A 57,671-nucleotide genomic window follows, 5' to 3' on the forward strand; every position below is an offset into this window, starting at 1 on the left:
CAGCCGACGGGGAAATCAGCGTGCTGCTGCACTATCAGAACGGCTGGCTGTCGGGCGAGGTGAGCGACGACGGCCCGGGGATTTCAGCCGAGCATATTGATGCTATCTTTGCCAAAGGCTTCTCGACGAAGGGCGAGAATCGCGGGGTGGGCCTGTTCCTCGCCAGCCAGCAGCTAAGCGAGCTGGGCGGCACCATTACCGTTGAATCCGAGCCCGGCGTCTTTACCCAATTTTTTGTTCATCTCCCCTGGGACAGTGAAAGGAAACGTGCGTGATAAATGTAGTCATTGTCGATGATGATGCGATGGTCGCTGAATTAAACCGAATGTATATCTCCCGGGTGCCGGGCTTTCGCTGCACCGCGGCGGCCTCGACCCTCGCCGAAGCGAAATCGCTGGTGGAAGATCCCAATATTGATATCGATCTGGTGCTGCTGGACGTCTATATGCAGCAGGACAGCGGGCTCGATCTGCTGCCGGTTATCCGCGCCAGCGGCCGCGCCATCGACGTGATCATGATAACCTCCGCCGCCGATGCCGACACGCTGCAAACCGCGATCCACTACGGCGTGGTGGACTATCTGATCAAGCCGTTCCAGTTCCCGCGCTTTGAAGAGGCGCTCACCGCGTGGCAGCAGAAGAAAAAGCTGATGCAGACTCACGACTACTATCAGCAAGCGGAAGTGGACCAGCTGCTGCACGGCGGCACGCCGGAGGTGGCGGACAGCAAGAAACTGCCGAAGGGGCTTACCGCCCAGACGCTGCGCACGCTCTGCCAGTGGATTGACGCTCATCCCGATACCGAGTTTTCCACCGACGAGCTGGCCCAGGAGGTGAATATTTCCCGCGTGTCGTGCCGCAAATACCTTATCTGGCTGGCGCAGATCAACATCCTGTTCACCAGCATTCACTACGGCGCGACCGGACGCCCGGTGTACCGCTACCGGCTGGTAGCCGAACAGTACGGCCTGCTCAAGCAGTACAGTCAATAACCCGGTAGCTGTCGTCGAGCAGGGTAAAGCGGAAGTGGCGCCGGGACGAGAGAATAATCTCCCGGCTTTTGGTGACAAAAATGGCCTCGATGTCCGGGCGATCCGCCAGCCACGTCAGGCCGCGCTCCGGGCCCGCGCCGTACAGCAGCGTGGTCCAGATATCGCCGTCGAGAGAGTCCGTTGAAATCACGGTGACGCTGTCCAGCACGTTATCCAGCGGGTAGCCGGTGCGCGGATCGAGAATGTGGTGATAGCGGCGACCGTCCTGCTCGAAATAGCGCTCGTAAGTGCCGGAGGTCACCACCGATTTATTGGCCACTTCAATGGCGCCCGCCAGCGCGTCCGGCCCGGCAAACGGCTTTTTCAGGCCGATGCTCCAGCCGCCCCGCGGCGCGCCCAGGGTCTGTACGTTGCCGCCGAGATTAATCAGCCCCTCCTCCACGCCCGACTGGCGCAGCAGATCCCGCACCCGATCGGCGATGTAGCCTTTGGCGATAGCGCCAAGATCGATCTCCATTCCTTTACGGGCAAGGAACACGCTGCGGCGCGCGTCGTCGAGCTGCACATCCTGCGGCCGGGTGATGGTCAGCAGATCCTCGATCTCAGCGGCGGGCGGTACGCTGTCTCCCTGAAAGCCGATCCGCCAGCGCTTGACCAGCGGGCCTATGGTCAGGTTAAAGGCGCTGGCGGCAGGCAGGCTCGCCGCCAGCGCGCACTTGATCAGCTGATACACCGCCGGACTGACCGTTACCGGCTCGCGCCCCGCCGCACGGTTAACCCGCATCACTTCGGAGTCGGCGCGGTTGACGGTGAACAGATCTTCGTAGTGCTTGATCAGGTTGAAGACCCGCCCGGCGAGCGCTTCATCGCGCTGAAACAGCTTGAGCAGAATGGGCGAGCCCATCAGCACCGCGGAGTAGCTGTAAACCGATTCATCTGCTGGCATCGCAGCGGCCCTCATCATGGGAAAGGTGATTGGCGACAGGCGCCGCCGCGCGGGCGGCGGCGCTGTGCGCTAGCTCCGGGCCCGCGCGGCGGCCTGGTGACCTGCAAGGGTACCAAAGATAATGATATCCGCCACCGCGTTTCCGCCGATGCGGTTGCCGCCGTGAATGCCGCCGACCACTTCACCGGCGGCAAACGCGCCGGGAATGACCTGCTGCTGCGCGTTCAGCACTTCGGTGCGGGTGTTGATGGTTACGCCGCCCATGGTGTGGTGCACCCCCGGGGCGATGCGGATTGCGTGGAACGGCCCTTCGTTGATGGGCGCGCGCAGCGCAGTGGTGCGGCCAAAATCGTCGTCGTGCTGTTTTTCCACGAAGCCGTTATAGCGCGCAAGCGTGGCGAGGAACGCCGCCTCGTCGATGCCGAGGGCCCCGGCGAGCTGCTGCGGGGTGCTGGCGCTGGTGACCAGCCCTTTGGCGATATACTCGTCCGCCGCTTTGTTTTTCGCCCGCACGTGCTCGTCAAAGACGATATACGCGGCGTGCTCCGGCAGCGCGATAATGGCAGCAGAGACTTTATCCCGGGTGGACATTTCGTTATAGAAGCGGCTGCCCTGCTGGCTCACCAGGATAGCGCCGCCGCCGCGAATGGACTCGGAAATCAGGTATGAGGTGCTCTGTTCCACGGTGGGGTGAATTTGAATTTCGCCCATGTCTACGGTGCCCGCGCCCACGCGCTCCAGCAGAGCGATGCCGCCGCCGGTGGCGCCTTTATGGTTAGTGGTGACAAAGCCCGCCAGTTCAGGACGGTATTTGACCACCATCGCGCTGTTGGCGCTGAAGCCGCCGGTGGCGACAATCACGCTTTTCGCCTGCACGGTCAGGCTCTCCTGCTCGTCGGTCAGCAGGCGCACGCCGCTCACTTCACCGCCCTCTGACAGGATCTCTTCCACCGAGGTATCCAGCATCACGTCGATACCGCGCTTCACCACGTTACGCAGCAGGCCGCCAATCAGATAGCCGCCGACGGCCGATCCGTCGCGCGGGCGGTGGGTGCGGTCAATGCTCATCCCGCCGGTGGTGGTGATGTCGTTCAGCATAATGCCGCGGCGGGCCAGCCACTCGATGGCTTCCGGTGCGTTTTCCACGAAGCGCTGGAGCAGCTCGGGGTTATTTTTATTGCCGCCGCCTTTTAAGGTTTCGGCGTAGAACAGCGCCTTGCTGTCCTCGATGCCCTTCACGCGCTGGAAGCGGGTTTCCGCCGCGTTCATCCCCGCCGACGCTTTTATGGTATTGCCGCCGATGGTCGGCATCTTCTCGACGATCAGCACGCTGGCACCCTCGTCGTGGGCCTGAATCGCCGCCGCCAGACCGGCGCCGCCGCTGCCCACCACCACCACGTCGTAGCTTTTCGGCGCCAGCACGTCGCCGCCCTCTTCTTCGATCCGCGCTTTGGTGGATTTAAGCATCGCTTTCGAGACCGCTTTTTTCACCGCTTCGCTCTGGCTGGTGGCGCCGGAGATGGCGTCCACGTGCGGGGTGTTGGCGTCGAGAATGCGGGTTTTGATCTCTTCAAAGGTGGTAACAAACTCCACCTGCTCCGGGCCGGAGACCATGTCGATGTCGGCAATGCGGTCGTTGTCGAGGCTGATGTTCAGCACCATCTCGCCGTCATCATCCTGCACGCTCTCGGTAAACACGCCGGGCTTGAACTTCGCATCGCCCATACTCATGTCGCGGATCATCGCCTCCACCAGCGAGAAGCGCCACAGGGGCTCGGGGATGTTCAGCGCTTCGCGGCAGGTGCTGTCGATGTACAGCTCCAGGGTATCGCCACGGGCGATGCGGTCGGTCCAGTCCGGGTAGGCGATGGTGGCCCGGCCAACGGCCATCAGGTCATAACCGTGCGCCAGACCCGCTTCGGCGTCCTCGATATTCACCACGCAGCCCACGCCCATCACCGGCACGGCGGCCAGGGTTTCGGAGCGCAGGGCGCAGTATTTCTCAATCAGCGGCGTCGGATCCTGGGTGTCGTTTATCGACGGGCGCAGGCTGGTGCCCATTGAGAAGTGCAGATAGTCCAGCCCGCGCGCCGCCAGTTTCTCCAGCAGGTAGAGCGTGTCGTCAAAGCGGATGCCCGGCTCCTCCAGCTCTTCCGGCGAGAAGCGGTAGCCGATGATAAAGGCGTCATCCGCGTACTGGCGCGCCATCCGGTGCGTGATGTCGAGCACCGCCAGCGGGAACTGCGCGCGGTTATCCCGGCTGCCGCCCCACTTATCGTCGCGCTGGTTGGAGTTCGGGGAGTAGAACTGCTGAATGAGGTAGGTGTTGGCACCGTGGATTTCCACGCCGTCAAAGCCGGCCTGGATGGCGCGGCGCACGGCATCGCCAAACTGGGCGATGGTATTTTCGACTTCATCACCACTCAGGGCGCGGGGGGTAGCGGCACCGGGACGCGGCGCGGCCAGCGCGCTTGGCGCGACCGGGGTGCGTCCGCCAATGAGCAGCGGTTCTACCATCCGGCCGCCGTGGTAGATCTGCAGAATGGCTTTCGATCCTTCGGCCTGAATTGCGGCGGCAATTTTCGCCAGGCCATCAATTTTGGCATCGCTGTTGATACCGATAGCCCCCGGGAAGGCCAGGCCCAGATCGTCAATAAAGCAGCATTCGACGATGATGGTACCGATGCTGCCCGCGCGCTGGCGGTAGTACTCCACCAGCTCGCCGGTAACCGAACCGTCAAAATAGCCGGAGCAGGTGGTCATCGGCGCCATAAGCAGGCGATTTTTTAGCTCCGTGCCGTTGGGCAGTGTAAAGGGCTGCAGGACAGGTGATTGACTGGTCATAGTGGACTCCAGAAATTTAAAATTTAAAAATTGAGAATTCGCTGGCGAATGTATTTTGGTTATGTTTTTTGGGTCGCCGTTCATATTAATAATATAGTGCTATTTTTACTTACTAAAGTAATTACGTTAGTTAAAAAACTATTTAATACCCGCAAGCAATGGAATACCACCCAGGTATTAGATGAGTAATATTTCAATTTTACAAAATAACGACAAATTACAACATAAAACGCTACAAAAGTTAAAATAATGAACATAGGTGCGACATACAAAAATCAATAAAATCAAACAATTAAACATAAATACGAATAAATAAAAGTCATATTAAAACATACTATTAACATTTTAATTAAAACAATAAGCAATAACCCATGCTACAATATGGTTATTATAAAAAAGTAAAAACAGCGGCGATTATTTCTGTTTTTTGATCGCGATCAATTGTAATCAATGCACAAAGCGCAATATATAAATTACCGGCTACATTTAATTTAACGAACGCCTTACGGCGATAAATTTCTGTCGCAGCACGCATCCTCTGATGCATATTTAATTAAAGAAACTAAAAAAACTAAAGTAATTGAATAATGCCGAAAATATAAACAGTGCTGCGGCCTGTATACCCTCGCTCATGCGCGGCGGGTATATACCGAATTTTAAACTACTGGTGAACTCAATATGGAAAAGAAAATCGCAACTACCCCGCCTTCAGGCGCGGCGAACGTGAAAGGCGGCAGCAGTAAACGCCTTATCATGATGGCGCTGCCGGTGATTGTGGCCGTGCTGCTGTTGTTTGTGCCGGTGCCTGATGGCCTGCCGCCCTACGCCTGGCACTACTTTGCTATTTTCGTCGGCGTGATTGTCGGCCTTATCTTCGAACCGCTGCCGGGCGCGGTGATTGGCCTGACCGGCGTGGTGGTTATCGCGCTGGGCAGCCAGTGGCTGCTGTTCAGCCCCGAGCAGATGTCCGCCGCCACCTTCAAGCTCGCGGGCGCCTCCTTTAAATGGGCGGTGAGCGGCTTTGGCAACTCGACGGTGTGGCTTATCTTCGGCGCGTTTATGTTCGCCGCCGGCTACGATAAGACCCAGTTTGGCCGCCGGCTGGCGCTGATTCTGGTGAAGTATCTCGGCCGCCGCAGCCTGACGCTGGGCTACGCCATCACCTTCGCTGACCTGCTGCTGGCACCGTTTACCCCGTCCAACACCGCCCGCAGCGGCGGTACCATCTACCCGATTATCGCCAACCTGCCGCCGCTGTACGGCTCGAAGCCCAACGACCCAAGCTCGCGCCGCATCGGCTCGTACCTGATGTGGGTGGCGATTACCGCCGCCTGTATCACCAGCTCAATGTTCCTCTCGGCGCTGGCCCCCAACCTGCTGGCGCAGGCGCTGGTGAAAAGCATCGTCGGCACCGAAATCTCCTGGGGCTCGTGGTTTATGGCCTTCCTGCCGGTGGGCGTACTGCTGATTCTGGTGATGCCGCTGCTGGCCTACTGGCTCTATCCGCCGGAAGTCAAAATTAACGACGAAGTGCCCCTGTGGGCCTCCCGCGAGCTGGAAAAACTCGGTAAGCTGTCGCGCAATGAGATCCTGCTGCTGGTATTCGTGTGCTGCGCGCTGGTGATGTGGATCTTCGCCGCCCAGTGGATTGAGCCGGCAATGGCCGCGCTGCTGATTATTGTCCTGATGCTGTGGACCGGGGTGCTGGAGTGGAACGACATCACCAGTAACAAACCGGCCTGGAACACGTTCGTATGGTTCGCCACTCTGGTGGCGCTGGCGGACGGCCTCTCTTCTACCGGCTTTATCAGCTGGCTGGGTAAAGAGGGCGGCGCGCTGATGAGCGGTATCTCGCCGGGCGTCGCCACCATCGTGCTGCTGCTGGCCTTCTACCTGCTGCACTACCTGTTTGCCAGCACCACCGCGCACACCACCGCCCTGCTGCCGGCGATGCTGACCATCGGCGCCACCATCCCGGGCATTAACATGCCGGTGTTCTGCATGCTGCTGGTCACCTCGCTGGGGATCATGGGCATTATTACCCCGTACGGTACCGGCCCGAGCCCGATTTACTACGGCAGCGGCTACCTGCCGACCAAAGACTACTGGCGGCTCGGCACCATTTTCGGGGCGATCTTCCTCGCCGCCCTGCTGCTGATTGGCTATCCGTGGATGCTGATGGTGTTCTGATCCTTAACCGTCGAAGGGCAACCTTCGGCGGTTTTTTCAATTTTATGGAGTGCGTTATGTCAACCAAACCTTTTGTCTGGCAGCCCCCTTTCCCGCTGGCCGCCGATCAAACCGAATACTATCTGCTGAGCAAAGAGCATGTTTCCGTCAGCGAATTTAACGGCCAGGAAATCCTCAACGTCGAGCCGGAAGCCCTGACCCTGCTGGCAAAGCAGGCCTTCCACGACGCGGCATTTATGCTGCGCCCCTCTCACCAGAAGCAGGTAGCGGCTATCCTGCTGGACCCGCAGGCCAGCGATAACGATAAATACGTGGCTCTGCAGTTCCTGCGCAACTCGGAAATCGCAGCGAAGGGCGTGCTGCCGACCTGCCAGGACACCGGCACCGCCATCATCATGGGTAAAAAAGGCCAGAACGTCTGGACCGGCGGCGGTGATGAAGCGGCGCTGGCCCGCGGCGTGTACCAGACTTATACCGAAGACAACCTGCGCTACTCGCAGAACGCGCCGCTGGACATGTACAACGAGGTCAACACCGGCACCAACCTGCCGGCGCAGATCGACCTCTACAGCGTGGACGGCAGCGAATATAAATTCCTGTGCATGGCAAAAGGCGGCGGCTCGGCCAACAAAACCTATCTGTATCAGGAAACGAAGGCGCTGATTACCCCGGCGAAGCTGAAAAACTACCTGGTGGAGAAGATGCGCACCCTCGGCACCGCCGCCTGCCCGCCGTACCATATCGCCTTTGTGATTGGCGGCACCTCGGCAGAAGCCACGCTGAAAACCGTCAAGCTGGCGTCGGCCCGCTACTATGACGAGCTGCCCACCGAAGGCAACGCGCACGGCCAGGCATTCCGCGACGTGCAACTTGAGCAGGCGCTGATGGAAGAGGCGCAGAACCTCGGCCTCGGTGCCCAGTTCGGCGGCAAATACTTCGCCCACGACATCCGCGTAATTCGCCTGCCGCGCCACGGCGCGTCCTGCCCGATCGGCATGGGCGTCTCCTGCTCGGCGGACCGCAATATCAAGGCCAAAATCAACCGCGACGGCATCTGGATAGAGAAGCTGGAAGCCAATCCGGGCCAGTATATTCCGCAGGCGCTGCGCGAGCGCGGCGAGGGCGAAGTGGTGAACATCGACCTCAACCAGCCAATGAGCGAGATCCGCAGGCAGCTTTCCGCCCACCCGGTCTCCACGCGCCTGAACCTGAACGGCACCATTATCGTCGCCCGCGATATCGCCCACGCGAAACTTAAAGCGCTGCTCGACAGCGGCGAGCCGCTGCCGCAGTACGTTAAGGATCATCCCATTTACTACGCGGGCCCGGCGAAAACCCCGGAAGGCTACGCTTCCGGCTCCCTCGGCCCGACCACCGCAGGCCGGATGGACTCCTATGTGGATCTGTTCCAGTCCCACGGCGCGAGCCTGGTGATGCTGGCAAAAGGTAATCGCAGCCAGCAGGTGACCGATGCCTGCCGCCAGCACGGCGGCTTCTATCTGGGCAGCATCGGCGGCCCGGCGGCGGTACTGGCGCAGCAGAGCATCAAGAGCCTGACCTGCGTGGCCTACCCGGAGCTGGGAATGGAGGCTATCTGGAAAATTGAGGTGGAGAACTTCCCGGCGTTTATTCTGGTGGACGATAAGGGGAACGACTTTTTCCAGCAGATCCAGAATAAGCAGTGCGCGGGCTGCAGCCAGCGCTAAACGCAAAAAGGGCGGCAGCGCCGCCCTGATAATTATCACGCCGCCGGACAGCCTGCCCGGCGGCGTTTTTTTTACTCGTCGAAGTACCAATAGCCCTGGTTGATCAGTCCGGCCAGCTCGGCGATAAACGCCGGGTTATGCAGCGCGTCGCCCAGCATGTCATGGGTGACTTCGGTGTAGCGGCTGAGCACGTCGGCCGCGGCGGCATCCGCCGGGCGGTAAGCCTCGCCGTTAATAAAGAAGCTGCCGTCAACGTTCAGCACCCGCAGGCCGCTCAGGCGCACCAGCGTTTCACCGCCCGTTAGCGCGTCCAGCACCTCTTCCGGCGCATACGGCGGCTCGGCAGGGGCGACGTCCAGCTCGTGGCGCGGCGTGGAGACGAAGCGGCCAAACCACTGTTTGAAATCCTCCGGCTGGCGGAGCATATCGATCATCATTTCCCGCGCCCGGTCCAGCTCGAAGCCTTCGACGCGGCCCGCGTGCTCGCGCACGGTGAGGTCGGGATCGGCGTAGTGAACGCCGCCGAGATCGTTTTCCAGCGCGTAGTCGGCAAAGCCGGAGAGGAAGTCCCGGCCGTTGGGGCCGCGGAAGCCGACGGAGTAGTTCAGGGTGTCTTCAAAGGTATAGCCGTCGTGCGGGAATCCCGGCGGGATGTAGAGGATGTCGCCGGGCGCCATCTCTTCATCAATGATTGGCTCAAACGGATCCACGTGCAGCAGCGCCGGATGCGGGCAGAACTGGCGCATCGGCAGCGCGTCGCCTACCCGCCAGCGGCGGCGGCCCATACCCTGAATGATAAACACATCGTAGTTATCAATGTGCGGCCCGACGCCGCCGCCGGGCACCGAGTAGGAGATCATCAGATCGTCCAGCCGCCACTCCGGCAGCACGCGAAACGGACGCACCAGCTCCGCCGACGGCATGTGCCAGTGGTTCACCGCCTGGCACAGAATCGACCAGCCGGTTTCGCCCAGATCGTCAAACTGCGTGAACGGGCCGTGGCTGGCCTGCCATTTGCCGTCAACCTGGCTCACCAGGCGGCTGTCAACCTCCGGCTCCATCGCCAGCCCGGCCAGCTCGTCCGGGGTGATGGGATCCACAAAATTCGGGAACGCGTTTTTGAGGATGACCGGCTTTTTCTGCCAGTAGGTTTGCAGAAATTCCGGCCAGTTAATATTCAGTTGAAGCGCCATAGTAATACCAGTGTAAGGAGAAACGGGCGTGATTATGCGCGCGGTTAACGGCGGCTGCTTTGTTGAGGGTCAAGGGATGGGGCGAAATACTGGATGCCACGACAGTGTACAACCGAGACACCCGCGCCTGTTGATTGACAACGTTGTAAATGCCAATCATATTACTCTTTAGCGTCGCATAACGAATGCGCAGCGCGCATGCTACAACGCTGAATCCAGAGGAGATCAACGTGCAGGACAAAAGCAGTGAAAGCAAGAAGGTCACTATCAAATCCATCGCTGAGGCGTTGAATATTTCGTTCTCGACGGTATCAAAGGCGCTAAATAATAATCCGGTAATCAAATCCGATACCCGTCAATTAGTGATCGACAAGGCCCAGGAGATGGGATACACGCCAAATTCACTGGCTAAAGGGCTGCGCGGAAGTTCCACTAAAACCATTGCAATCATCTTTAATGACATTGAAAACCCGGTGCTGACCTACGTCTTTCGCGATATCTCAATCCGTATGGGTGAGCACGGCTATACGACCATGATTTTTGACTCGCAGTTTAACGAGCAGACCGAGCGGGCCAACATCCTGACGGTGCTTTCGCGGGTGCCTGATTTCATTATTCTCGAGCCGGCGACATTCAACAGCCCCAATCTGGACCTGCTGCAGAACATGGCCGACAGAGTCATCATCCAGGGTGCGCGCTCCCCCCATCTCAACAGCCACCATGTGCATGTGGACTATACCAACGGTGGATATATGGCTGCTGTTGAGCTGCTATCAAAGGGCCACAAAGAGTGCCTGGTGATCTCCGAAAGTCTCGATTTCCCTACCAGCCATGAGTTTGTACGCGGCGTGGAAAAGGCATTTGCCGACTATAACCTGACGCTGCGCCCTGAACAGATTGTCTCCAGCCATTCGTCTATCGCTAACGGCTTTCGTATCATGCAACAGCTGTGGGATAGCGAAGCGCAGCGCTGGGCATTCCCGCTGACCGGCGTGCTGACCTTTGATGATAATTTCGCCTTTGGCGTTTATAAAGCGGCGGCCCACTTTAACCTCAAGATCCCCGACGATCTCAGCGTGATCGGCTTCGATGATAATCCGCTCTCGGCATTTTCGATGCCGCCGCTCACTACTGTGCATTTACCCAAGGAGAAAATGGCAGAATATCATCTGAGTATTATTAATACTATTTTGCTCAAAAAACGGCGCGAGATTTGTATCTATTCCACCGATCCAGTTCTGATCCCGCGAGGTTCAGTAAAAAACCTTATTGGTAGTCGGCACCCGTAATTATCCGGAGGGGCCGCCCCCTCCACTTCACTTTTAATCAATATCCAGAACCACGCCGTATAATTATTAAAAAATAACATTGAAATACACCTTACATTAATTCGGAGAAATTGATGAACATTCTTACTATCGATCTTGGCACTACCAATATAAAAGTCTCGGTTTATGACCGGCAACTTTCACCGCTGGTCACTCTGTCCGAAGGGGTGAATTATCATCGCGCAGGCGATATCGTCGAGTTTGATCCCGAGCGCTATTTTACGACAATTACAGCGATGATGACCGCCGCTGCTGCACAGGCCCGGCGGACCAATGGCCGCGATATTGTTCAGGTGGTGCTCACCGGCCAAGCCGAATCGCTGATTGTGCTCGACGGCAACGGACTGCCGCTTCGTCCGGCCATTTCATGGCTGGATATGCGATCCCGCGAAGAGTGCGCAGAGCTGTCGGATATTTTCGATGCGCAAAAAAGCTATCGTATCACCGGTCAACCAGAAATTATTCCCACCTGGCCAATAACAAAAATACTGTGGCTCAAGCGTCACGAAAAAGAGACTTTTGCGCGTGCAGCTCATTATCTATTGCTGAAAGACTATATTATTCTCAGACTTTCTGGACGTATCGTTGGTGATTACTCAATTTACAGCTTCTCTTATTATTTTAATATTACCGAAAAGCGCTACTGGCCAGAAATTCTCGACTACTGTGGTATTCACGATACTCAGCTCCCCGCCCTGCTGCCCCCCTGCACGATAGTCGGGCCGCTGGTGCCTGCACTGGTCGATCCAGCCTGCGGGCTGACGACCGCGACCAAAATCAACATCGGTACGCTCGACCACTTTGCCGGTATGATCGGCACCGGCAATATTCGCGAAGGTATCGTCAGCGAATCTGCCGGTACGGTGCTGTCGCTGGCGACGCTGGTAAAGGAGCCGGTGTTCAGTCAGGGCCGCCTGCCGCTCAATTGTGGTCCCTTCCCCGATAGCTACGTGCTGCTGCCGGTATGCGAAAGCGGTGGCTTTAGCCTTGAATGGTACAAGCAGACCTTTTTGCCCGATTGCAGCTTTGGCGACATCAACGCGGCCGCGGCGCAGCGAAACTCTGCTTCAATACCTATTTTTCTGCCCTACCTTACCGGTATCAACGCCCCGGACTTCAACGAGCACGCGTCGGGCGTCTTCTTCGGCATTCGCGCCAGCCACACCCGCGATGATTTTTCTCTGTCGATCATGCAGGGAGTAGCCTGCCTGCTGCGAAAAAACATCGACTATATGGAACAGGCAGGAATTCAAATTGAAAAAATTATTTCCGTTGGCGGTGGCGCCCGCTCGGCGCTGTGGACGCAGATAAAATCCGATCTCACCCAAAAAAGTGTCAGTGTCCCTGTGAACGAAGAAGCGGCCTGCTTTGGCGCAGCCATTATTGCCGCCGTTGACGAGGGCTATGTATCTTCTTACGCTGCGGCGGCCGAGGAGCATATCGTCCTCAAAAAGAGTTTCACCCCCGCTCCCCACGAGCACCATGAACATACTTATGCCGTATTTAACTCACTCTACGAGGCTCTCGCGCCGGTATATGCCCTGAACGATAAAACCCGCCGTGGCGGGTAAATGGTAACGTTCCGCCGGCGAGTGCCGGCGGAACGATTAAACAGGACTAAAGCAAAGATGCAGACTGACTGGCTGGCGTGTTTTTCTCATATTCAGGCTCATCGAGCAGGTTAGTAATTAACGCACCGACGAGATAGATTGCGGCGATAATGATCGTTACCCCGCCGCCGCCCACGCTATTAATGAACAGACCAACAATCGCCGGTCCGAGAAAGACCGCCAGCCCGGTGCCTAAATTAAGTACCGACATTATCGCCCCCTTATCCTTTTCCACCAGGTTGGCGGACATAGCATCAAGCGGTATATAACCCGCGACGCCGGCGCCCCACGCCAGGCTAATGGCAAAGATAACGCCGTAATTAGCGCCGACAAACTGGGGGGCAAAATAGAGCATCAGCGATGCCACAGCAGTCAATACTCCCCCACACCAGATAATCGTGCGTTTGTGGCCTATCTTATCCCCCACCACGCCCCACACCAGGTTAAAGATAATATTACTGATAAATGCTGCGCCCCAGATACTTAACCATTCCGGTGTAGTAAACCCCTGCGCAATCATATAGGCAGGAAGGTAAACCGGGAACGCGTACTGCGAAAGCGAGTTCACGATACGAAGAATGCAGGAGATTGAAAGCTTCGGATAGACGCGCAGTATAGTCAGACCGCGCAGCACCTCTTTAACACTTTGCGAAGCGCTGTGGTTGTGGGCTGGCTTAATATCATCGCGGTTCACCACCAGCACTAAAACAGCCCCGAAAGCAAAAAAGATCAGCGTACTCCACAGAGTATTAACCTGGCCGAGGTTGTCCACTGCCAGGCTGGCATAAAAGTTAGCCAGCACCTGCATACCACCGGAAAAAACAAAATAGAACCAGCCATAGGCCGTACTCAGGCGATGTGCCGGGCTGCGGTAGGCTATCCACACAGAAAAGGCATAGGCAAACAGCGGATAGCCGAATCCTTTAAGCGCCTGCATCAGTAGCAGTACCGGATACGACATCTCTTTCAGGCCCAGCACGATAAATCCTACTGTGCCGGCAACGCAGAAAAGGGTACCCAGAAACATGGTTCGCTTCGCACCAAACGTTTCGAAAAAGACGCCGGCAAACCAGGACGAAAGCGCCACGGCGATGCCGTAGACGCTAAACAACGTCGATATTTGCTGAATGCTCATCCCCCTCTCTTCGAGGAAAGGGCTCAGCCACCCCAGCTCTACACCGCAGCCGATCATAAAGATCAGAACGCCAAGAAAACTCCATGACATGGTTCCCGGAATCCCTATCCTATCCAAAAAACCTTGCTGTACATGATTTGTCATCTTAAACCCTCACTACGCTTATTCTGGATGCAGGTTATCGCCACCAGCCGAGGCTGGCAGATAAATAGATATATATTCAGGTGCGAGGCAAAGTGCGGCTATACGTCAATAGCCGCATTCGTCACGTTTATTTCATTAGAAGCAGGTGTAGGCACCGTCCACGCGGAAATCCGCGCCGGTAGTATATGAACTCATATCACCCGCCAAATAGACGGCAATCGCTTCCAGCTCTTCGGGTTTACCCATGCGCTTAACAGGAATTAGTTGTTCCCACTGATTTATAAGCGGTGCAAGACTGGGATCATTTAAGGTCATTTCGGTCGCCATATAGCCGGGACTAATGGTGTTGACGCGCACATTTTTGTCAGCCCACTCTACTGCCATATTGCGCGACATTGCGATAACGCCCGCTTTTGACGCCGCGTAGGAGCACTCTTTCTGCGGGATATTAGTGATGTGTGCCGACATGGAGGCGGTATTAATGATGGAGCCGCCCCCCTGGCGAATCATAACTCTACCAGCAGCCTGCGCCGTCAGGAACGTGCCGTTCAGGTTGACGTTAATAACTCGCGACCAGTCATCAAGATTGTCCTCCTCTACCGGTACCGTGTGGCCAATACCGGCATTGCAGAAAGCAATATCCAGCCTGCCGAAAGCGCCGAGAATGGTTTCCATCATGGCGTTAACCTGCTCGGGACGGGTAATATCGGTTTTGATTGCCAGGGTATTTACCCCGGTTGCGGCGGCGATTTCCCCCGCGGTCTTCTCTGCTTCGTCCAGATCTACGTCTACGATAGCCACATCAGCACCAGCTTCGGCAAGGGCAATCGCCAGACGTTTACCAATACCGCGTGCGCCGCCGGTGACAAAGCTCTTTTTACCGTCGAGTCTCATTTTTTCTAAAATACCCATTGGGTTATCCTCTTATTCGTTTTATTGCCCAAGAATTTGAACGCGTACCGTGCGCGAACGCGCGCGGGTCTGGTCCATATCTGAAAAGTAGATACGTCCGAATTCACCTAGCGTCATTTCGCCATTGACGACCGGAATAGTTTCAGAGCGCCCGAGAATCACCGAACGCAGATGACCGTCGGTATTAAGCATCCATTCGGATTTCTCATCGCGCAGCGTCCTGGCTCGCTCGGTGTGAACCGGGCCCGGATGCAGGTACTGGCCTTCGTGCTGGCAAGTCGGGATGATCTTTTCCAGTACGTTAATGGTGTCTTGCAAAATCAGAGGGATGTTTCTGTAGGTCACATCCTCGGAGTCTTCCTGAATAAACACAGTGCAGCTGGTGTGCTGTGAGAAAACAGTCACAATGCCGTCTTTCACACCGGACTTGTGCAGAATCGCCTGTACCTGGTCAGTCACATCGTCAAAACTGATCGCGGCGCCGGTTTCCACACCGATGATTTCATGTAAAATTTTCATGCCTTATTTATCCTTACAATATGTTCTTTCTCGCCATGCCTGCGCGGCAGCGGCGATCATCGCCTCCAGCATGACAAAGGCATTTTCTGCCTGCAGAATGCCGCTGGTCGACCCCGTTGCTTCGGCCCCTGCTCTGATAATTTCATATACGTCGGCCTGATCTTTGATACCCGCGCCGTGCAGCACTCGCGCTGCGGGATTCACAGCATTTACCGCCGCATTAATGGCGACAATTTCTGCCGTGTCCTGCGGACCACGCTGACCTTTGCCAATCAGCGCCGGCGACTCCGCCAGGACAATATCGGTCCCCAGGCATGCGACCGCAGCGCTTTCACGGCTGTCTCCAGCACATACCAGCGTCATCAGTCCAACCTCTTTTGCCCGCCTGATGGTCTCGGCCAGAACCGCAAGCGACAGCTGCTTCTCAGCGTGGTTGAGCAATACGCCAACCGCGCCGGCATCCACGAGCGCCTCGGGCAAAACCGCGCCAACACCTCGTCCCGGCGCAACGGGATCCATATGCTGAGCAAATACTTTGATGTGCCGCGTCGCCGCAGCAATGGGTGCGATATCGGTGTACTGCGCGGTAAAAATAATGTCGACGCCGTACAGGGCCGCCACACGGTCTGCCTCCAGTGCCAAATCCAGCACCTGCTGGCCGTAGAGATAGACCTTCGGCCCAATCTCAAAAAAGGGTGTTGTTAGCATGACAGGCTGGTACATATCGATCACCCAATCAGCTTTTTCAAGAATTCAGCCGTTTGCGGCAGCGTCTGGCGCGGATCGCCACAGGTACTGCACTCAAGGCTGACAAAGCCGCTGTAGCCGATCGCTTTCAGGGCCTCAAAACCGGCCTGCCAGTCAATGGCACCGCGTCCAGGCAGCAGGCGGTTGTTGTCGCCCAGATGCACGTGTTTCACCGAATCAGCGACATAGCGCAGGCTCTCTGCAATATTCGCTTCTTCAATAGACATGTGGAAAAAGTCTGCCAGCACGCCCGCATTGCTGAAGGTCAACTTATCGGTTAGATCTTTGCACTGCTTAATGCTGTTGAGATAGGGACTTTCGTAGCGGTTGATGCCCTCCAGTAGCATATAGCCGCCAGTGCCGGAGAGCGGTTCAGTCACTTCCTGATACATCTCAATGAAGGCCGCTTCTTCCTGACCCGTCATTTCACGATAGGGATGAAAAAGCGGTAGCGGATCCTGGGCGCCGTAGGCAAACTCGAGTTCGGTAACAGCATTCAGCTCACCGGCGATACGGGCCGCCAGCTTGTACATTTCACGGCTCCTGCGGCGTAAATCTGGATCGGGGCTCATCAGGTGTCCGTAGATACCGTCTCCGAAGGCAAATTCGCAAGGCTTCACGCCGGTTTTATCTTCCAGCGACAGCACTTCTTCGTGCAATTCGTCATTCCACTCGCTGTAGTTCATAAACAGCGCGATACCGTCAAACCCCCACTGGCGCAATAGATGGGCTTTCTCAGTCAGGCTGCTTCCGGGCAACATAAGATTGGCACAAGAAATTTTCATACTAGTATCTCCGATTAACAATTTACAACCTTGTAAATTTTTATTATTGAAAAACCAGCTTAAAAGATGACGTTCAATTCAATAATTACAACGTTGTAATTAGAATCTGCAAAAAATTTGTAATAGATATGTTTCTTCAGGCCTTTTTCGTCAAGAAAAATAATCACGAGAGAGACTTTTTAGATCTGTTTTGTGGCCTGAATCGAATTAGCTTCGGGATATCGGAGGGGAAAGGATTACTCAATCGCACTTCCTTACGTAAAGCAGCACCCGTTTATAGCCAATAGATCAGCAGTGACGTAAGGCAGAAAGGGAAGAAGCGCGCTGCAAACCAGGCCGCGCGCTTTATATGAAACGGTCCTAGCTATTACCGAGGTCCCGCAGCTTCTTGCCGGCCATCAGGTTTTTCTCGATATGTTCCAGGGTGACGTTTTTGGTTTCCGGCACCAGATAGATAGTGATGACGATAAACAGCAGGTTAAAGCCGGTGTACAGCCAGAAGGTTCCGGCGGCGCCGATGCTGCCCAGCAGCGACAGGAAGGTGGCGCCGATGATCATGTTTGCCACCCAGTTGGTGGTGGTCGAGCAGGTAATGCCGAAGTCGCGGCACTTGAGCGGCTGGATCTCGGAGCACAGGATCCACACCACCGGCGCGGCGCTCATGGCGTAGCCGCCGATGCACAGCATGGTCATGCCGACAGATACCCAGGAAAGTCCGCTAGAAACGTCTCCTTCCCCGGCCTTCATCAGGCAGTAGCCCAGCACCAGCGTGGCGAAGGCCATCACCGAGAAGCCAATTTTGAGAATCGGTTTGCGCCCGGCTTTATCCACCGTGAAGACGGCGATAAAAGTGGCAAACATAAAGGTCAGGCCGACCACCACCGTGGCAATCATCTGCTGGTGGGTGCTGGCGAACCCGGCCATTTTGAAGATCTGCGGGGCGTAATACATGATGATGTTCATCCCGGTAAACTGCTGCATCCCCTGCAGCAGCATGCCGAGGAACACCGCCCGGCGGACGTTCTTATTACGCTTGAACAGGGTAAAGCCGCCCTGCTTCATGCTCAGGCTTTCACGAATCTCGTTAAGCTCCTGGCGTGCTTTTTCCGAGGTATCGCGCAGCATCCGCAGCACCTCTTCCGCTTCAACATGCAGCCCTTTTGCCGCCAGCCAGCGCGGGCTGTTGGGCAGGAAAATCACCATCAGGAACAGAATCACCGCCGGGATCGCCAGCACGCCAAGCATCGCCCGCCAGTTACCGCTGTAGCTAAACGCAGTATCCGAAAGAAAGGCCACCACGATGCCGAAGGTGATCATCAGCTGGTAGAGGCTGATCATTTTGCCGCGCACGTCTTCCGTGGCCATTTCCGACAGATACAGCGGCGCGGTGTAAGAGGCAATGCCTACCGCCACGCCCAGCAGCACGCGGAACAGCAGCAGCAGATCGAGGCTGGTGGCGAAGGCCGATCCGAGCGAGCCGATAATAAACAGCACCGCGCCCGCCATCAGGCTGTACTTGCGGCCCAGCCGATGCGATACCCAGCCGTTGCACACCGCGCCGAGGGCCGCACCGAGCATCATGCTGCTCACCACCCACTCCTGCTGGTGGCTGGTAAGGCTGAAATGATCGGTGATAAACGGCAGCGCGCCGGCGATGACGCCGATGTCGAGACCAAACAGCAGGCCCGCCAGCGCCGCTGAGACGGAGATAAACAGATTCATTTTCCGGGCTTTTTGCCGGTGCTGGTGGTTAATCTCCAGCGCGTTATTCACATGAGACATCGTTAATCCTGCCCGTTTGGTGATAGGTATTATTCACGCAGCATACAAAGCAACCTCTGCGGGGGATTAGCGCCTGTCCGCGCCCGGATATGGATAATTTTGCTACTCATTTCAGAGTGTGATAGCGATCGCGTATTACTCAGACTATGCAGAATATGAAATGCGGCGCTCTTATGAAGTGAAATAAGATGAAATAGCGGGTAAAAAGCTAAATTTAACGAGAAACTTATAATACCTGCACAGGCAGACCGCTCTGTCCGCTCATTTTTGCGCATGAAAAATTCGCCTGCCCAGGCGTGCATAGCACGCGAGCAGAGGACAGATAAGCGAGTTGCCACGCCTCTTCAGCGTTGCGACCGCGTCAACGCAGGCTCAATCACCGCCGCAATGCTGCGCGTCGCCGCAATTGTTGAGAATCTATTTATCTCGCGATCCCTATACTCAGCAATGTACCGACGCATCTCTCCCTTCGCGCTTCAGGCGGCTGAACGTGAACGAGATGCGCACTCTTCGCCGTCCTAATCCCGGATAACACCGTAAGTAGACACCATGACGAGACTACCGCCCCACCTGTGGCAAAGCGCCTGGACCATTTTTTGCGATTTTGACGGCACCATCAGCGATCGGGACGTGACCGATACGCTGCTGGAGCATTTTGGCAGACCGGGCTGGGAGGAACTGGAAACGCGCTGGCTGAACGGCGAAATCGGCTCGCAGGCCTGCATGGCCGGCCAGGTCGCGCTGCTGGACATGTCCCGCCAGGAACTTGACGATCTGCTCAGCACCGTGCGCGTGGACGCCGACTTCCTGCGCTTCACCCAGCTGGTAGAACGCTACGGCATCCCGCTGCACGTGGTCAGCGACGGCATGGACTATCCCATTTACTGGCTGCTGGCGCGCCAGGGCATCACCGATTTGCCAGTTGCCGCCAACGTGCTGGAGCAGACTGGCGAGCGCCGCTGGCAGCTGCGCTCGCCGTGGACCAACAGCGCCTGCAAAAAGGCCAGCGGCGTCTGCAAGTGCGCAGTGATGCGCCAGCGCGCCTGGGGGCCTTCCCTGCTGATTGGCGACGGGCGCTCGGATTTCTGCCTCGCCCACGAGGTAAATCACGTTTTTGCCCGGGGCAGCCTGCTGGAAGAGTGCCGGCAAAACGGCCTGCCGCACGATGCCGTCAGCAACTTTAGTGAAGCCTGCACCGCGCTGGAAGCGCTTATCGGAACGCCCCGGGATCGGATCCCGGTAGAGGTCTTCAATCCCCTCGCGCCGTGGAGGCAAAGATGATTACTCAGAATGAAATACAGTTTGCGGGTAACCGCACCGGTGTGCTGCTGATCCACGGCCTGACGGGCACCCCGAGCGAAATGCGCGATGTGGCCCGCGGGCTGAACAACGTTGGCTATACCGTCCACTGCGTGCAGCTGGCCGGGCACTGCGGCGACGTGGATGACCTGATTGCCACCGGCTGGCGCGACTGGTATCAGAGCGTGATAGACGCCGCCGAGCGCCTGCGCCGCGAAGTGGATCACCTGTTTATCGGCGGCCTGTCGATGGGCGCGGTGCTGTCGCTAAAATACGCCAGCGACTATCCGGTGGACGGCGTGCTGGTGTACGGCGCCACGTTTCACATCGACGGCTGGGTGGTGCCTGCCATTTCGCGGATTGCCGCTCCGCTCCTGCTGCCGCTGGCCTCCTGGCTGCGCATCGGCCGCCGGCGGATGATCAACGAAATCGAGCCTTACGGTATCCGCAATGAAACCCTGCGCCGGCGGATCGTCAAAATCATGCTCAGCGGCGACAGCGCCGGAGCCGGCCTGCCCGGCAACCCCTGGGCGTCGGTGAGCGAGATGATGCTGCTGTCGCGCAACGTGCGCCGCAACCTGTGGAAGGTGTCCGCGCCGTGCCTGATCCTGCACGCCGAAGACGACGACGTGGCGCACCACCGCAACGCCCTACTGGTGCGGGACAACATTAGCGGCCCGGCGGAGCTGACGCTGCTGAAAAACAGCTACCACATGATTACCATCGATAACGATCGCGGCGAGCTGCTCTCCCTGAGCCTGAAATTTATCGCCCGCCACAGCCACACCGCGCCGGTTCCGGCCCCGGCAATGAATCCGCAGACTGCCGGCGGCGCGCTGCTATGAGCCAGCTTACCCTGCTGCTGTGGTTTCTCAACGTGGCGGTAGACACCGTCGGCCAGCTCTCCTTTAAGGCTGCGGCCCACGGCAGCGTGGAGTATTCCGGCCTGCGGCAGTGGCGGTTTATGCTGCGCCGCCCGTGGATCTGGCTGGGTGTTGGCTGCTACGTGGTGGAGTTCGTGCTGTGGCTGGCGTTTCTCGCGCTGGTGCCGCTGTCAGTGGGGGTGATGCTCGGCTCCATCAACGTGGTGGTGATTATGATTGCCGGCCGGCTGTGGTTTCACGAAAAGCTCAGCCGCTGGCGGGTCGCGGGTATTCTGCTGATCGCCGCCGGGGTTGGCGTAGTAGGAATAGGATAATGAAGCGTTTTTATCTGCTGGGCTTTCTGGTGCTGATGGCCTTCGACACTCTGGCGCAGGTCAGCTTTAAATACGCGTCTCTGCACGCCGGGGCGCTGACGCTGGATCTCGCCTGGCTGGCGCGGGTGTTCGGCCACGTCTGGATCTACGGCGCGTTTGTCGGCTACATCGGCGCGTTTTTTACCTGGATGACGCTGCTGAAGTACGCTCCGGTAGGCCCGGCGTTTGCCGCCTCGCACCTGGAAATTATCAGCGTGACCCTGCTCTCGGTCTGGCTGTTTGACGACGCGCTGACGGTGCCCAAGCTGGCAGGCGGGCTGCTGATCCTGGCCGGCGTGCTGTGCCTCGCCCGGGGCGAAGAGCAAGAGTCTCCCGAATCCGAGGCGCGTACCGAAACGGATCCGGCGTGAAGCGCGAGCTGCCGCCGACGGACGGACTGCCGCTGCGCGCCGCCGATCTCTTCGGCCGCCGCGCCGATCTGGGGCTTACCCTCTCGCGACAGCTCAACATTCCCACCCCCATTCTGACCTGCTCCGGCACCGCCGCACTGGTGGTGGCTCTGCGCGCCCTCAGGCGGCGGATGCCGCAGCGCTCGCGGGTAATTGTCGCCGCCTGGAGCTGCCCGCTGGTGCCGCTGGCGGCCAGCGCCTGCCCCGGCACCGAATTTGTACTTTGCGATCTGGCGCCGGACAGCCTCGATCTCGATCCCGACCGGCTGGCGGCGCTGTGCGAAGGCCCGCCGCCGCTGGCGATTATCGTCACCCACCTCGCGGGACGGATCAGCGATACCGGCCCCGCGCTGGCGGCGGCCCGCCGCTGCGGCGCGGCGGTGATTGAAGATGCGGCGCAGGCGCTCGGCGCACGAGTCGATGGCGACAGCGTCGGGCTGCGGGGCGATATCGGCTTTTTCAGCCTGGCATTCGGCAAAGGCCTGACCAGCGGCGAAGGCGGAGTGCTGTTCAGCCGGGACCCGATCCTGGCCACCGAGCTGGCACAGGAAGCCCGCGCCGCGCTGCCGTTTCGCCCCGGGATTGAGCTTCGCCGCTGCGCCGAATTGTTCGGCTACGCGGCGCTGTACAATCCCGTCGGCCTGCGCGGCGTTTACGGCCTGCCGCTGCGCCGGGCGCTGCGCAAAGGAGACGACGCGGCGGCGGTGGGCGACGACTTTACCGAGCATGATATTCCCCTGCACGCGCTGGGCCGCTGGCGGGAGAGTGTTGCCGCACGCGCGGCGGCGCGGCTGCCGGCATATTGGGCATCCGGACGCGAGCGCGCGGCGCGGCGCATCGCGCTGCTGCGCGCCCTGCCGGGCATCAGGGTATTCAGCGATCGCCCCGGCGAACAGGGCGTGTGGCCGTTTCTGCTGCTGCGCCTGCCGGACCGGGCAACGCGGGACGCGGTAATGGCCGAACTGTGGACCCGCGGCACCGGCGTTACCCGCCTGTTCGTGCGGGCGCTGGCGGACTACCCGGCAGTCGCGCCGTGGCTCGGCGATAATAAAGCGCTGGCGCAGGCCCGCCGCCTGGCAGACTGCACGCTGACCATCACCAATTCGCCGTGGCTGAGCGACGCAGATTTTGCGGCCATTGTGGAGTGCCTGCGGCGGAAGCTTGCTTAATCTGCGGAGTATGGGCTGGGGCGGTGTTTGCGTTTTTGCGGTGGGGTGTTGGATGGCTGGCGATAGAGGGCGTGTATTACTCGGGGTATATCAGCCTGCACAATGCGCTAGAGTGATGTACCCGCACTGTATTTTGAATCAAAAGACTTGTTAACTGGTCTTTCAGGCGTGCAATCAGACCTGTTAAACGGTCTTGAGGTGCTTATGCCAAACATTATTTTATCGCAAACCACTGCCAGCGTGAGTGAGCTGAAAAGTAACCCGATGGCAACCGTCAAAGCAGGCGAAGGGTTAGCTGTTGCCATTCTCAACCGCAACAAGCCTGCTTTTTACTGCATTCCTCCAGAGCTTTACGAGCGCATGCTGGATGCTTTGGACGATCAAGCGTTAGTCGCGATAGTTAAAGAGCGCGAGGGACAAAGCCTTGTTGACGTCGATCTGGACAAATACCTGTGAGCTATAAATTAAAGTTCCGGGAAGAGGCGAAGAAAGAGTGGGAGGCACTGGATTCTACTATTCAGAGCCTCTTTGCTAAAAAACTAAAAAAAATCCTTGAAAACCCTCATATACCCAATTCGAAATTAAGTGGAATGCCCGACTGCTACAAAATTAAGCTACGGGCATCTGGATTCAGGCTCGTTTATCAGGTTAAAGATTCAGAGTTAATAGTAATCGTAGTAGCTGTAGGAAAACATGAATGCTCTAAAGTCTATAATGAAGCAAAAGGCAGACTGGTTTAAATTTTCTGTAGCTAAATCAAAGATACTGAAAGCATAGCTTTTATTAAACTTAAATTAAATTCACAACCCAATTTAAAAGTAAGTAGATGTCGACTACACGCCCTGAGTGAGTCAATGCCGGGAGGGGCGGGTATCAGGAAGACAGAATACAACAGCAAGCGACTTTATTTCAGTTAGCTGAATCTTGCTCTCCACCGCATTAAAATAAATGTATGTAAAACAGTATCCATTGGTGGTTGTCATGTTCACTCTCATTGATATCAACTCGTTCTATGCCTGTTATGAGAAGGTTTCATGAGTGGCCAGGCTAGCAGGCCTGTTGTCATTCTGAGTAACGATGATGCGTATGTGGTTGCGCAGAGTACCGGATATTGAGGGTGTGAATGGATAGTACAGTAAATGCAGCCCTGCATTTTGAATCTAATGAATGTTGATTTATTGATACAATATAAAGCCGCATTTATCACACTCCAGAATTACCATATATTATTTTTGAATAACTAAACAGCAACTTTAAATTTCGTCCAGGTTTAAATATAACAAAACTATATATATAATGATTAAAAAACATAATCCAAGTATTTATTAAATAGCACGTTTTGGCTCGAAATTTAACAAAATATGTTTATAACTTATGTGGTAGTTAGTATTTGAAATATTTTTTGCCTGTAAGTTGAATATAAACTAGGGAGAACATCATGATTTTGAAAAAAAATTGTGTAAGATGGTTGTTTGTTCTGACTGCGTTTTTTTTATCAATTAATAGTTATGCTGTTGAAGAAACACCCACACCATTATCAATAACTTATTGGACTAGTGAAGGGAATCTTTGTGCTCATTGGATAAAGCATAAGGATGAAGATCGAGAGTGGGCTGCGGATATAAACGCCTATGCTGCATCCGTTTTGGTGCCGAGGGATTTCACTACTGGTGTTGAGTCGTTCATGGGGGCTGATGGACTTAATTACAGATATTATGGTGAAGATAACATGTTAGCTATTTTCAATTCTGATAATAGGGCTGTAACTGCATATCGGCCCAGTGGCGGAAGAGGATACTGGAACAGACTCCGCCAAAGACAAGAGCAATTGCCACAACCGGAGCTAGATACGACTTCAACCGTAAGATGTGGGAGTTTTAGTGGTGATCCCAGCCATGGGGAATTTTAAATGTTTACCTGTCCTGTTTGTGATAATAAAAGTCTGAAACAACCACCTGTCGATGCAGATGGTAATCCGTCATATGAAGTGTGCCTGAAGTGTGGTTTTGAGTTTGGTGTTGATGACTTAGACTACACTTACGACGAGTGGAGAAAACAGTGGAAAGAGAGAGGTGAGGTTCCGCCCTGGCATCGACACTGATCTTTATAGCCCCCGGTTTTGCCGGGGGTATTCTGACAGGATTTATATAGCATCAACTTTAATGTGACCTGCTCCCCATTAATTAATACATAGTGATATCAACAACATCCACTTCTGGCACAAAGCCGCTTACCCATTCAGCCCCAGCCTCACGCCCTGGCGATGTCAGGTTAAGCTTAACCCGGTACAACCAGAAGAACCGAAGCCACACATTACGCCAGCCGCCCCCAGCCCCGGCTGACCTAACGCCCTCTTCCCCTCACTCCAGCATCCACGCCCCATCCAGCGCCGCCAGCAGCCGCTGGTTAAGCGCCTGCTGGCGCTGCTGCCAGGCGTGAAGCTCTGCCGCGTCGGGTATCTGCTGGCCGTCCGCCTCGCTGAGCAGGCGCTTAAAGCGGCTGCGGTAGCGCCACAGAGAGACGTCGCCGGTAATGTCTGCGCCGGCGAGCCAGCCGCGGCAGCGGGCAATCAGCGTCAGCAGATCTTCCTCGCGAAAGGTGCCCTGATCCCAGTTGGTGTTGACCACCTCCGGGCTGAGCACGTCTTTATCAATGGAGAGATAGACCGGCATCACGCCGACGTGCGCCGACAGCGCCTCCAGCAGCGATTCGGCGTCGGGGAAATCCCGGGCGGCGTCGCGGCGTCCGGTGAAGCGGGTCCAGCGGGCGGGCTGCTGCACGCTCCAGTAGGTGAGCTTGCCGCCGATCAGCGGCCGCCAGTGGTTTTCCCAGGCGTGACGCTCGCCGATGTCTGCAGAACTGATGCCGATAACGTGGATAGCGGCCACCTGCGGCAGGCGGCTGGCCCAGTAAACCCACGAGCCACAGTGGATGCCGAACGGGTAGCGCATGTTGTCCGGGTGGTTATCGCAGACAATCAGCTGCACCGGCTGCTGTTCAGGCAGGTGCCGCAGCAGCAGCCAGCTCAGATGGTGGTAGTCGCCGCTGCCGGTAAACACCACGCCGGGGCGCGCGGGCAGCTTCGGCGCCAGCCAGCGCTCGAAGCGGAGAAACTGCCGCCAGCTGCAGCCGAAGCGGATCTGCTCCTGAAAACTCTGCAGCTGCAGCACGTCGGCATCGGCAAATTCGCCGGCGGCGTCGTCAAAATTGAGAATAAGCGTCCTGCGCGCCATTATGCGCTGCCCTCCTGCAGTATCACCTCGCTGTCGCTCTCAAAGCGGTGCGAGAGGCGGCGAAACAGCAGCCGCAGCAGCGGGTTTCGCACCCACACCAGGTGGCGGGTTAGCGTAAAGCTGGCCCCGAGCTGGGCTTTGACTTCCGGATCGGTCCAGCCCGCGACGTAGTAGCGCAGGCCCTGCTCCAGAGCGTACTCCAGATTGACGAACCAGCTGACAAAGTAGAGGTTAAAGCGCAGCGCCAGCGCGTAATCGAAGCCGATGTATTTGTCGATCAGGTTGTTGTTGTGCAGATAGCACAGGTTGAAGCCCACCAGCCGATCGCCGTGCCAGTAGCAGAACAGCCGCCCGCCGCTGTCGGCATCCTGCAGCAGGGCGTCGAAGAAGCCGGCGCTGAGTTTATCGAAGTGGATTTCGCTCTGTGCATAGACCGCCAGATAGTAGTCGTACAGCGTCTGCCGCCAGCCGGCATCGCGCAGGCGCGGATCGCCGGTGTTGACGATCTCCACCCGCAGCGCCTCGCGGCTGCGCAGCTTGCGGCGCAGGTTGCGCCTGCGGCTGTGGGAGAGCCTGGCAAGATACTCATCGATACTGTCAAAATGAATCGGCACGTAGGCCAGCGCCTGCCCGGCGACGCTGATAAATCCCTGCTGCTGCGCCTGCTCAAACAGCTGGCGGGCCGCGTGATTATCGGCGGCGGAGAGCAGCGGCGAGTCGCAGGGCAGATCCTTGATGATGGTCAGCGCGCAGGATGGCGCAAGCCCGCGGGCACCGCGCAGAAAGTCGCGGCCCTCAACCTGCGCGGGCTGCGGGGCATATTCACTCACCGTGGTGCCGACAAAGCAGGCGGGCCAGCGCAGCAGCCGCCGCCAGAAGCGAAAGCCCGGCCAGCGCCGAATCTTGTCGAGATCGCTTTTATTCAGGGTGGTGAGCAGGTCAAAGCGGGTCGAAAACCAGGGCGTGCCGTTCTGAGACAGCCGGGCCGTAAATCCTTCGGGGGGATGTTTGAGGAAGGTATCGATGAGTGCCTGGGGTTCCAGACGATAGTGGTAGGCAGCCATAGCAACACTCTCAGCACTGAATGAAGGCCGGCAGCAGATCTGCCGGCCCGTTATCGCTTGCTTACAGCTCGCGTTTGGCGCGCTTGATCAGCTGATCGAGCAGGGTAATGGCCTGGTCGATTTCACTGCGGCTAATCTCCAGCGACGGCGCGAAGGTAATGACGTTTTTATAGTAGCCGCCCACATCGAGCACCAGCCCGGTTTTCTGACCCTGATAGTCGAGGGTGCCGGACAGGCCGATATCGACCATTTTATCCAGCAGCGCCTTGTTCGGCGTGTAGCCGTCGGCTTCGCACAGCTCGGCGCGCAGCGCCAGGCCCAGACCGTCAACTTCGCCGATTTCAGGATGCTGGAGCTGAAGGGTTTTCAGTCCTTCCAGGAAGTAGGCGCCGCTCTCCATCACCTGTTTCTCGTAATCTTTTTCCGCCAGCATGTGCATCACTTCCAGCCCAACGGCGGTGCCGAGCGGGTTAGACGCAAAGGTGGAGTGAGTAGAGCCCACCGGGAAGGTAGTCGGGTTAATCATCTCTTCCCGCGCCCAGATCCCGGCCAGCGGGTTGAGGCCGTTGGTCAGCGCCTTGCCGAACACCAGCACGTCCGGGGTAATGCCGAAATGCTCAACCGACCACAGCTTGCCGGTGCGGTAGAAGCCCATCTGAATTTCATCGACCACCAGCAGGATGCCGTGATCGTCGAGGACTTTCTTCAGGCCTTTGTAGAAGTTGCGCGGCGGAATAACGTAGCCGCCGGTGCCCTGAATCGGCTCGATGTAGAATGCGGCAAATTCGGACTGGCGCACTTTCGGGTCCCACACGCCGTGGTATTCGTTTTCAAACAGGCGCGCAAAGTCGGCGATCAGCTTGTCCGCATACTCTTCCGGGGTCATGCCTTTCTGGCGGCGGAACGGGTACGGGAACGGGATGAACTGGGCGCGCTCGCCGAAGTGGCCGAAGCGGCGACGGTAGCGGTAGCTGGAGGTGATGGAAGAAGCGCCGATGGTGCGCCCGTGGTAGCCGCCCTCAAAGGCGAACATCCGGCTTTTGCCGTTGCAGTAGTTGCGCACCAGCTTCAGGGAATCATCAATGGACTGGGAGCCGCCGACGTTGTAGTGCACGCGGCCCGGCAGGCCGAATTTACGCTCCATGTCCTGGGCAATCACTTTGCTCAGCTCGATTTTGGTCGGGTGCAGGTACTGGCTCGCGACCTGGGGCAGCACGTCGATTTGCTTTTTCAGGGCGTTATCGAGGCGCGGGTTGGCGTAGCCAAAGTTCACCGCCGAATACCACATCTGCAAATCGAGATAGGGCGTTCCTTCTGCGTCAAACAGGTAGCTGCCCTGGCAGCTGTCAAAAATTTTGGGCGGGTTCACATAGTGAACGGTATCGCCGTGGGAGCAATATTTGGCTTCGTCAGCCAGAAGCTGTTCTTCATATGGAGTCATGGTATTCAGCCCAATTGAGCCTGTCGCAGGCGTTTATGTGGAATTCGGCTGGAGTATATCAACCGGAATAAACAGTCTGCCTCGCCCATTGGCGGGTATTGATGCTGCGTTGAGGTTTATGCGGAGGATGTTTAATGTTCGTTTATTTTAAAATGTCGCAAAAGAGAAGTTTCAAACAAAAACTCATTTAAAAACATATGATTAATAAAAAACTAAGCAGCAAAATAACCGGGGATTTAAAAGAGGTTAAAAACAGAAAGGCACGCGCGTATTTCTTCACAGAAAATGCCATTGCCGCGGCAAAATAGCGCCATTTACCGCAGAAGGCACAAAAATAATAAAAACAACGGCAGGGTTATTTACGCTTATCGCCGCGCCTGCGGCGAATAAAACCGTCCCCGGCGGCGCAGTAGATAATCTCCTCGTCATCGGGCGGCTTTTTATCGTCGCTGCCCGGCGGGCGGGGCCTTCCGCACCATCGGCGGCAAAAAAACGCCCGCAGGCGTTTATTGAATGTATTCACGACGCAGGCCCGCTAAAACTCAACCGTCACGCTGCCTTTCGGCACGCTGCAGCACGACAGAATATAGCCCTCTTCAATGTCCTCGTCGGTGATGCCGCCGTTGTGGTTCATCTCCACTTCGCCCTCCAGGCGCTTCACCTTGCAGGTGCCGCAGATCCCCATCCCGCAGGCTTTCGGAATGTGCAGACCCAGCCGCGTCGCGGCGGTGTGAATGGTTTCACCCGGGGCTATCTGCACGCTTTTTCCGGCGTTGGCAAAGCACACTTCCAGCAGGTCCGCCGGCTGCAGCGCCTCGGCCATCTCTGCCGCCTGTTCGGCCTCCTGCACCACCTGCTCTTTGACCACTTCCGGCGTCGCGCCGAAGGACTCTTCATGGTAGTGCTTGAGGTCGAAGCCGGCCTCGCGCAGCATATGCTTCACCGCGTTCATGTAGGGCGTCGGGCCGCAGCAGTAGATCTCCCGGTCCATAAAGTCCGGGGCGATCATTTTCAGCTTGGCGCTGTCGAGAAAGCCGCGGTAGCCGCCCCAGAACTGGCCGGACTCGTAGTGTTCGCAAATCAGGCTGACTTTAAAATTGCCGATGCGCGAGACCATATTTTCCAGGTCCTGCTTGAAGATGATATCCCGGGGGGTGCGGGCGCTGTGGACAAAAATCATGTCCACGTCGGAGTTGGTGTCGAAATACCAGCGCGCCATCGACATCATCGGCGTGATGCCGACGCCACCGGAGAGGAACAGCACTTTATCCCCCGGATAGTCGATACAGTTGAACTGCCCCACCGGGCCGTGCACCGCCAGCTTCGCCCCTTCGGCCAGGTTATCGTGCAGCCAGTTGGAGATCTCCCCGCCCGGCACGCGCTTGACGGTTATCGAGAAACTGTAGGGCACCGACGGCGAGCTGGAGATGGTGTAGGAGCGAAACACCGGCAGGCCTTCAATTTCCAGCTCAAGGGTGACGAACTGGCCCGGCTTGAAGAAGAACATTACCGGCTGCTCGGCCATAAAGCAGAAGGTTTTCACGTCCCACGTCTCCTGAATGACTTTAACGCAGCGCACCGCATGGCGGCCGTTGCTCCACGTCTGGGTCATGACCGGCTCGAACGCGTCGCTATTCATTACCGTAATCGTCTGGTTGCTCATACGTACATTTCCTGTCAGGAGAGATGAAGCGATGAGCTGATTCTGGGCGTAACGCCGCGCCGCTATTTATTTATTCACGACATCGAAATATCTGAAAAAACCACCCGCGCCAAAATTGGCCTGATAACGTCTTTTACAGGGGGGATCGATGTCGCAGCCAGAACAGTCGGCGCTGGTGAATACGGGCACATTCAGCACACAGTTACCCCTATCTACGCTATGGAATTTTGTCAACGCGGAAGAGGTTGCTAACGGGGCGTGCCCGGTCGGGCACCCGATACACTGTGAACAGCGCGAGAAGAATGATGAGCCACAACGATCTGCTGAATATAACCTGCGCGAACATCACCGATGCCAGCCAGAAAATGACCGACCTGCTGCGGTCGCGCAAGCCCGACTACTCCCTGCCGCAGCCGCTGTATAACGATCCGGCGCTGTTCCGCATTGATATGGAAGAGATTTTCGAAAAAGAGTGGCTTTTTGTCGGGATGAGCAGCGAAATCCCGAAAAAAGGCGACTACTTCACCATCGAAATCGGCCAGAACCCGGTACTGGTGGTGCGCGACGCTGAAGGCAATATCAACGCCTTTCATAACACCTGCCGCCACCGCGGCTCGCGGCTGTGCGCCGCCCAGCGCGGCAAGGTCGCCAATCTGGTGTGCCCCTACCACCAGTGGACCTACGATCTAAAAGGCAATCTGCTGTTTGCCGGCACCGAAATGGGCCAGGAATTTGCGTTAAAAGATCACGGCCTGCAAAAGGCGCATTGTAAATCCGCCGGGGGATTTATCTTTGTCTGCCTGGCGAAAACCGCCCCCGACTCGGACATGGATGCCTTTCTGGCCACCCTTGACGAGTATATGGCGCCCTACGATGTCGAAAACACCAAGCTGGCCGCCGAATCCCAGATGTACGAAAAGGCGAACTGGAAGCTGGTGATTGAAAACAACCGCGAATGCTACCACTGCGCCGCCAGCCATCCCGAGTTGCTGAACTCCCTGCTGGAGTGGGACGATACCGAAGACCCCCGCGCGCCGCAGTCGTTTCTCGACTATTACCAGTCTCAGGCCGCGGCCTGGGATGAGCAGGGCGTGCCGCACCGCCACCAGAGCTTTGGCCTGCGCAACCGCATTGTGCGCATGCCGCTGAAAGAGGGTGCGAAAGTGATGACCATCGACGGCGGCGAAGGGTGCAGCAAACTGATGGGCAGCTTCACCAGCTATTTCCAGGGCTCGATGCGCATCCTGCACCTGCCCAACTCGTGGAACCACATGCAGAGCGATCACTTTATTGTCTTCCGGGTGCTGCCGATTTCGGCCCAGGAGACGATGGTGACCACCAAGTGGTTCGTGCACAAAGATGCGGTAGAGGGCGTGGACTACGATCCGGAGCGCCTGCGCCGGGTATGGGACGCCACCAACGATCAGGATCGGGTGCTGGGCGAAGAGAACCAGCGCGGCATTAACTCGGTGGGCTATCAGCCGGGCCCCTATTCGAAAACCTATGAATTTGGCGTCATCAACTTTATCGACTGGTACAGCGAGACGCTGCTGAAAAATCTCGCGCCCTAGCCGCCGTGCCGGGCGGCGCGCTGCCCGGCTCCCCTCCCCCTCGCTTTGCCTTCCCTGAACGCTATTTCACCGCGCGCCTTGCGGGTAAAAATCCTCTATGCTGAAGCAGCAATATTTCCCTCTCCGTTCTGTTAATGAAAAGGTGCCTGCTGATGTCAGATAAAAAAGTGGTTATTGTCTCCGGCGGCTCGCGCGGCCTGGGCCGTGAAATCGCGCTCTCCCTCGCCGCTGACGGCTATATTCCGATCATTACCTACATAAATAATCAGGATAAAGCCAAGCAGATCGTCCGGCAAATTACCGACGGCGGCGGCGAGGCGGAAGCCATTAAAGCGGACGTCGGGGATTTTGACGCCGTTGAACATCTGTTTCGTGATGTTAAAACACGCTTCGGGAGAATCGATGCGGTCATTAATACTGCGGCGATCGCCATATTAAAACCGCTGGCGGAATTTACTCCCGCGGAATTTGCCTCGGTGCTCGCCACCAATACTGCCGGCACATTCAATATATTGCAGATTGCGGCGAAATATCTCGATAAGGGCGGCCGGATATTAACCTTTTCCAGCAACGTGGTGGACACCCGCCCGGTAAACTACACCGTTTACGGCGCCTCGAAATCGGCGGTGGAAACCATGAGTAAAATTTTCGCCAAAGAGCTGCGCGGGCGGGAAATTACGGTCAACGTTATCTCGCCGGGCCCCACCAAAACCGAGATGTTCCTCGACGGAAAATCCCCCGAGTTTATCGCCCAGACCGCCAGCCTCTCGCCGTTTGGACGGCTGGGCGAGCCTGAAGATATCTACCCGGCAGTGGCATTTCTGCTAAGCCCGCAGGCCGCGTGGGTTAACGGCCAGGTGATTAAGGTGAATGGCGGGGCGAGCTGAGGGGCCGCAAAATAATACAGGATCATTGTTCCCGGGCCGGGGCACAGGCATACGCCTCCGGCCAACGAGCGTCACGGATACACAGGAAGACTGCATATTGTCAAAAGACTCAATTAAGACCACATTTAATTCTTTTACTTGTGTAAGGTTGTTATAAAAATTGAAACCATCAGCTACCTGAAAAAAAACGCCGTATCACTCGATCGGGAAGATCCGATTCTGATTAATCAGAATAGCGTTCCGGCCTATGTTATTGAGTCCTGTGAGGCGCAGCAGGAGCGTCAAAATGCTATTGCGCTGCTGAAGTTACTTATTCTTTCAGAGCACGATAAGGCAGACAACAATGTCTTCAGCAAAGAGCAACTTCAGGCAGATCTGTAATAGCGCCGGCGTTTCGCGTCAAAACTTGCATTAATGATATTGCAAGCTGGTTATCTCGTATTAAGGCTCACTCATAAATCAAAAACAGGCATCGTTGAATACGTTGAAGACAGATCGGTCATTATCGATCTCACTCGCTAAACCGCACACTCAGCTATCAACCCGGCCGCCGTCCGGCGACCGGTCCATCCGGGCTCCCCATTTTACCCCCGCTACCGCACCACCCCCTCCTCCAGCAGCAAATCAAAAATCGCCTGCGCCATTTCGCTGACCGGCCGGTCGCGCAGCACTTTGCCGCCGGCGCTCTGGGATTTGGCGGTGGCGGCGCGAAAGCGGTCGGCGGCGGTTTTGCCTTTGGCCACCTTCAGGCGGCGCGGGCGCGGGCGGGCAGGCTCGGTCTGCCACGCCTGCCTGGCGAGGTCCGGCACCGCCAGCGCATCGTCTACCGCGTCAATGCGCGCGCGGCTGGCGGGGCCGAGCGCGTTTTGCCGCGGCGGCGGCGCGGCCATGTCGACGCTGGCGATGAACGGCAGCGACACCCGCAGCGCGCGGCGCTGGCCGCGGGGCAGCGCCTGCAGCACGCTGGCTTCTTTATCGTTCAGGCTGACGATATCGGCTACGCCGGTGACCACTGGGATACCCAGCGCCTCGCCGAGCAGAAACGGCAGCATCCCGGAAGACTCGCCGCTCTCCGCCCGCCCGCCGGTGAGGATAATGTCCGGATCCTGCTGGCGCAGGTAGTGGCTGAGAGCCTGCACCGCATCGTCCTCTTCCGCCAGCGCCAGCACCCGCAGCCAGGGCACGCCCATTCCGGCATAGCTGCGCAGCGCCTCGGCACCGGGATCGCCGGCGTGCAGCACCTCCAGCCCGTAGCAGGAGAGCGCCATACCCATTTCCACCGCGCGGGCGTCCTGCTCGGCGCGGCGGGCGCGGCCGGACTCCGGGTGCCGGCCGATAGAGACCAGCGCCGCGACGCGGCAGGTCATGTTGTGATTGTCAGGCTGCATCGTAAAGCTCCTCGTTACGCCAAACCAGAATCCTGCCGCCGCCGGCAGCAATAGCCAGCGCCGCGCGTTTCACTTTGCTACAGCCGGTGCTGCGATGTTCAGGCTGCATCGTAAAACGCCCCATTACGCAAACCGGGATCTTGCCGCCGGTGCGGCAATGTTCAGGCCGCATCGTGCAGCGCCCCGCTACGCCGGGCCAGCACCAGCCGCTGAAGCTCGGCCAGGATCTCGCTGCTGTCGGCAATCACGCTCAGGGTGGCGCGCTTGACCATATCGCAGCCGGGATCGGTGTTGACGGCAATCACTTTGCCGCACTGGCCAATCCCCTGCAGGTGCTGAATGGCGCCAGAAATGCCCACCGCAATGTAGACCTGGGCGGTGACCCAGGTGCCGGTCGCCCCCACCTGCCGGGCGCGGGGCATGTGCCCGTCGTCCACCGCCACGCGGCTGGCGCCTTCGGTGGCGCCTAGCAGTTCGGCGGTGCGGTGAAACTGCGCCCAGTCGTGAATGCCGTTGCCGGCAGAAATAATAAAGGCCGCTTCCGCCAGCGGTACGGCGGCGGGATCGACATCTATCAGACCGCAGTCCTCAATGCGCCACGCCCGCTTGCGCACCCGGCCCAGCGCCATCGGCAGCGCCTCGTGGCGGGTTTCGTCCACCGGGGCGGCGCACTCCTCCGCCAGCAGCAGCACCCGCGGCGTCGGGCGGGTAATGTCCTGAGATCCCCCGGCGGCGCGACTGGTGCAGGTGGCGCTGTCGGCGCGCCAGACCTGGGTCGCCGGACGCTCGCCGATGCGCGCCGACAGGCGGCAGCCCAGCTCGAAGCCGGCGGCCACGCTGTCGGGGAACAGCCAGTAGCGCGGGGCTATCTCCTGCTCTATCTGCGCCAGCGCGCAGGTGCGCTGCTCCGGGGCATAGCCGAGATAGCGCTTGCCGCTGACTTCCAGCAGCCGATCCGCGCCGACGGTAGCAAAGCCGTCCTCGCGGTGTTCGCCGAAGACGATAACCAGCACCGCGCCCGCGCCGCCGGCGTGGCGGATCAGGGCGTGGGCCTGGCCAATGGTATCTTTGTCGTGGCTGGTCAGGAGGCCGCCGATCATGTCCGGCACTACCGCCACGTAATAGTCCGGCTGCGCCACCTGGTGCAGCGGCAGCTCGACGGCGGCAGGCGCAGCAGATACCCGGCGCCCGGCAAGGCTGACCAGATTACCAACGTCGAGCCGGTCGATGCGCCGAATGCCGTTAGGGCCGATAAAGCCCACCGCGTGGGGATTTTTGCGCAACAGGCCGCCCGGGCCGCGGCTCTCCCCCGCCGGCGAAACCAGCAGGGCGTGCTGCGGGTGCAGGCGGTTGCGCAGGATCCACTCCCGGCGCGGGTCGCGGCGAAAGATGTCGTTCATCAGGCCTCCTCCGCGACGACGCGGCGCTGCGGTTGCTTATCCCCGCCGGTGGCTTCTGCCTCCACCAGCGCTTCCGCCACCAGCTCGGCGATATCTTTGACCGCCGGGCGCGGCTCTGGTACCCCTTCGAGCATCGCGGTGCACTGCTGGCAGCCTACCGCCACCAGCGCCGCGCCGGTGGCGCGGGCATCGTCCATCCGCATGTCGGCAATGCGCCGCTCGCCGGGCACGTCCACCACCGGCGCGCCGCCGCCGCCGCCGCAGCAGCGGGAGCGAAAGCCGGAGCGGTCCATCTCCTGCAGGGCGATGCCCAGCGCCGCCAGCAGCTCGCGCGGCGCGGCGTACTCGCCGTTGTAGCGCCCGAGATAGCACGGATCGTGGTAGGTCACCTCGCCGCCCTTATAGCGGTCGAGCACCAGCCGGTGGGCCTTGACCAGCCCGTTTATAAAGGTGGTGTGATGCAGCACCTCGTACTCCGGGCACTGGCCTGCGGGATAGAAGTCGGGGTATTCGTTTTTCAGGCAGTGAAAGGCATGGGGATCGGTGGTGACAATCTGCTTAAAGCGATATTTGCTCAGGGTGGCGATATTGCTTTTTGCCAGCCGCTGGAAGGTGGCGTCGTCCCCGAGGCGGCGGGCGAGATCGCCGCTGTCCAGCTCCTCGTCGCCGAGCACCGCGAAGTTCACCCGCGCCGCGCGCAGCACTTTGACAAACGCCCGCAGAATGCGCTGGCTGCGCATGTCGAACGCGCCGTCGGAGACCCAGAACAGCACCTCCGCTTCCTGCACCTCTTTCATCAGCGGCAAGTTCTGATCCGCCGCCCAGTGGGTGCGGCTGCGGGGATTAAAGCCGTTGGGATTGTCGGTAAAAATCAGATTCTCCAGCACCTGCGCGCCCTTGCCGGGCGTCTTGCCCTTTTCGAGGGTCATGAAGCGCCGCATGTCGACGATGGCGTCCACGTGTTCAATCATCATCGGGCACTCTTCGACGCAGGCCCGGCAGGTGGTGCAGGACCAGAGGGTCTCTTCCCGCAGCAGGCCGCCGACAATAGGCTGGTGCGGCGCGCCTTTGGCTTCGCCCACCGGAATGCCGGGATAGGCGCTGCCGGCGTATCTGGCGTCGGTTCCCCCCGCCATGCCGACCACCATATCCTGAATCAGCTTTTTCGGATTGAGCGGCTGCCCGGCGGCGAAGGCCGGACACACCGCCTCGCACTTGCCGCACTGCACGCAGGCGTCAAAGCCCAGCAGCTGGTTCCAGGTGAAGTCGGCGGGCTTTTCAACCCCGAGCTTCGGTGCGGCAAGATCGAGTCGCTTGAGCCCGGTAGAGCGCCCGCCGCCGAAGCGCCCCGGACGGCGGTGAAAGGCCAGGTGCAGCGTGCCGGCAAAGGCGTGCTTCATCGGCCCGCCCCAGCCCATCCCGAGCAGCAATCCGCACAGCCCCCAGATAATCCCCGCCAGCAGCAGCGCCGACAACAGCCACTGCCCGGCCTGATTCGGCACCAGCGAGGAGAGCGGCAGGGTGGTGAGAAAGAAAGTTCCGGCGAACGCCAGCAGGCTTTTCGGCAGCCGCATCCACGGGCCTTTCGACAGCCGGGTGGGCGGCTGCCGGCGGCGGCGCCAGACAAATACCGCGCCGGTCAGCATCAGCAGCAGCGCCGCGCCGAGCAGCAGGTTGATAAACCAGCCGCTGACGCCCACCACGTAAACCGCCAGCAGCAGGATCATCGACAGCACGAAGCCGCCGGCGGTGGCAACGTGGGTTTTTGACATCACCTTGTCGCGCTCCACCACGTGGTGCAGATCCACCAGGTAGCGGCGCGGCATGGCCAGCAGGCCCGCCAGCAGCGCCACCTTGTCCGGGCGTCCCGCGCGCCACAGCCGCGCCCGCCGGAACATGCCCAGCACCGCCAGCAGCAGCGCGCAGACCAGTAAAGCAGGAAGTAACCTGTCGAGTATCATCAGGAGCCTCTTTGTCTCAGAGCGTTACAGGTCTTTGCACAGCCGCAGCGCGTCGAGGATTGCCGCGTGGGTGTTGCGCTGGGAAACGCAGTCCCCGAGCCGCCAGAGGATCATCCCCTCCTGCGGCGCGGTGAGTACCGGCTGCGGCTGCATGGCGAACAGCGTCTCGTTATCGATCTGCCCCCGGTTTACGGACTCCATTTTCAGGGCGTAGTAGAGGGATTCGTCCGGGCGGGTGCCGTTCTCCACCACCACCTGATCCACCACCCGCTCCTCTTTCTGGCCGGTATATTCGTTCTCCAGCACTGCCACCAGCGACTCGCCCTCGCGGTAGACCTTCTCCAGCGCCAGATCGGAGGTCATGATCACCGACTTCTCGTACAGGCTGCGGTAGTAGGTTGGAAAGGTGGTACCGCCGATGCCGACGCCGGGCTTGGTGTCGCCGGTCACCAGCTCCACCAGCGCGCCTTTCGCCGCCAGATAGTCGGCGACGGACATGCCGGTAAATTCGCAGATGCTGTCGTACACCAGCACGTTTTTACCCGGCGCCACCGCCCCGGTGAGAATGTCCCAGCTGGAGACCACCAGCCCTTCGGCGGCGCCCCACTCCGGAACCTGCTCAATGAACGGCTGGCCGCCGGTGGCGAGGATGCAGACGTCCGGACGCAGGTCGCGCACCGTTGCCGCGTCGGCATTTACGCCGAAGCTGACGGTCACCCCGAGCCGGTCCAGCTCCATCGCCAGCCAGCGGGTGATGCCCGCCATCTGATCCCGCTGCGGCGCTTTGGCGGCGATGGTGATCTGCCCGCCCAGCTCCGTGCCTTTTTCCAGCAGCGTGACCCGGTGTCCGCGCTCGGCGGCCACTCGCGCCGCCTCCATGCCGCCGGGGCCGCCGCCTACCACCACCACGTTGCGCACCGGCCCTGTGGTTTTTTCAATGATGTGCGGCAGGCCGAGATACTCCCGGGAGGTAGCCGCATTCTGAATGCACAGCACGTCGAGCCCCATGTACTGCCTGTCGATGCAGTAGTTCGCCCCGACGCACTGGCGAATTTGATCCACCTGATTCATTTTGATCTTGGCGATAAGGTGCGGATCGGCGATGTGCGCCCGGGTCATGCCGACAAAATCAACGTAACCCGCCGCCAGAATGCGCTGGGCCTGGTTCGGATCTTTGATGTTCTGGGCGTGGATCACCGGGACGTTAACCACCTCTTTGATGCCCGCCGCCAGGTGCAGGAACGGCTCCGGCGGGTAGCTCATGTTTGGAATAACGTTGGCGAGCGTATTGTGGGTATCGCAGCCCGAGCCCACCACCCCGAAGTAGTCCACCATCCCGGTGGCGTCGTAGTAGGCGGCGATCTGGCACATGTCCTCGTGGCTGAGGCCGTCCGGATGGAACTCGTCGCCGGTGATGCGCATCCCGACCACAAAGTCCGGCCCTACCGCCTCGCGCACCGCTTTGAGCACTTCCAGCCCGAAGCGCATGCGGTTTTCAAAGCTGCCGCCCCACTCGTCGGTGCGCTTGTTGACCCGCGGCGACCAGAACTGGTCAATCATGTGCTGGTGCACGGCGGAGAGCTCCACCCCGTCCAGCCCGCCCTCTTTGGCGCGCACCGCGGCTTTAGCGAAGTCGCCAATGATGCGCTGGATCTCTTCCACTTCAATGGTTTTACAAGTGGCGCGGTGCACCGGCTCGCGGATCCCCGAGGGCGACATCAGGTTCGGCCAGTTTTCGCCGTCCCAGCGGGAGCGGCGTCCCATGTGGCTTATCTGGATCATGATCCTGCCGCCGTGCTTGTGCACGGCGTCGGCCAGATTCTGAAAGTGCGGAATAATTCTGTCGGTGCTGAGGTTAACCGAGCTCCACCAGCTCTGGGGGCTGTCGATGGAAACCACGCTGGAGCCGCCGCAGATGCAGAGCCCGCAGCCGCCTTTGGCCTTCTCTTCGTAATATTTCACGTAGCGGTCGGTAGTCATCCCGCCGTCGGTGGCGTACACCTCCGCGTGGGCGGTACTGACGATGCGGTTGCGGATCGTCAGCTTATTAATGTTTAACGGCTGAAACAGGAGATCGAACTGAGACATGGCTACACCTTACTGTTAAACGTCGTCTACAGCGGCGAGACGACGAAAAGACCGACATCACATCCCTCTTCGGCGGCGCTCTGGGTCTGAATCGCCCGGGTTCTTACCGCATATCCAAGACTCTGCGCGATCTGGTCCATCGCGCCGGCAAACCAGCCGGTAAACATGTAGTCCACCTTGCGGCCCACTTTGCCGTACTGATACACAAACGCCGAGTTCTCCAGCCGGATGCGGGCGGTCCCCGCTTCCAGATCCAGCGCTTCAATAAAGAAGCGGCCCCAGCCGCGCTGGGAAATGCGCTTCATGTAGTGCTCAAATACCGCCGAGCCGCTGAGGTCGTGCAGTGCCGCCTCTTTTTCGCACCAGTGCCAGGCCGATTTGTAGCCGGCCTTGTAGAGGATCTCCGCATAGCGCTCGGGGCCGATTTCTTCCTCAATGCCGCGGTGGTTGTTGATAAAAAAGTGCCGGGGCACGTACAGCATCGGTAGCGCGTCGGTCACCCAGACGCCGGTTTCGTTATCGACGCTGATCGGCATTTCAGGGGCGTGTGTGCTCATTGACTCTCTCCTGTGGCAGCGGGGACGCTATTCGCCCCACACCTCGGCCAGAACGTTTACCCAGTTTTCACCCATAAATTTGCGCACCTGCTTCTCGGTGAAGCCGTGTTTCAGCAGCGCTTCGGTGAGATTTGGAAACTCGCCGAGGGTGCGGATGCCTTTCGGGTTGATGATTTTGCCGAAGCTGGTCAGATGGCGGGCGTAGCCTTTGTCGTGGGTCAGCCACTCGAAGAAAGCCTGATCCTGGCCCTGGGTGAAGTCGGTGCCGATGCCGAGCTGGTCTTCACCCACCAGGTTGTAGATGTAGTCGATGGCCTCGACATAGTCTTCAATGGTGGAGTTGACGCCGTTTTTGAGGAACGGCGTAAACATGGTCACGCCGACGAAACCGCCGCGATCGGCGATAAACTTCAGCTCTTCGTCGGACTTGTTACGCGGGTGATCCTTCAGGCCGGAAGGCAGGCAGTGGGAGTAGCACACCGGTTTTTTCGAGGCCAGGATCACTTCCTCGGAGGTTCTGGACCCGACGTGGGAGAGATCGCACATGATGCCGACGCGGTTCATCTCCTCCACCACTTCATGGCCGAAGCCCGACAGGCCGCCGTCGCGCTCGTAGCAGCCGGTGCCGACCAGGTTCTGGGTGTTGTAGGCCATCTGCACCACGCCGATCCCCAGCTCCTTGAAGATTTGCACGTAGCCGAGCTGGTCTTCAAAAGCGTGGGCGTTCTGAAAGCCCATCAGGACGCCGGTTTTGCCCTCCTGCTTGGCGCGGCGGATATCGGCGGTGGTGCGTACTTTGGTCACCAGATCGGCATTTTCCGCGATCAGGTTATTCATCGCCACGATATTGTTGACCGTGCTCTGAAAATCTTCCCATACGGAAACGGTGCAGTTGGCGGCGGTCAGTCCGCCCTTGCGCATGTCGAGGAACAGCTCCCTGTCCCAGCGGGCGATAACCAGCCCGTCGATAACGATGGCGTCGCGGTGTAGCTCTGCTGCATTCATAGCATCCCCTTATCCTGATTAACCGAAAGGTTGAGTGATGTAGCCAGCATAGAAGCAACGAAAATGGGGAATTGTTCTGAAAGCGTCACCCGCCTGACCGCCAGCGCTGCGGGGCACATTTTGTGGGGCCTGAAACGACCGCTGCCGGCGAAATGGCCGGCAGCGGTGGTCAAATTTTACAGCAGTTCATCAGTTGCCAGAGGTGAGCCTCACGGAGCCGTAGGTGGGTTCATAGCGCGCTTCGCTGAGCAGGCGCATGGAGAGGGATTCGGCAGGCGGACGGGCGCTCTGTTCGAAGGCGGGAAACTCGCTGACCCCGCGGCGAGACAGCACCGGGCTGCTGACGCCGCGGCGCTCTTCCCGGGGCGGAATGCCGAAGTGCTCGCGGTAGCACTTGCTGAAGTGCGGCGTGGAAACGAAGCCGCAGGCCACCGCAATCTCGATAATCGACCGCGAGGTTTGCTTGAGCAGCTGGCGGGCCCGGAACAGGCGCAGCTTCATGTAGTAGCGCGACGGCGAGCAGTGGAGATACTTCTGAAACAGGCGCTCCAGCTGGCGGCGCGAGAGGCCGACGTAGCCCGCCAGCTCGTCGAGCTCGATAGACTCTTCGATGTTGGCCTCCATCAGCGACACCGCCTCCACCAGGCTCGGCTGGGCGGTTCCCAGCACGTGGCGCAGCGGAATCCGCTGATAGTCGGACTCGTTGCGCACCCTGTCGCAAATAAACATCTCGGAGATCCCCGCCGTCAGCTGATAGCCGAAATCCCGCTGGATCATGGTGAGCATCATGTCCATCGGTACGGTGCCGCCGCTGCTGGTCATCCGGTCGCGCTCGATAACAAACAGCTGATTGGTACAGATAACTTTCGGGTAGGCCTCCTGCATAGAGGCAATACACTCCCAGTGGGCGCTGCAGTGGTAGCCGTCGAGCAGGCCCGCCTCCGCCAGCAGATAGGGGCCGGTACAGACGCCGCCGATCAGCATTTTTTTGCGCGCCAGGCTCTGCAGCCAGCTGACCTGGCGGGCGCTGTAGCTGCGGGTAATGTTGATCCCGCCCACCACGATCAGCACGTCCAGACCGGCGGCGTCGGCCATCGCAACGTCCGGGGTGATGGCAATACCGTCACTGGCGACCGCCGGCTTGCCCCCTTCGGTAACGGTACACCAGTGATACAGCTCCCGACCGCTGAGCTGATTCGCCATGCGCAGCGGCTCCACGGCGGTGGCCAGCGCAATCATGGTGAAATTATTGAGTAACAAAAAACCGACATTGCGAACCTTCTCTGGAGCGGTGTTTCCCTGGGCGACTACGCTGGTATCAGACATCTGCGCTTACCTCTAATTGTGTTGCACCGGAATATGTCAAAGTGGCCTGTTTACGACATTGCCCACCGTGGATAATAGATGAGCAACTACTGTGCCATTAGTTGGATGTTTAAGAGAGTTATTACCGTCACGAAACAAATAAAAAACATAAATTCAACATTGACGCGGTTATAACGCAGATTTAGCGCAAAATTACTGCCAACTGGTCAGATGTCGGAGCAGTTAACGGCGATCGCAAAAAGGTAAGTTTGGTCAAATAGTGCACTGTTTTGCGTCAGCGCTGCATTAGCGCGGAGCATCGGCTAAGCGGAAATCGACAGGCGCGGATCGGGGTCAGCGCCTGCCGCGCCATGTGAGCCCGATCGCAATTGCCGATTTTTTCGCATTTCATGAAAAAACCGGCTGCTGCACGGCACCCATTCGCCCGGGTCAGACAGCAGGCAGATTATATTTCCAGTATCTATTAATTATTCCTCCACACTTTATTTCTGATACCTGAATAAACGCGTTCGGAACGCTCAATTACAAATAATAACGTTAGTTAATCCTGTTATTTGTCATTATAAACATATCCCTTTACGTATTTATATTAAGCCAACCACTCACGTTTTATTTTGCGAATATTCTTGCTATTCGCCGCAATATTTTCATTCCTATGATGGCGCCGGATAAATAACAGGGAGCAAGCGATATGGCTTATCACGGTCCGCACGTATATCGCATTACAGGGACCATCGGCGCCTGCGGAATTAATGCCGCCGATGACGTTAAAACCATGCAAATAATGATTAACGGCGCGGGCTATCGCGCCGCCACCGGCCGACAGGTGCCGGTAGACGGCCGCTGCGGGCCTGAAACCACTGCGGCGATCCAGTGGTATCAGCGGCTGCTGCGTATGTCCCCCAACGGGCTGGTGCAGCCCACGGATACGCATTTTATCGCAGCAATGGCGCAGGCGTCGCAGGTGGACCGCAGCCGGCCACGAACCGGCGGGCCGCTGGTCGTCTCTCAGGGTCAGGTAACTTTCGACGCGGAAGGCGTTGACTACCTCACCGCAGCGGTGCCCTTTCGCCAGACGCGCATGCCCTATTTCTCGCGGGTACTGCACTTTCCCGGAAGCTACTCCGGCGTGACGCTGGGGCGCGGCTACGACATGAAAATGCGCTCGCCGGGGCAAATTTTTGCCGCCCTGCGCGAAGCCGGCATTGAAGAATATAAGGCCGCCCTCGCCTCCAGAGCCGCTGGCCTGCAGGGCCGCCAGGCCGCGCAGTTCGTTGCGGTTTACGGCCCGCTGTTGGGTGAGATCACCCACGCCCAGCAAATACGGCTGTTTGAGCTGACCTACCGCGACATCGTTAACTATTCCCGCGGCGTCTATCAGCGCAAGACGCGCAGCGTGGCCTCGCCGCTCGCCTGGCACAGCATTGATCCGGCCATTAAAGAGGTTTTTATCGATACCCTTTTTCAGGGAAATAACACCGCCGGCACCCTGTCGCGCCTTATCGCCAATGGCGGCAGCCGGCGCGATGTGGCAAATTATTTAAAAACCGATCCCGGACAAAATAGCGATCCCCGACGCACCGGTATCCGCCTGAGGAGACTTCAGCATTGAGAACGTTATGCCTGGTAGCGGCCACCCTCGCGCTGCTCTCTCTGCCCGCCGCGGCGCAGGAGCCGCGCAGCGCCATCTTAAATCCCGCCGTCGGCGCGTGCCTGAAGCAGTATGGCGATCTCAATGCCGAGTGCCTGATGGACGCCCGGGAGAAATCTGACGAAGACGTTGAGCGAGTCTATAAAAACAAGCTTAGCGAACTGACGGTCTTTGATAATTCGACGTGGTGGATGGCGAGCAAAGCGCAGCAGTCGGCAATGATTAGCGCATTCAAAGAGAGCCAGGGACTGTGGCTTACATATCGCGACAGCTACTGCCGCGCCGCCACAACGCCCGTCGCAGAGACCAAAAGCCTCGGCGCCGCGCTGGCGGGCTGCGTTATCAACATGAACCAGCAGCGCGAGCAGGAGATCCTGCGGGTGAAGGCGGATTTGACGTTTGAGGATTATTGAACGTCTTAAGCTGAGCGGCTCCAGCGCGATTTTGCGGGCTCCTTTTTTTGCCTGGCTAAATACACGGCAACATCGCCGATTGAGCTTCCGACTTGACTGCGCCAGAAACACGGCACATGCTATTACAAATTATTAACATAAGAACTAACAGTACCTGTGGAAAAAGGTGTATTTAAATCATGCATGTGGATTTAAAGTTGATATATGTTTTCGATGACAACCTATACCCCGATGATTTCCCAAGAATCGTTAGTCATCAAATTGCGATAAGTCGCCTTAGCACGCTCTCTGAACGAGAGCTAATTTTGCTATTTTATGGATTTTCCGGGCGTGACAAAATCATGCTCAACGCCGGGGTGAGCCATAAAGGAACAGGCTCAAACTTACGTGGCAAAGTATTTGGTGCCTTAGAGCGGGGCGAGATCGTCGCTGTGGAAACTTTTCCTGGCCAGCTGGCAACGATAGGGCCTTTTTACGCAGACGAGAAAGGTTCTCTCCAACCCTACCAACAGCAGGGTCCCGGCTATCCCATCGACAGAATCATACGCCGCTATGAACAAATGGTCGAAAATTATGGATATCGGGCAAGACCCACCATTTTTCCAGCTCAAAGACAACAACAGCCATCAATTGTACAAGATATATCTACAACGGCTTCTGGAACAGTAAATCAGAAAAGTGAAATACCCGAGAATTTAACTAAGGCTCAGCGCTGGCAGCAGCGGAAATATCTTATCGGTCGCGGAGAACGAAGCGTTTATCCCGATGCACAAATTGCGGCAAAGCGCCTGGCGGAAAATAATATTGCTGTCGAAAAGGCAAAGCTTGCGCAGAATATTTACGGCGATGGTCAGATAACGAATGCGCTGAAGCCGATGCCGAATGTGCCTGAAGGGTGGCGGGATGTGAGTAATGACGAAGGGGTGTTAAAAAGTTTGAATTTGGATAAAGATGTGCTTTTTGATAGACAGGTCGATCCAGATTTTTTAGCTCGAATTTATCAACCGGAGAAGGCTGTTTTCGGAGATGACATGAACACAACTCTCGTTTTTAGAGGATCTCGAGCACCAGAACTTACAGAAGGAGTTGGTACTACATTAAATGATGTACTTATAAAAGGTGATTTATCTAGAATAAAAAACGTCAATGATTGGTCTAACAACTTTTCGCAAGGAATTGGCGCTGATTCTCCATATTATAAAAATGCTGTTTTACTTGGCAGAAGACTACAAAGAGCATCCAATATTGATATTTCTGGTCACTCATTAGGTGGTGGAATGGCGTCAGCAGCATCATTATCAAGCGGTAAACCAGCCTGGACATTCAATGCTGCCGGATTAAATTCAGGAACTGTAGAAAAGTACGGGGCAAAAATTATTGGCTCGACGGATAACATACAGGCGTACCGCGTACAAGGCGAACTTCTCACAAAAATACAGGAAGGTAACACTATTGATGACGTCATTAAAGCTAAAGGCGACATAACTAGCCTAATATTTAAAGAGGAGCTTTCTATGGCGATCCCCGACGCTGCAGGTATAAAACACACGCTTCCAGGCGGAACCGGTACGATGCTCGACAGACATGGTATAGACCAGACAATACAATGTATTGAAGATCAAAAGGATGACGATATTGCCATCATACGGAGTCGTACATGAAGAGTATCATACTGGCAACAGTGATCCTTATATCGGCATTTTTTCTACATGGGTGCAAAAAAAATATGGATTATGAACCAAGTGACTTTTTTGAAGGAAAGCAGCTTAAAATCGCTGAAGCGATCTATGATGGTAATGAAGAAGACCTACGAAAAAGCCTTCCTTTAATCAGCAAGGACGAGCTAAATAGACCAGCTAAAGCAGAGATGACGCTGCTTTTTTGGTCTATGATGGCAACTTTTAACGATAATGCCACTCCTAACAGACTACATATAATAACTGACCTTATACAGGCAGGAGCGGACCCATTACAGCCACAACCTAAGGTCCCCGGGAGTCCGGCCGAGTTTGCGATGAAAAGCGACAAGGATATATGGATAAAAGCTATGTTAGAGGGTGGATTATCTCCCGATTCGAGAGATAAAATACATCATAAGCCTATAATTTTTAGAAGTATTATGGCTAAAAACACTCAAACACTAAAAACTGTTCTTGATTATGGTGCAAATATTAATATTCAGGATCCATTAGGTGATACCGTATTAATTGACGCAATGTATGCTCAGTCGTATGACCACGTTATTTTACTTTTACAAAGAGGTGCCGACAGCAGTATTGCAGGTAACCTCGGTTGGACTATGGGTAATCAGCTACAGCGCGATCTTGATGAGGGTATCGGCAACAGCGAGGATCGTAAAAAGCTCGAGACCATCAAAACACTATTGATAAAAAACGGCGGTGAGTGGCCACCAAAACCAGTCAGAAAATAGTGTTCACGCCGGGATCATAGCTCTCCGGCGCTACGAACAAAACTATTTTATAAAAAGCACTTAGTACTCACTCCAACTATAATTCAATCAACAGCAATAGCCGCCAGGAAATGATGATAATTCCACCGCCACTGAGATTAAAGTATGAGTAGTTCAATCACTAAAGTAGTCATCATCATGGTGATTTTTATTCTCTTTGGCTGCAAAAAGAACATGGATTATGAACCTGAAGATTTTTTCGAAGGTAGACAGCTTGAAATTGCCAAAGCCATATACGAGGGTGACGAAAAAAATTTATTAAAAATACTGCCTCTAATTCGTAAAGAGGAACTCAATAAACCCGCAAAAGCCGAGATGACGCTGCTTTTTTGGGCAATGATGGCGGCCTCGGGTGATGAAGTTCCTCCTGTAAGGGCGCATATAATAACCGATCTGGTACAAGCGGGGGCCGATCCACTTCAGCCTCAACCCAATACTCCCGGAAGCCCGGCTGAGATTGCTGTAAAAAATGATAACGCTATATGGATTAAAGCTATGTTAGAGGGCGGTCTGTCGCCAGATGCCAGAGACAAGAGGCACAATGAAGCCATTATATTTAAAAGCGTATTTGCAAAAAATATGGACACCCTGAAAACACTCCTTGATTACGGTGCCGATATCAATGTCAGAGACGCTTTAGGAGAAACCGTTTTGATCAGCGCGCTGGATGCTCAGTCCTACGATCATGTCATATTACTTTTACAGCGCGGGGCCGACAGCAGTATAAAAGGCAATCTCGGCTGGACGATGGGCAATCAGCTGCAGCGCGATCTCGATCAAAGCACTGGCGACGGCGACGATCGGAAAAAACTGGCGTTGATAAAAGCGCTGTTAATCAAAAACGGCGGCGAGTGGCCGCCGCGGCCGGTGAAAAAATAGCGCGGCGCTTTTACGCTAGGGAAAATTGAACGTAATGCCGTGAACCTTCTATCCCGCACAACAAAAAACCGACGTCCTCCGTCGGTTTTCGCTTATGCGCAGCTCAATAACTGCTTAGAAGCAGGCAGCATCGCCGTTTCGCGGCCTCGCTAAATCACACCTTCAGCAGCTTCACCGTCGCATCAATATCTATCTCGTCGGCGGTGAAAATATGCGTCGTGCCGTGAAAAGTGGTTACCGCCAGCTTTCTCAGCGTGCGCGTTGCTTGCGGCTCGGAGGAAGCCTTCGGCTTGATGCTGTTCATCAGCAGCCCTACGGAGAGCACCGTGTTCTCTTTATCAATATGGCTATCGGCGGGAACGTCTTCGCTGTAGACCACGTAAGATTTGATGGCGGTGAGCTTCAGGCGCTCGCCCGCGATGTAGAGATACTTGCTCTCGGGGATAACCTTCACCGCATAGGCCGACAGGCCTTTGGTGTTGGTAGTGGGTTCAAAGGTCACGGCAGCATCTTTCTTGATGAGATCGGGATTGGCGACCTTGATGACGTGAAAATAGCGATTGTCGCCGTTTTCATCTTTGATGAAGCCAAACCCTTTTTCCTGAAACCACGTGACGATCGTACCGTTCATTGCTTTTACCGTTTGATTAAATATTGCACAGATTGCTTTTTGCAGGGGGAGTGTAATGCAGAACGCGGCAGAAGGCTATGCGTTTGGGCGCTGGCGTAGCGAGCGCGCCCACAAACCTTAAGGTGCAGGCTCACTCCGGACGCGGTTATGCGGTATATTAGCGCTATCTCGTTCCTCATTTCGTAACAGGTAATACCAACCATGGCTCTGATCCCTAAAAACTATGCCCGCCTTGAAAGCGGCTACCGCGAAAAAGCCCTCAAGATTTATCCGTGGGTCTGCGGACGCTGCTCGCGCGAGTTTGTCTATTCCAACCTGCGCGAACTGACTGTTCACCACATCGATCACGACCACACCAACAATCCGGAAGACGGCAGCAACTGGGAACTTCTTTGCCTGTACTGTCACGATCACGAACACTCCAAATACACCGAAGCCGATCAGTACGGCACCCGGGTGGTTGCCGGGGAAGATGCGCAGAAAGATGTCGGCGAAGCGACCTATAACCCGTTTGCCGATTTGAAGGCGATGCTGAATAAGAAGAAGTAGCGGCAATTATTTTTTTCCCGGCACAGGGAATGCTAAAGGTGTCGCTCAGTCTGAGCGACATTACAGTGTAATTTAGAATTAATATAAAGAGCATCCTTCACTTTAACAGGGGTAATACCATATGAAAGTCGTTCGTCACCTTTTGTATTTTATCCTGGTAATAACTATTTTAATACCTACCCTTCCGGATAAATTAATTACGGCTATCATTAATAACATCGAAATTCACGGTGATGGAGAAGACGCCTTAAACAAATTTGAATTTATAAGCCTGCTTATAAAGTTATGCCTCTCAGCACTCATGTCATTGACAGTCCTTTATTTGATAAATCGACATCGCCGTAACAAAAGAAAATGAGATCGTAGATTCAGACAGAGGCAAACGCCCTTCTCCAGATAACGCTTAATACCACACGGGGCAAGCTTTACCCCATGTCTCGTCTCAGCGGCCCGCCCTCCCCGCAGGCCGCCCAACATCACCTTTTCCTGATACAGCGCCTATGCGCCAATCCCGTCCAGCCACTTCGCCAGTTCTTCAACGCTCTGCCCAACCGAGGCGCGAGCGACCGGACGGGCGTTTTCGATAACCAGCAGCGCCGGCAGGCCGCGTACGCCGAGCGATGTTGCCAGCTCCTGATTGTGGTCCGCATCGAGATAGCGGGTGTCGAGTTCCGCCGTTCTGGCGCTAATCTCGTCAAGCGACAGCTGCTGCCAGAGTCTGCGGCAGTGTATGCAGCGCTCCGCCCCCACGAACAGCAGGATCGGACGCTCGCTGACCAGCTCGCCCTCCTTGCTCAGGGTGCGAAAGCCGCTCTCCGCTACCCGAAACAGCTTCGGACTGCGCAGCAGGGTGTCATTGTCGGTGGCCACGCACAGCGCATCGAGGCTGACGGCGTAGGGCTGCACCCCCGCCACCCGCACCACGCTCTGCGCCGGGGCCAAAGGCGCGGCGCCGGGCTGGCGCAGGGTCCGCACGTCCACCGGCACGACCGGCGTCTCCTGCGGCTGCGGCAGCTGGGGGATCCAGCCATAGGGAACGCGGTAGGCGCGGTACACCAAATTGGTGTTGAGCGACGCGCCCCAGAACGGGGAAATATACTCCCAGACGATCTCGTGATCCCGGGTGACCTCAAACACGCGGCCGTTCGAACCTTCGTTAATCAGGGTGTTGCCGTTCTCCAGCCGCTGGGCGTTGCTGATATAGGGGCTGTAAAAGCGATAGGAGTCAGTGGGCTGCGGCACGTTGGCCTCGTAAGGCGAATAGCGCCACTCAATATCGAGGGTCAGCGGGTTGATCTCCAGGATCCGCGAATAATCCCGCCAGGCGTTTTTCACCCCGTCCGGGGATGCCGGATTGGGCGCGCCGTAGCCGGCCCAGCCGCCGTTATCGAAAATCAGAATATTGCCCGCGCCGGGCAGGCCCTGGGGGATCATGTGCGCGTGATGCTGGCCGATGATCCAACCGATGTGTTTTAGCTCCGGCTTGCTGTAGTCCGGGCCCAGCTGCCAGACGATGTTGCCGCTGCGCTTGTCGATAATGGCGATGATGTTCGACTCGCGCGCGTCCCAGATAATGTTATCGGGATGGAAGCGCTGGTCGCCGGCGTCGTACCATTTATTGGGCCCGAGCGCCGACATCGAATTGATGTGCATCCAGTCGCCCATGCCGCCGCCGCTGGCGCGCAGGTTGGGGTTGTTGTGCAGCGCCGTGCGGGCCGCGTCGTCAAAACCGAGTTCGTGGAAATGATCGCTGCAGCGCCACTCCCACACCACGTTGCCCTGCCAGTCGACTTCAATAATGGTGTCGTCCAGCAGCAGCTTGTCGGAGATGGCCTCGTTAACCAGATTCGCGTGGGCGAGGATCAGCGTATTGCCGCCCTCCACCTGCGGTTCAAGGCCCGGGGCATAGTAGCCCACCGGGTTACCGGCGCGCTGGTAATCGTGGTGCGCGCGGGCCATCCAGCGGGTTTCGTATCCCGGATCGCTGACCTGCTCGTAGCGGTCAAATTTCCAGGTCACGTTGCCCTCCCAGTCCACCTGAATCAGGTCGAGCATGTCCTGCATGCCGTAGCGCGGATCCCGCTGGCCGCTGTGGCCGAGGATCGATCCGCCGGGCAATATTTTATTGGGAAAGCCGTGCAGTTCGGGCCATTCGCGCACAACATTGCCGTTCATGTCGACCAGCACGGCGCCGCGCTCCACGGCCTGAAAAAGGGTGTAACCGCTCCACGCGCGCGCGGGATCGTAAAGCGTGGTGCCGGTTGGATAGACGGAAGGATGTCCCATCGTATTGCTCCTGTAATGAAAGAATCAGAATGTGGTAATCAGGTCGCGAATGTGGCGGCAGGCCGCGGTAAATGCGGCATCGTCGCGCTGGCGCGGATGGGGAAGCGCGAGGCTCACCACGTCGCGTATCTGCCCGGGCCGCGGTGAGAGCACCACCACCCGGTCGGCCAGCGCCACCGCCTCTTCGACATCGTGGGTCACCAGCAGGGTGGTGGTGCCCTCATGCTGGTGAATGTGCAGCAGCGCCTGCTGCAGGGTATGGCGCGTCAGGGCGTCCAGCGCGCCGAAGGGCTCGTCCAGCATCAGGATTTGCGGGCGGGCGACGAGGCTTCGGGCAATCGCCACCCGCTGGGCCATGCCGCCGGAGAGCTGCGCGGGCAGCGCGTCGGCAAAGCCCGCCAGCTGTACGCGATCCAGCATCGACCGCGCCCGCTGGCGCTTCTCCGCCCGGCCGAGGGGCGAATTGGCCAGCCCAAGAATCACGTTGTCGATAACCCTGAGCCACGGAAACAGACGCGGCTCCTGAAAGACCATGCCGCTGGCCTGGCCCACGCCGGTCACCGGCTCGCCGTTGATCAAAATCTCGCCGCGGGTGGGCGACTCCAGGCCGGCGAGCATCCGCAGCAGCGTCGATTTACCGCATCCGCTGCTGCCCACCAGCGCCACCAGCTCGCCGGTGGCAATATCCAGACTGAAATTTTGCAGGGCCGTCACCTGCTGCCAGGTTTTACGCACCTGCTGAAAAGAGACCCGTGGGGAAGAGATCATGATGGCTCCTGATAGCGCCAGCGGGTGGCGCGGATTTCCAGTAAACGTCCGGCCTTATCCAGCGCGGCACCGGTGATGCCGACCAGCACCATCCCGCACAGAATGGTGGGCATATCCAGCAGCTGCTGGGCGTTGATCATCAGGCTGCCGATCCCCGTCCCGGAGGCCATAAAATATTCCGCGCCGATATTGCCCAGCCACGCGTAAATCAGCGCCAGCCGCAGCCCGGCAAAAATGCCCGGCGCGGCCCCGGGCAGAATAAGCCTGCGCAGCCGCGTCAGGCCGCGCAGGCGCAGCACGCTGGCGACTTCATCAAGCTGCGGGCTGCGCTGGTGAACCGCCTGCAGCGTGCTGAAAAACATCGGGAACCAGGCCGCGAGGGCGATAAACACTATCTTGCCGCCGCTGTCGTTGCCGACCCACGCGGTGAGCAGCGGCAGCCAGGCAAACAGCGCAATGTGGCGCAGCACGTTGAGCGTCGGCGTGAAGATCTGCCCGGCGCGGGGCCGCAGGGCCAGCAGCAGGCCGCCGATCAGGCCGGCGATAATGCCCGCCGCGCCGCCAACGGCGGTTCGCCCCAGGCTCGCCAGCATGGCGACGGTCAGCTCGCCGCTCATTACGCCGTCGACGGTGCGCCGGGCTACCGCCAGCGGGGAGGAGAACAGCGCCGGGTCGATCCAGCCCCGATAGCTGGCGAGCTGCCACAGCCCCAGCAGCAGTGCCGGCAGCACCAGCCCCTGCCAGCCGGCACGCGCTAGCGCGGGCAGCCGTCCGGCGACGGGCTGTGGCCAGTAAACCAGCCGGGAATACGCCTGACCGGCGGCCCACTCCATCACCATGCCGCTGACGCCCACTACCGCAATGGTGACGAAGACAATATCCAGCTGGAACAGCTGGCGGCCCCAGACCATCAGGTAGCCAATCCCCTGCGAGGAAGCCAGCAGCTCGACCACGATCAGCGACACCCACGCCTGGGACAGCGCCAGCCGCAGGCCGGTAAACCAGTGCGGCAGGCCCGCGGGAATGGTCAGCCAGCGCAGCCGCTGCCAGCGGGAGAAGCGCATCACCTGCCCCACCTCGCCCAGCGCGGGCGGCACGCTGGCCACCGCCAGCTGGGTATTAAGCGTGACCGGTACGAGAGTAGTTTTGACAATAACCGCCAGCTTCAGGCCGTCATCAATGCCGAAAATCACCATAAACAGCGGGATCCAGCCCAGGGTTGGGATCTGCGCCAGCGCGTAAAACAGCGGCTCTGCCCGCCGGGCGGCGCCCGGCATCAGGCCGAACAGCGCGCCGAGCAGCGTGCCGGCGGTTGCTCCCAGCAGCAAACCCGGCAGCAGGTGCCCGAGGCTGTACAGCCACTGATCGATCAGATCGCCGTGAAGCAGGGAGAGTGCGGTGCGCGCCACCCGGGACGGCGCCGGCAGGATTTGCGCCGGCATCCACCCGGCGCGGGCGGCGATGTACCACAGCACCAGCAGCAGCGAGGGCAGCAGCCACGGCCAGCCGTAAAGCGGCCGTCGGGGCCTGGGCGAAAGGGGCATATTCAAAATCGTCTGCGACATAGCGGCTCACATTCGGGGAACTGTGTCGCTATCAAACCCCGCCTTTGCCCTCGCCGCCATTGCGTTGGAGGAATAATCCCGATGCAGAAAATGCATTCGGGCCCGCTGCGGCTGCGGGCTCTGATTTAGCTTTTTTTCAATTTTGCTTCGCCAATAAAAGCATTTAACAGCCGGTCCGGACGCTGATTAGGGTGAGGAAAAAACTCAGTGGAGCAGTCAGTTATGTTGAAACTCATTTTTAAACGCCTGTTGGCCGGGCTGATAGCCGTCGCGGCGCTGGCAGCCAGCGTTCATGCCGACGCCCTGCGCACCATCCGCATCGGCGTGCCGGATCAGAGCGCGGGCAGCCAGCCGTTTATTGCCGGGCCGGTGGGAATGGCCTTTATGCGCCACCAGCTGGAGGCGGCATTCAAACCTCAGGGTGTGGAAATAAAGTGGCAGTTCTTTAAGGGCGCAGGCCCTGCGGTGAATGAGGCGCTGGCCAACCGGCAGCTGGATTTTGTCTATCTTGGCGATCTGGCGGCGATTATCGGCAGGGCCAGCGGGCTTTCGACGCGCCTGCTGCTGGGCAGCCGGGGGTCGGAATCTTATCTGGCCGCCACCCGGGCATCGGGCATCAAGACGCTGGCGGATCTGAAGGGCAAGCGGGTGGCGGTATACCGCGGCACGGCGGATCAGCTGGCGTTTGACCGCGCCCTGCAGTCGGTGGGGCTTAACGAGCGCGCAGTGCGGGTGATTAATCTGGACTGGAATGCGGGAAAAGCGGCCCTGGCGGCGGGCCGTATCGACGCGGTGTGGGGCGGCGTCTCGCTGCTGGCCCTGCGCGGGGATAAAATTGCGGTCGTGGCCAAAAGCGGCGATTCCGGACGCCAGAACACCACCCAGGCCGGATTTCTCGGCACGAGCGAATTCATCAACACCTGGCCGCAGGCCACACGGCAAATTATCGCGGTACTGGTCAGAAACGCCGCTGAAATCAGCGATCCGGCCCGTCGCGACGCCTGGGCAACTGAGATGGCCCGCCAGAGCCAGCTTCCCCGGGAACTGCTGCTTGAAGGGCTGGCGCCGCAGGATCTCAACTTCGATAACTCGCCGCGCGTTGACGCGTTCCTGATCGACAGCTTCAGCCACAGCGTTGAACAGGCCAAAGCGAGCGGCCTTATTCGCGACGGTTTTGACGTCAGGCAGTGGGCGGACGGCACCTTTGTCGAACAGGCCCTGAAAGCCCAGCCGTACGAACATCTCTGGCCGCAGTACGACAGCGCCGGAAAGGCGGCTACCTCCCCTGCTCCGGCGGCATCCCACTGAGGGCGTGCAGGCCGTCGAGGTGCAGAATAATGTCGATCATTTTCTGCGCCAGCTGCGGCATCATCGCGTGTACCGGCGAGATAATGGCGAAACGGGTCTGCATCAGCCGCCACTCTTCCGGCTCATCGGTCAGCGCCAGCTTGACCAGACGGTGGCTGTGCTGGCACAGGGCGAAGCCGTCCTCGCTGGCGAAACTGATGGCATCGGTGTGCGCCAGGGTCGACAGCAGCGCGTAGATGTGGTCGCACTGGATAGCCGGGATAAAGTCCTGCTGCTGGCTGAGGGTGGCGAGCACTTTGCGCACGCCGGGCGGCAGATAGGGCGCCGCGAAGGGATAGCGCAGCATTGCCTGAATCGATACCGGCCCCTGCTGCGCCAGGGGATGATCCGCGTGGCAGATAAAAAAGCAGGGCTGGGCGCTGAGCGGCTGAACCCGCAGTTGCGGATCCAGCTCCGCCTGCCAGCTGTCGGCCACCACGAACGGGTACTGGCGAATGGTCAGGGCGTGATGCAGGGCGTGCCAGTTATCAATATGAAAACGCACCCGGGCCTGCGGCAGGCCGCGGTTAAACTCGCCCACCGCCGCCGGGATCAGGCGAAAGCCCGGGGCCTGGCCGCAGCCGAAAGCCAGCTCGCCGCGCTGGGCTTCGTCCGCCTCCCGCAGCTGGCCGCTCAGTTCCAGGTTCAGCGCCTGAAAGCGCCGCGCGTAGGGCAGCAGCGTATGCCCGTGCAGGGTCAGCACCGGCAGCTTGCTCTGGCGGTCAAACAGCGGATGCCCGACGCTCTGTTCGAGCGCCTGAATGCTGCGGCTGAACGCCGACTGCGACAGGCACACTGCTTCCGCCGCGCGGTTAAAGCTGCCGTATTCTACCAGCGCAACAAAGTTGCGCAGTTGCCGAAAGTCCAGGTGCATAGGTTTGCATCATCCTCACTGTAATAAAGTCACATTACTGGATGAACGGCTGCGGGCGCAATATTAGGGAAGTGCGGCGCGAATGAAGAGGAACGAGGATTGGTCGGGCAAGCGCGACGATATTTACGCCTGCACGTTAATCAGAATGCGATTCACTTTTTCAAGCTGTTACAACTACTTTTCCATCTTCTCTTTGATCAAAACGAGATTTTTTAATATTGCATCCCGCTCGTTCTGAACCCTGACTGACGGCGCCAGTACCGTTATTGAATAGACGCCAAACGCCGTTTTAATCAAAACCGAAAAAGAGGTAACACCTGCAATATAAATGTTTTCATCAATGCTGAATCCATTCTCGCGGGCGGCTTTCACATCTTCGATAAGAGAAGCGCGATCGATACTCTCCCCTTCACTGTTTACTGTTTGTTGCGGCACGGCAAGTTCAAGAAAATCGTCTGATAAATCTGACAGCAGCATTTTTCCCGCCGCCGTTGCGTAGCATGGCGACTCCAGGCCAACCGGAAAAGAGACTCTCAAATCCTTTTCGTAAATAATACAATCAATGACGTGAAGCTTATTTTGATGCAGCGTGCTTAATGACACCGACTCTTTAACGGTTGAAGAGAGCTCTTTTAAAAAGGGATTAAAATAAGACAGCGCGGTCATGTTTGTATTTTGCAGCATCAGGAAAAAACCATTTCCCAGCTTGAGCTTGCCGTTAACATGGGAAATAAAACCCTGAGATTCCAGCGTCGATATAATTCGATGAACCGTGGTTCTCGGCAGATTCAAATTCTGTGATATTTCAGCCAGTAAAAGGCCATTTATATTCTTACTGAGCATTTTCAGTATATCAATGGCTTTAATAATAACTTTAATACTGCTGTCTCTTTCCATTATTGACTCCCACACGCGCCATAAGCATCTTAACTAACAACTTTTAAATATCTATTAATAATGCTTCTTAAAATATCACTATACCTGATAGCAAAGTCATATTCAACGTCATACTTTCGAACGTAATAGCGTATAAACTGCGCTGTACTATCCACTTCTGAAGTTACCGGGAATATTTTTTTACTGTCTGGTTTAGCATGACGCAGCGTGGGTTTATCACCCGTAATAATTTTATAAAAAAGATTAACGCGCGCTTCAGCATTATTGACTAAATCATTCACCATGGATAACGAGAGGATCATTGTTGGAACAGTGCTGGTATACGCTGCATTCGCCGAATGAAAAGCATCTGTAAGAGCCTTATAGTTCTCAGAGCCATCGCGATCGCTTCGGAAGTTTTTCACCTTGATGATGTTGTTAACAAAGTAAGCAACCGTATTTTTTAAATCGCTGTCATGATTAATTTTAGGAACAACGGGTATCAGCTTAAAGAGGATCCTGAGTATAAATGCTCCAATGAGGACCGACGTTCCCCTCAGCACCAGGAAAGGGATATCAGCGGTATAATCAAAATTATTTTCAGGAAGAACCGTAACCATATAGCCGATATTAAATCCTATCGAATACGCAAGGGTTTTCAGACTGGATAACCCCATAAAGCCAAAGAAGACAGGCACCCCGGCAATCAATATATAAATCTCGATAGCACCCGGGAGCTGCGCGGTGATGATATAGATAAGCGAACCAAGCACGACAGCGATTATCAGCCCCCGCACAGCCATCCCGGTAATCACTTCCGGATGCGGAAGC

53 protein-coding genes (1 of these 53 running past the window's edge) are annotated in these 57,671 nt (G+C 57.4%); 24 read left to right on the forward strand and 29 right to left on the reverse strand.

The features are described 5' to 3' along the window. Positions 1-275, forward strand: a 275-nt coding sequence (locus QZ766_RS06810; RefSeq protein WP_297199238.1) for an ATP-binding protein, incomplete at its 5' end; no start/stop codon positions are given. Then, positions 272-991 carry a two-component system response regulator DcuR gene (dcuR, locus tag QZ766_RS06815; RefSeq protein WP_297199241.1) on the forward strand — a complete coding sequence of 240 codons (720 nt, stop codon included), beginning with the start codon at positions 272-274 and terminating at the stop codon, positions 989-991. The genes QZ766_RS06810 and dcuR, both read left to right, overlap by 4 nt. Here dcuR and QZ766_RS06820 read toward each other — a convergent pair. After that, entirely contained in the window at positions 972-1,937 is a 966-nt protein-coding gene (locus QZ766_RS06820; protein WP_297199244.1) for an FAD:protein FMN transferase, read from the reverse strand. The genes dcuR and QZ766_RS06820 overlap by 20 nt on opposite strands. 69 nt (positions 1,938-2,006) lie before the next feature. After that, positions 2,007-4,781: a flavocytochrome c gene (locus QZ766_RS06825; protein WP_297199247.1), complete on the reverse strand. Its 2,775-nt coding sequence runs from the start codon at positions 4,779-4,781 to the stop codon at positions 2,007-2,009. Positions 4,782-5,459: 678 nt separating this feature from the next. On the opposite strand from QZ766_RS06825, the gene QZ766_RS06830 reads away from it, so the two are divergent. Both QZ766_RS06830 and fumA read left to right on the forward strand, forming a co-directional pair. Next, entirely contained in the window at positions 5,460-6,971 is a 1,512-nt protein-coding gene (locus QZ766_RS06830; protein WP_297199250.1) for an anion permease, read from the forward strand. A 56-nt stretch (positions 6,972-7,027) separates the two neighbouring features. Then, positions 7,028-8,677 (forward strand): class I fumarate hydratase FumA, encoded by a 1,650-nt coding sequence (fumA, locus tag QZ766_RS06835; RefSeq protein ID WP_297199253.1) that lies wholly within the window; start codon positions 7,028-7,030, stop codon positions 8,675-8,677. Positions 8,678-8,748: 71 nt separating this feature from the next. On the opposite strand, the gene QZ766_RS06840 is transcribed toward fumA, so the two are convergent. Then, entirely contained in the window at positions 8,749-9,870 is a 1,122-nt protein-coding gene (locus QZ766_RS06840) for a cupin domain-containing protein (RefSeq protein ID WP_297199255.1), read from the reverse strand. A 230-nt stretch (positions 9,871-10,100) separates the two neighbouring features. Between QZ766_RS06840 and QZ766_RS06845 the strand changes: the two genes are divergently transcribed. Further along, positions 10,101-11,159 carry a LacI family DNA-binding transcriptional regulator gene (locus tag QZ766_RS06845; RefSeq protein WP_297199258.1) on the forward strand — a complete coding sequence of 353 codons (1,059 nt, stop codon included), beginning with the start codon at positions 10,101-10,103 and terminating at the stop codon, positions 11,157-11,159. A gap of 113 nt (positions 11,160-11,272) precedes the next feature. After that, the gene (locus tag QZ766_RS06850; RefSeq protein ID WP_297199261.1) at positions 11,273-12,769 is read left to right on the forward strand and encodes an FGGY family carbohydrate kinase; all 1,497 of its coding nucleotides are present in this window, start codon (positions 11,273-11,275) and stop codon (positions 12,767-12,769) included. 46 nt (positions 12,770-12,815) lie between these two features. Here the strand turns inward: QZ766_RS06850 and QZ766_RS06855 are convergent, their stop codons facing one another. The 6 genes from QZ766_RS06855 to QZ766_RS06880 form a co-directional block, all read right to left on the reverse strand. After that, entirely contained in the window at positions 12,816-14,087 is a 1,272-nt protein-coding gene (locus QZ766_RS06855; RefSeq protein ID WP_297199264.1) for an MFS transporter, read from the reverse strand. 135 nt (positions 14,088-14,222) lie between these two features. Beyond that, positions 14,223-14,999 (reverse strand): SDR family oxidoreductase, encoded by a 777-nt coding sequence (locus QZ766_RS06860; RefSeq protein WP_297199266.1) that lies wholly within the window; start codon positions 14,997-14,999, stop codon positions 14,223-14,225. Between the two features lie 21 nt (positions 15,000-15,020). Further along, positions 15,021-15,518 (reverse strand): secondary thiamine-phosphate synthase enzyme YjbQ, encoded by a 498-nt coding sequence (locus tag QZ766_RS06865; RefSeq protein ID WP_297199269.1) that lies wholly within the window; start codon positions 15,516-15,518, stop codon positions 15,021-15,023. 3 nt (positions 15,519-15,521) lie between these two features. After that, complete coding sequence (locus QZ766_RS06870) at positions 15,522-16,241, reverse strand: triose-phosphate isomerase (RefSeq protein ID WP_297199273.1); 720 nt, start codon at positions 16,239-16,241, stop codon at positions 15,522-15,524. A 5-nt stretch (positions 16,242-16,246) separates the two neighbouring features. Continuing rightward, positions 16,247-17,050, reverse strand: a complete 804-nt coding sequence (locus QZ766_RS06875; protein ID WP_297199276.1) for a sugar phosphate isomerase/epimerase family protein — start codon at positions 17,048-17,050, stop codon at positions 16,247-16,249. Between the two features lie 360 nt (positions 17,051-17,410). Beyond that, positions 17,411-18,832: a sugar porter family MFS transporter gene (locus QZ766_RS06880; protein WP_297199279.1), complete on the reverse strand. Its 1,422-nt coding sequence runs from the start codon at positions 18,830-18,832 to the stop codon at positions 17,411-17,413. Between the two features lie 549 nt (positions 18,833-19,381). Between QZ766_RS06880 and QZ766_RS06885 the strand changes: the two genes are divergently transcribed. The 8 genes from QZ766_RS06885 (at position 19,382) to QZ766_RS06920 (ending at position 24,856) form a co-directional block, all read left to right on the forward strand. Next, positions 19,382-20,113 (forward strand): MtnX-like HAD-IB family phosphatase, encoded by a 732-nt coding sequence (locus tag QZ766_RS06885; protein WP_297199282.1) that lies wholly within the window; start codon positions 19,382-19,384, stop codon positions 20,111-20,113. Further along, positions 20,110-20,976 (forward strand): alpha/beta fold hydrolase, encoded by an 867-nt coding sequence (locus QZ766_RS06890; protein WP_297199284.1) that lies wholly within the window; start codon positions 20,110-20,112, stop codon positions 20,974-20,976. The genes QZ766_RS06885 and QZ766_RS06890 overlap by 4 nt, the downstream gene beginning before the upstream one ends. After that, positions 20,973-21,329: an EamA family transporter gene (locus QZ766_RS06895; RefSeq protein ID WP_297199286.1), complete on the forward strand. Its 357-nt coding sequence runs from the start codon at positions 20,973-20,975 to the stop codon at positions 21,327-21,329. The genes QZ766_RS06890 and QZ766_RS06895 overlap by 4 nt, the downstream gene beginning before the upstream one ends. Then, positions 21,329-21,739, forward strand: coding sequence for an EamA family transporter (locus QZ766_RS06900; RefSeq protein WP_297199289.1), 411 nt, complete (start codon positions 21,329-21,331; stop codon positions 21,737-21,739). Before QZ766_RS06895 ends, QZ766_RS06900 begins: the two co-directional genes overlap by 1 nt. Beyond that, on the forward strand, positions 21,736-22,947 hold the full coding sequence (locus QZ766_RS06905; protein WP_297199291.1) for a DegT/DnrJ/EryC1/StrS family aminotransferase: 1,212 nt from the start codon (positions 21,736-21,738) through the stop codon (positions 22,945-22,947). The genes QZ766_RS06900 and QZ766_RS06905 overlap by 4 nt, the downstream gene beginning before the upstream one ends. A 204-nt stretch (positions 22,948-23,151) precedes the next feature. Beyond that, positions 23,152-23,403, forward strand: coding sequence for an antitoxin (locus QZ766_RS06910; RefSeq protein WP_297199294.1), 252 nt, complete (start codon positions 23,152-23,154; stop codon positions 23,401-23,403). Further along, positions 23,400-23,687 carry a type II toxin-antitoxin system RelE/ParE family toxin gene (locus QZ766_RS06915; RefSeq protein ID WP_297199297.1) on the forward strand — a complete coding sequence of 96 codons (288 nt, stop codon included), beginning with the start codon at positions 23,400-23,402 and terminating at the stop codon, positions 23,685-23,687. Before QZ766_RS06910 ends, QZ766_RS06915 begins: the two co-directional genes overlap by 4 nt. A 698-nt stretch (positions 23,688-24,385) precedes the next feature. Further along, on the forward strand, positions 24,386-24,856 hold the full coding sequence (locus tag QZ766_RS06920) for a hypothetical protein (RefSeq protein ID WP_297199300.1): 471 nt from the start codon (positions 24,386-24,388) through the stop codon (positions 24,854-24,856). A gap of 451 nt (positions 24,857-25,307) precedes the next feature. On the opposite strand, the gene QZ766_RS06925 is transcribed toward QZ766_RS06920, so the two are convergent. From QZ766_RS06925 to QZ766_RS06945, 5 genes are all read right to left on the reverse strand, one after another. Then, positions 25,308-26,180, reverse strand: a complete 873-nt coding sequence (locus QZ766_RS06925; RefSeq protein ID WP_297199303.1) for a hypothetical protein — start codon at positions 26,178-26,180, stop codon at positions 25,308-25,310. Then, positions 26,180-27,244 carry a GNAT family N-acetyltransferase gene (locus tag QZ766_RS06930; protein WP_297199305.1) on the reverse strand — a complete coding sequence of 355 codons (1,065 nt, stop codon included), beginning with the start codon at positions 27,242-27,244 and terminating at the stop codon, positions 26,180-26,182. Before QZ766_RS06930 ends, QZ766_RS06925 begins: the two co-directional genes overlap by 1 nt. Before the next feature lie 61 nt (positions 27,245-27,305). After that, a complete protein-coding gene (locus QZ766_RS06935) occupies positions 27,306-28,685 on the reverse strand; it encodes an aminotransferase class III-fold pyridoxal phosphate-dependent enzyme (RefSeq protein WP_297199308.1) in 1,380 nt (459 codons plus the stop codon). A 355-nt stretch (positions 28,686-29,040) separates the two neighbouring features. Beyond that, positions 29,041-29,208 (reverse strand): hypothetical protein, encoded by a 168-nt coding sequence (locus QZ766_RS06940; protein WP_297199312.1) that lies wholly within the window; start codon positions 29,206-29,208, stop codon positions 29,041-29,043. 12 nt (positions 29,209-29,220) lie between these two features. Further along, positions 29,221-30,348: a hybrid-cluster NAD(P)-dependent oxidoreductase gene (locus QZ766_RS06945; RefSeq protein WP_297199315.1), complete on the reverse strand. Its 1,128-nt coding sequence runs from the start codon at positions 30,346-30,348 to the stop codon at positions 29,221-29,223. A 302-nt stretch (positions 30,349-30,650) separates the two neighbouring features. Here QZ766_RS06945 and QZ766_RS06950 point away from each other — a divergent pair, with 302 nt between their 5' ends. The 3 genes from QZ766_RS06950 (at position 30,651) to QZ766_RS06960 (ending at position 33,187) form a co-directional block, all read left to right on the forward strand. Continuing rightward, a complete protein-coding gene (locus QZ766_RS06950) occupies positions 30,651-31,919 on the forward strand; it encodes an aromatic ring-hydroxylating dioxygenase subunit alpha (protein WP_297199318.1) in 1,269 nt (422 codons plus the stop codon). 152 nt (positions 31,920-32,071) lie between these two features. Then, positions 32,072-32,806 (forward strand): SDR family oxidoreductase, encoded by a 735-nt coding sequence (locus QZ766_RS06955; protein ID WP_297199320.1) that lies wholly within the window; start codon positions 32,072-32,074, stop codon positions 32,804-32,806. A gap of 153 nt (positions 32,807-32,959) precedes the next feature. Continuing rightward, on the forward strand, positions 32,960-33,187 hold the full coding sequence (locus tag QZ766_RS06960; RefSeq protein ID WP_297199409.1) for a type II toxin-antitoxin system Phd/YefM family antitoxin: 228 nt from the start codon (positions 32,960-32,962) through the stop codon (positions 33,185-33,187). Between the two features lie 212 nt (positions 33,188-33,399). Here QZ766_RS06960 and QZ766_RS06965 read toward each other — a convergent pair whose 3' ends face one another. The 8 genes from QZ766_RS06965 to QZ766_RS07000 form a co-directional block, all read right to left on the reverse strand. Continuing rightward, positions 33,400-34,194: an electron transfer flavoprotein subunit beta gene (locus QZ766_RS06965; RefSeq protein ID WP_297199323.1), complete on the reverse strand. Its 795-nt coding sequence runs from the start codon at positions 34,192-34,194 to the stop codon at positions 33,400-33,402. After that, a complete protein-coding gene (locus tag QZ766_RS06970) occupies positions 34,184-34,366 on the reverse strand; it encodes a hypothetical protein (protein WP_297199325.1) in 183 nt (60 codons plus the stop codon). Before QZ766_RS06970 ends, QZ766_RS06965 begins: the two co-directional genes overlap by 11 nt. Beyond that, positions 34,356-35,594 (reverse strand): electron transfer flavoprotein subunit alpha/FixB family protein, encoded by a 1,239-nt coding sequence (locus QZ766_RS06975; protein WP_297199328.1) that lies wholly within the window; start codon positions 35,592-35,594, stop codon positions 34,356-34,358. The genes QZ766_RS06970 and QZ766_RS06975 overlap by 11 nt, the downstream gene beginning before the upstream one ends. Beyond that, positions 35,594-37,555, reverse strand: coding sequence for a (Fe-S)-binding protein (locus tag QZ766_RS06980; RefSeq protein WP_297199331.1), 1,962 nt, complete (start codon positions 37,553-37,555; stop codon positions 35,594-35,596). The genes QZ766_RS06975 and QZ766_RS06980 overlap by 1 nt, the downstream gene beginning before the upstream one ends. Before the next feature lie 24 nt (positions 37,556-37,579). Then, positions 37,580-39,643: a dimethylglycine demethylation protein DgcA gene (gene dgcA / locus QZ766_RS06985; RefSeq protein ID WP_297199334.1), complete on the reverse strand. Its 2,064-nt coding sequence runs from the start codon at positions 39,641-39,643 to the stop codon at positions 37,580-37,582. Positions 39,644-39,669: 26 nt separating this feature from the next. Next, positions 39,670-40,200 carry a 4-vinyl reductase gene (locus tag QZ766_RS06990; RefSeq protein ID WP_297199336.1) on the reverse strand — a complete coding sequence of 177 codons (531 nt, stop codon included), beginning with the start codon at positions 40,198-40,200 and terminating at the stop codon, positions 39,670-39,672. Positions 40,201-40,227: 27 nt separating this feature from the next. After that, positions 40,228-41,205: a dipeptidase gene (locus QZ766_RS06995; protein WP_297199339.1), complete on the reverse strand. Its 978-nt coding sequence runs from the start codon at positions 41,203-41,205 to the stop codon at positions 40,228-40,230. A 189-nt stretch (positions 41,206-41,394) separates the two neighbouring features. Further along, positions 41,395-42,531 carry a GlxA family transcriptional regulator gene (locus QZ766_RS07000; protein ID WP_297199342.1) on the reverse strand — a complete coding sequence of 379 codons (1,137 nt, stop codon included), beginning with the start codon at positions 42,529-42,531 and terminating at the stop codon, positions 41,395-41,397. A 691-nt stretch (positions 42,532-43,222) separates the two neighbouring features. On the opposite strand from QZ766_RS07000, the gene QZ766_RS07005 reads away from it, so the two are divergent. The 5 genes from QZ766_RS07005 (at position 43,223) to QZ766_RS07025 (ending at position 47,944) form a co-directional block, all read left to right on the forward strand. Beyond that, positions 43,223-44,143, forward strand: coding sequence for a peptidoglycan-binding protein (locus QZ766_RS07005; protein WP_297199345.1), 921 nt, complete (start codon positions 43,223-43,225; stop codon positions 44,141-44,143). Continuing rightward, entirely contained in the window at positions 44,140-44,595 is a 456-nt protein-coding gene (locus QZ766_RS07010; protein WP_297199348.1) for a lysozyme inhibitor LprI family protein, read from the forward strand. The genes QZ766_RS07005 and QZ766_RS07010 overlap by 4 nt, the downstream gene beginning before the upstream one ends. Positions 44,596-44,774: 179 nt before the next feature. Beyond that, on the forward strand, positions 44,775-46,256 hold the full coding sequence (locus tag QZ766_RS07015; RefSeq protein ID WP_297199351.1) for a phospholipase: 1,482 nt from the start codon (positions 44,775-44,777) through the stop codon (positions 46,254-46,256). Next, positions 46,253-47,026, forward strand: a complete 774-nt coding sequence (locus QZ766_RS07020) for an ankyrin repeat domain-containing protein (protein ID WP_297199354.1) — start codon at positions 46,253-46,255, stop codon at positions 47,024-47,026. Before QZ766_RS07015 ends, QZ766_RS07020 begins: the two co-directional genes overlap by 4 nt. Positions 47,027-47,170: 144 nt before the next feature. Then, positions 47,171-47,944 (forward strand): ankyrin repeat domain-containing protein, encoded by a 774-nt coding sequence (locus tag QZ766_RS07025; protein ID WP_297199357.1) that lies wholly within the window; start codon positions 47,171-47,173, stop codon positions 47,942-47,944. A 154-nt stretch (positions 47,945-48,098) separates the two neighbouring features. Here QZ766_RS07025 and QZ766_RS07030 read toward each other — a convergent pair whose 3' ends face one another. Further along, the gene (locus QZ766_RS07030) at positions 48,099-48,575 is read right to left on the reverse strand and encodes a cold-shock protein (RefSeq protein WP_297199360.1); all 477 of its coding nucleotides are present in this window, start codon (positions 48,573-48,575) and stop codon (positions 48,099-48,101) included. Positions 48,576-48,776: 201 nt separating this feature from the next. On the opposite strand from QZ766_RS07030, the gene yajD reads away from it, so the two are divergent. After that, positions 48,777-49,124, forward strand: coding sequence for an HNH nuclease YajD (gene yajD / locus QZ766_RS07035; RefSeq protein ID WP_275046650.1), 348 nt, complete (start codon positions 48,777-48,779; stop codon positions 49,122-49,124). Positions 49,125-49,622: 498 nt separating this feature from the next. Here yajD and QZ766_RS07040 read toward each other — a convergent pair whose 3' ends face one another. The 3 genes from QZ766_RS07040 to QZ766_RS07050 are packed head-to-tail and all read right to left on the reverse strand — an operon-like array spanning position 49,623 to position 53,743. Continuing rightward, positions 49,623-51,410: an aryl-sulfate sulfotransferase gene (locus QZ766_RS07040; protein ID WP_297199370.1), complete on the reverse strand. Its 1,788-nt coding sequence runs from the start codon at positions 51,408-51,410 to the stop codon at positions 49,623-49,625. 24 nt (positions 51,411-51,434) lie between these two features. Then, the gene (locus QZ766_RS07045) at positions 51,435-52,178 is read right to left on the reverse strand and encodes an ABC transporter ATP-binding protein (protein ID WP_297199373.1); all 744 of its coding nucleotides are present in this window, start codon (positions 52,176-52,178) and stop codon (positions 51,435-51,437) included. After that, positions 52,175-53,743: an ABC transporter permease subunit gene (locus QZ766_RS07050; protein WP_297199377.1), complete on the reverse strand. Its 1,569-nt coding sequence runs from the start codon at positions 53,741-53,743 to the stop codon at positions 52,175-52,177. The genes QZ766_RS07045 and QZ766_RS07050 overlap by 4 nt, the downstream gene beginning before the upstream one ends. A 222-nt stretch (positions 53,744-53,965) precedes the next feature. Here QZ766_RS07050 and QZ766_RS07055 point away from each other — a divergent pair, with 222 nt between their 5' ends. Further along, positions 53,966-55,051: an ABC transporter substrate-binding protein gene (locus QZ766_RS07055; RefSeq protein WP_297199379.1), complete on the forward strand. Its 1,086-nt coding sequence runs from the start codon at positions 53,966-53,968 to the stop codon at positions 55,049-55,051. Here the strand turns inward: QZ766_RS07055 and QZ766_RS07060 are convergent. The 3 genes from QZ766_RS07060 to QZ766_RS07070 all read right to left on the reverse strand — a co-directional run. Then, positions 55,020-55,964: a LysR family transcriptional regulator gene (locus QZ766_RS07060; RefSeq protein ID WP_297199381.1), complete on the reverse strand. Its 945-nt coding sequence runs from the start codon at positions 55,962-55,964 to the stop codon at positions 55,020-55,022. The genes QZ766_RS07055 and QZ766_RS07060 overlap by 32 nt on opposite strands. A 174-nt stretch (positions 55,965-56,138) precedes the next feature. Next, entirely contained in the window at positions 56,139-56,861 is a 723-nt protein-coding gene (locus tag QZ766_RS07065) for an IclR family transcriptional regulator (RefSeq protein ID WP_297199384.1), read from the reverse strand. Positions 56,862-56,890: 29 nt separating this feature from the next. After that, on the reverse strand, positions 56,891-57,671 hold the final stretch of the coding sequence (locus tag QZ766_RS07070; protein WP_297199387.1) for an FUSC family protein. 1,175 nt of this gene lie beyond the right edge of the window; only the last 781 of its 1,956 coding nucleotides appear in the window; the start codon falls outside the window, past its right edge; it ends in the stop codon at positions 56,891-56,893.

This window comes from uncultured Pluralibacter sp. (genome assembly GCF_913775985.1).
Taxonomy (GTDB): domain Bacteria; phylum Pseudomonadota; class Gammaproteobacteria; order Enterobacterales; family Enterobacteriaceae; genus Pluralibacter.

Coding starts and splice junctions, on each gene's coding strand:
- dgcA (WP_297199334.1), bottom strand. CDS start 39,643: ATGTCTCAGTTCGATCTCCTGTTTCAGCCGTTAAACATTAATAAGCTG.
- QZ766_RS06900 (WP_297199289.1), top strand. CDS start 21,329: ATGAAGCGTTTTTATCTGCTGGGCTTTCTGGTGCTGATGGCCTTCGAC.
- QZ766_RS07060 (WP_297199381.1), bottom strand. CDS start 55,964: ATGCACCTGGACTTTCGGCAACTGCGCAACTTTGTTGCGCTGGTAGAA.
- QZ766_RS06870 (WP_297199273.1), bottom strand. CDS start 16,241: ATGTACCAGCCTGTCATGCTAACAACACCCTTTTTTGAGATTGGGCCG.
- QZ766_RS06930 (WP_297199305.1), bottom strand. CDS start 27,244: ATGGCTGCCTACCACTATCGTCTGGAACCCCAGGCACTCATCGATACC.
- QZ766_RS06855 (WP_297199264.1), bottom strand. CDS start 14,087: ATGACAAATCATGTACAGCAAGGTTTTTTGGATAGGATAGGGATTCCG.
- QZ766_RS06950 (WP_297199318.1), top strand. CDS start 30,651: ATGATGAGCCACAACGATCTGCTGAATATAACCTGCGCGAACATCACC.
- QZ766_RS07030 (WP_297199360.1), bottom strand. CDS start 48,575: ATGAACGGTACGATCGTCACGTGGTTTCAGGAAAAAGGGTTTGGCTTC.
- QZ766_RS07005 (WP_297199345.1), top strand. CDS start 43,223: ATGGCTTATCACGGTCCGCACGTATATCGCATTACAGGGACCATCGGC.
- QZ766_RS06840 (WP_297199255.1), bottom strand. CDS start 9,870: ATGGCGCTTCAACTGAATATTAACTGGCCGGAATTTCTGCAAACCTAC.
- fumA (WP_297199253.1), top strand. CDS start 7,028: ATGTCAACCAAACCTTTTGTCTGGCAGCCCCCTTTCCCGCTGGCCGCC.
- QZ766_RS07040 (WP_297199370.1), bottom strand. CDS start 51,410: ATGGGACATCCTTCCGTCTATCCAACCGGCACCACGCTTTACGATCCC.
- QZ766_RS06920 (WP_297199300.1), top strand. CDS start 24,386: ATGATTTTGAAAAAAAATTGTGTAAGATGGTTGTTTGTTCTGACTGCG.
- QZ766_RS06865 (WP_297199269.1), bottom strand. CDS start 15,518: ATGAAAATTTTACATGAAATCATCGGTGTGGAAACCGGCGCCGCGATC.
- QZ766_RS06820 (WP_297199244.1), bottom strand. CDS start 1,937: ATGCCAGCAGATGAATCGGTTTACAGCTACTCCGCGGTGCTGATGGGC.
- QZ766_RS07050 (WP_297199377.1), bottom strand. CDS start 53,743: ATGTCGCAGACGATTTTGAATATGCCCCTTTCGCCCAGGCCCCGACGG.
- QZ766_RS06990 (WP_297199336.1), bottom strand. CDS start 40,200: ATGAGCACACACGCCCCTGAAATGCCGATCAGCGTCGATAACGAAACC.
- QZ766_RS07020 (WP_297199354.1), top strand. CDS start 46,253: ATGAAGAGTATCATACTGGCAACAGTGATCCTTATATCGGCATTTTTT.
- QZ766_RS06965 (WP_297199323.1), bottom strand. CDS start 34,194: ATGCAGCCTGACAATCACAACATGACCTGCCGCGTCGCGGCGCTGGTC.
- QZ766_RS06975 (WP_297199328.1), bottom strand. CDS start 35,594: ATGAACGACATCTTTCGCCGCGACCCGCGCCGGGAGTGGATCCTGCGC.
- QZ766_RS06935 (WP_297199308.1), bottom strand. CDS start 28,685: ATGACTCCATATGAAGAACAGCTTCTGGCTGACGAAGCCAAATATTGC.
- yajD (WP_275046650.1), top strand. CDS start 48,777: ATGGCTCTGATCCCTAAAAACTATGCCCGCCTTGAAAGCGGCTACCGC.
- QZ766_RS07065 (WP_297199384.1), bottom strand. CDS start 56,861: ATGGAAAGAGACAGCAGTATTAAAGTTATTATTAAAGCCATTGATATA.
- QZ766_RS06925 (WP_297199303.1), bottom strand. CDS start 26,180: ATGGCGCGCAGGACGCTTATTCTCAATTTTGACGACGCCGCCGGCGAA.
- QZ766_RS06980 (WP_297199331.1), bottom strand. CDS start 37,555: ATGATACTCGACAGGTTACTTCCTGCTTTACTGGTCTGCGCGCTGCTG.
- QZ766_RS07025 (WP_297199357.1), top strand. CDS start 47,171: ATGAGTAGTTCAATCACTAAAGTAGTCATCATCATGGTGATTTTTATT.
- QZ766_RS06830 (WP_297199250.1), top strand. CDS start 5,460: ATGGAAAAGAAAATCGCAACTACCCCGCCTTCAGGCGCGGCGAACGTG.
- QZ766_RS06955 (WP_297199320.1), top strand. CDS start 32,072: ATGTCAGATAAAAAAGTGGTTATTGTCTCCGGCGGCTCGCGCGGCCTG.
- QZ766_RS06880 (WP_297199279.1), bottom strand. CDS start 18,832: ATGTCTCATGTGAATAACGCGCTGGAGATTAACCACCAGCACCGGCAA.
- QZ766_RS06850 (WP_297199261.1), top strand. CDS start 11,273: ATGAACATTCTTACTATCGATCTTGGCACTACCAATATAAAAGTCTCG.
- QZ766_RS06995 (WP_297199339.1), bottom strand. CDS start 41,205: ATGAATGCAGCAGAGCTACACCGCGACGCCATCGTTATCGACGGGCTG.
- QZ766_RS06895 (WP_297199286.1), top strand. CDS start 20,973: ATGAGCCAGCTTACCCTGCTGCTGTGGTTTCTCAACGTGGCGGTAGAC.
- QZ766_RS06885 (WP_297199282.1), top strand. CDS start 19,382: ATGACGAGACTACCGCCCCACCTGTGGCAAAGCGCCTGGACCATTTTT.
- QZ766_RS06890 (WP_297199284.1), top strand. CDS start 20,110: ATGATTACTCAGAATGAAATACAGTTTGCGGGTAACCGCACCGGTGTG.
- QZ766_RS06970 (WP_297199325.1), bottom strand. CDS start 34,366: ATGCGGCCTGAACATTGCCGCACCGGCGGCAAGATCCCGGTTTGCGTA.
- QZ766_RS06825 (WP_297199247.1), bottom strand. CDS start 4,781: ATGACCAGTCAATCACCTGTCCTGCAGCCCTTTACACTGCCCAACGGC.
- QZ766_RS06860 (WP_297199266.1), bottom strand. CDS start 14,999: ATGGGTATTTTAGAAAAAATGAGACTCGACGGTAAAAAGAGCTTTGTC.
- QZ766_RS07015 (WP_297199351.1), top strand. CDS start 44,775: ATGCATGTGGATTTAAAGTTGATATATGTTTTCGATGACAACCTATAC.
- QZ766_RS06945 (WP_297199315.1), bottom strand. CDS start 30,348: ATGAGCAACCAGACGATTACGGTAATGAATAGCGACGCGTTCGAGCCG.
- QZ766_RS07045 (WP_297199373.1), bottom strand. CDS start 52,178: ATGATCTCTTCCCCACGGGTCTCTTTTCAGCAGGTGCGTAAAACCTGG.
- QZ766_RS07000 (WP_297199342.1), bottom strand. CDS start 42,531: ATGTCTGATACCAGCGTAGTCGCCCAGGGAAACACCGCTCCAGAGAAG.
- QZ766_RS07055 (WP_297199379.1), top strand. CDS start 53,966: ATGTTGAAACTCATTTTTAAACGCCTGTTGGCCGGGCTGATAGCCGTC.
- QZ766_RS06875 (WP_297199276.1), bottom strand. CDS start 17,050: ATGAAAATTTCTTGTGCCAATCTTATGTTGCCCGGAAGCAGCCTGACT.
- QZ766_RS06910 (WP_297199294.1), top strand. CDS start 23,152: ATGCCAAACATTATTTTATCGCAAACCACTGCCAGCGTGAGTGAGCTG.